This is a genomic window from Pectobacterium polaris (assembly GCF_002307355.1).
In the GTDB taxonomy this organism is placed as follows: Bacteria; Pseudomonadota; Gammaproteobacteria; order Enterobacterales; family Enterobacteriaceae; genus Pectobacterium; species Pectobacterium polare.
The window spans coordinates 3514723-3572018 of the sequence record NZ_CP017481.1 but is presented as its reverse complement, the minus strand read 5'-3'; the positions used below and the strand labels follow the sequence as shown (position 1 = coordinate 3572018).

The following is a 57296-nucleotide window of genomic DNA, read 5'->3' as shown; positions in this document are numbered from 1 at the left end:
CTATCGGAGATATAGGCAAAAGCGCCGCGCGTCTGGTATTGGCTGAGCTGCTGGACCTTTTGTTGATGCTGCTGCCACTCTGGCGAGGTGGGGCTTGTACCCGTTTGGGTCGGTTGATTAATGCTACAGGCGGCAAGCAATACGCTGGCTAAAGGCAGTAAACGCAGGCATCGGACGGTTTTGGTTGGCATGTCGGTCGTATCCTGTAATGAACGAAGTCCGTGAAATACGTCACGCTAACGGGCTTACCGCTCAGCGTCAATGATTGTTATTCGTTAATGGCGTTTATTGTTTTTTGTCAAAAAGTGACTACCTCAGACGAGGTGTATCGCGTGCTGTCGCTTTTATTGCACTCCTGCATCAAGTAGAATGCGGTTCAAACGAAATCCATACTAAGACCGGTATTACTCAGAAACAGCCAATGACCCTGCTTGCGCTTGGTATTAATCACAAAACCGCACCGGTTTCTCTGCGTGAACGTGTTGTGTTCTCACCAGATAAACTCGGCGTGGCCCTCGACAGTCTGCTACAGCAACCGCTGGTGCAGGGCGGCGTTGTGCTGTCTACCTGCAATCGCACGGAACTCTACCTTAGCGTTGACGAACAGGAAAACCAGCGTGAGCAGCTGATTCGCTGGCTGTGTGAATACCATCAATTGCGCCCGGAAGAAGTCAACGGCAGCCTGTACTGGCATCAGGATAACGCCGCCGTTAGCCATTTGATGCGTGTTGCCAGCGGTCTGGATTCTCTGGTGTTAGGCGAACCGCAGATTTTGGGGCAGGTGAAGAAGGCGTTTGCCGAATCACAGCGTGGTCATTCCCTGTCCAGCGAACTGGAGCGGCTGTTTCAGAAATCCTTTACCGTCGCCAAACGTGTTCGTACGGAAACGGATATCGGTGCCAGCGCAGTGTCAGTGGCGTTTGCTGCCTGTACGCTGGCGCGGCAGATCTTTGAATCACTATCGGATGTCACGGTGCTGCTGGTCGGTGCCGGAGAAACCATTGAACTGGTCGCTCGCTATCTTCGCGAGCACAAAGTACAGAAAATGGTGATTGCGAACCGCACCCGTGAACGCGCACAGGCGCTGGCAACGGAAGTGGGCGCAGAAGTCATCACGCTGGCTGAGCTGGACGAACAGCTTGTTCAGGCTGATATCGTGATCAGTTCAACGGCAAGTACGCTGCCGATTATCGGAAAAGGGATGATGGAACGGACGCTGAAGGCGAGACGGAATCAGCCAATGCTGATGGTGGATATTGCGGTGCCGCGTGATATTGAGCCGGAAGTCGGCAAATTGCCGAACGTTTATCTCTACAGCGTGGACGATCTGCACGCGATCATTCAGCATAACCTCGCGCAGCGCAAAGCAGCGGCGGTGCAGGCTGAATCTATCGTGCAGCAGGAAAGCTCCGACTTCATGGCGTGGCTGCGTGCGCAGTCCGCGGTGGAGACCATTCGCGATTATCGCGCTCAGGCCGATGAGCTGCGTGCGGAAATGACGGCCAAGGCGCTGGCTGCCATCCAACAAGGCAATGACGTTGAAGCGGTGATTCAGGAACTGACACACCGTTTAACCAACCGTCTGATTCACGCGCCGACCAAATCCCTTCAGCAAGCCGCTCGTGACGGCGACCAACACCGGTTACAAATTTTACGTGACAGCCTTGGGCTGGACTAGCATTCATCTCTATTACAGGATTTAACCGCCCGCATGAAGCCTTCTATTGTTGCTAAACTGGAAGCGTTACAAGAACGCCATGAAGAAGTCCAGGCGTTACTCGGTGAGCCCAGCGTCATCGCTGATATGGATCGCTTTCGCGCGTTGTCGCGAGAATATGCGCAGCTCACTGATATTACCCGCTGTTTCCAGCAATGGCAGCAGGCGCAAGAGGATCAGCAAACCGCAGAAATGATGCTGGACGATCCTGAAATGCGCGATATGGCTCAGGAAGAGTTGAAAGAAAGCAAAGCAACAATTGAAGCACTGGAGCAGCAGCTTCAGGTGCTATTGTTGCCGAAAGATCCCGACGATGAGCGCGGCTGTTTTCTGGAAGTGCGCGCCGGAACGGGCGGCGACGAAGCAGCGATCTTTGCCGGTGACTTGTTCCGTATGTACAGCCGTTATGCCGAATCACGCCGCTGGCGTGTTGAGGTGGTAAGCGCCAGCGATGGTGAACATGGCGGCTATAAAGAAGTTATCGCTAAAATCTCCGGCGATGGTGTGTACGGCCAGCTCAAGTTTGAATCCGGCGGTCATCGCGTTCAGCGCGTTCCCGCGACGGAATCGCAAGGGCGCATTCATACCTCGGCCTGTACGGTCGCTGTGATGGCGGAAGTGCCAGAAGCGGAGATGCCGGACATCAACCCGGCAGATTTACGCATCGATACCTTCCGCTCTTCTGGCGCGGGCGGTCAGCACGTCAATACCACCGATTCCGCCATCCGTATTACCCACTTGCCAACCGGTATTGTCGTGGAGTGTCAGGACGAACGTTCACAGCACAAAAACAAAGCCAAAGCGTTGTCGGTGTTGGGGGCGCGTATTCGTGCCGCAGAAGTGCAGAAACGTCAGTTGGAAGAAGCGTCAACCCGCCGTAACCTGCTCGGCAGCGGCGATCGTTCTGACCGTATTCGTACTTATAATTTCCCACAGGGAAGGGTGACCGATCACCGTATTAACCTGACGCTTTACCGGCTGGATGAAGTCATGGAAGGGAAACTGGACACGCTGATTCAACCGGTCGTGCAGGAATACCAGGCCGATCAACTTGCTGCATTGTCCGAGCAGGAATAATGACGTATCAGGATTGGTTAATCTCTGCCACTGCGCAGCTCGCGGCAGGAGAAAGCCCGAAGCGAGATGCGGAGATTTTACTGGGCTTTGTGACTGGCAAGTCCCGTACGTTCCTGCTGGCGTTTGGTGAAACTGAGCTGAACGCGGCAGAACAGCAGCAATTAACTGAACTGCTGGCGCGTCGTGAACAGGGAGAGCCCATCGCCTATTTGATCGGCGTGCGCGAGTTCTGGTCACTGCCGCTGGCCGTTTCACCCGCCACGCTGATTCCTCGTCCCGATACCGAATGTCTGGTCGAACAAGCCTTGCTACGCCTGCCTCAAACGCCGTGTGCCGTATTGGATCTGGGTACCGGAACTGGCGCGATCGCGCTGGCGCTAGCGAGCGAACGGCGTGATTGCCGGGTGACTGGCGTTGATGTTCAACCCGATGCCGTTGCGTTAGCGACAAAAAACGCCCAGCAATTGGGGCTCGATAACGCCTGTTTCTTGTCCGGAAGCTGGTATTCACCGCTTGATCACACGCGCTTTGCGCTTATCGCCAGTAACCCACCGTATATTGATGCGGATGATGTGCATCTGTCGCAGGGCGATGTCCGTTTTGAACCTGCCAGCGCGCTGATTGCCGCTGATAACGGACTGGCGGATCTACGTATCATTATTGAATCCGCTCCGCAGTATTTAGATGCCGGTGGCTGGCTGCTGCTAGAACATGGCTGGCAGCAGGCTGACGCGGTGCGTCAGCTCTTGCAGGCCCGAGGATTTACACAAATAGAAACTTGTCAGGATTATGGTGGCAATGACCGCGTGTCGTTAGGACGCTGGTCGGATGCCCCAATTTATTAGGAGCAATGGACGTGATAACTCTTTACCCAGCCACGATATATCTGCATCTGGCAACGGTTGGCATCAGTATTTCCCTGTTTGTGATTCGTTTTTTTTGGCTGTGCCGGCAATCCGCTATGCTGCAACAGCGCTGGGTGAAAATCCTGCCGCATATTAACGACACCTTGTTATTAATCAGCGGTATTGGTTTAATCGTTCTCAGCCATACGTATCCGTTTACTCCCGAGCAAAGCTGGCTGACGGAAAAACTGTTTGGCGTTATCATTTATATCCTTCTTGGCGCTATCGCCTTGGGGAAACGCCCCCGTAGTCAGAACGTTCGCTGGCTGGCGTTTGTATCTGCTTTAATATGCTTTGGTGTGGTCGTGCTGTTGGCACTGACGCAGTCACCGTTGCTGATGGAATAATTATGAGTGCTATTGCTGATTTTGAATTCAACCAGTCACTGCTAAGTGATGGTGTCGTGTTGGTTTCACAGGCGATTCGCCGCGACTTTCCCGCTCAGGATGTGCGGCAAAATCTGCAACAGCTGGTTGAGAGCGCCCGAGCCGCTATTCCTGACGGCCTTGAGCAAGATCTTCAGCTTGAAAAACTGATTGAGCTGTTTTATCACACCTGGGGATTCGGTGGTGCGGGCGGCGTTTATCGCCTGTCTGATGCGCTGTGGCTGGATCAGGTGCTTGAATCTCGTCAGGGCCTGCCTGTGTCGCTGGGTATCATCTTTTTGCATATCGCCAATGAACTCGGTCTGCCGCTGATGCCGGTGATTTTCCCAACACAGTTGATTCTGCGTGCCGACTGGCTTGATGAAGAGATGTGGCTGATCAATCCGCTAAATGGCGATACGCTGAGCGAACATGTGTTGGAAGTGTGGCTGAAAGGTAATATTGGCCCGTCAACTCGTCTGCTGGATGAAGATCTGGATGAAGCCGAGAATGTCCTGATCGTGCGTAAAATGCTCGACACGCTGAAAGTCGCCCTGATGGAAGAAAAACAGATGGAGCTGGCGTTGAGAGCCAGCGAAGCGGTGCTGCAGTTTGACCCGGACGACCCCTATGAAATCCGCGACCGCGGCCTGATTTATGCTCAACTGGATTGCGACCACATTGCGCTGTCCGATCTCAACTATTTTGTTGAACAGTGTCCGGAAGATCCAGTGAGTGAAATGATAAAAGTGCAGATTCACTCGATAGAGCAGAAACAGATTGTCTTGCATTAAAAAAACAGTCTTACATTAAGAAACCGTTTTGCAGTAATGCTACGTTAATTTATTTCCCGACATGAAGGTAAAAGTATGACGAATAAAGTGGTCAAGATAGGGGATATCCCAGTCGCCAATGATCTGCCTTTTGTGCTGTTTGGCGGCATGAATGTTCTTGAATCACGCGATCTGGCGATGCGCATTTGTGAGCATTACGTCACGGTCACGCAGAAGTTGGGCATTCCTTACGTGTTCAAGGCGTCATTCGATAAGGCTAACCGCTCCTCGATTCACTCTTACCGTGGTCCAGGTCTGGAAGAAGGGATGAAAATCTTCCAGGAACTGAAACAGACCTTTGGCGTAAAAATTATCACTGACGTGCATGAATCGCATCAGGCCCAGCCCGTTGCTGATGTCGTTGATGTGATCCAGCTTCCTGCGTTTTTGGCGCGCCAAACCGATCTGGTGGAAGCGATGGCGAAAACCGGTGCGGTAATTAACGTGAAAAAACCGCAGTTCGTCAGCCCGGGGCAAATGGGTAACATCGTCGATAAATTTATCGAAGGTGGCAACGATCAGGTGATTCTGTGCGATCGCGGCAGCAACTTCGGTTACGACAATCTGGTTGTCGATATGCTGGGCTTCAATGTCATGAAGCACGCTTCTAACGGTGCGCCGGTGATTTTTGACGTGACACATGCGTTGCAGTGCCGCGACCCGTTTGGTGCGGCGTCCGGTGGCCGTCGTGGACAGGTCACTGAATTGGCGCGTGCCGGTATGGCCGTCGGTCTGGCGGGGCTATTCATTGAAGCTCACCCAGATCCTGCGAATGCGAAGTGTGATGGTCCATCTGCGCTGCCGCTGGATAAGCTGGAACCGTTCCTGCAACAGATCAAAGCGATTGACGATCTGGTGAAAAACTTCCCAGAGCTGGATACCAGCAAGTAATCTTACTCACAGTAGATTGATTGCTGATGTAAAAAACGTAGGGAACGTTTTTCAACGTCGCTTGCGACGGCCCGCAGGGTGGAGGGCAGGACGCTCGCCATAAAAAAACCCGCGATATCGCGGGTTTTTGTGTTTATAACGTTCGTCGTTTTCTACGACACAGCACGATGGCTGTTATTTATAGAGATCCGCGCTGATGGTCATGTTGTTGCCTTTGCCTTCCCACTGTCTGGTGATGTGGTAGTACTTAGCACCTTTCTCACCTGCACGTTTAGCAACAGCCTCGGATATTTGTGTAATATTGGTGTAGTTACCACGGAACTGAATGGAGTCGAAAGGCACCATCTGTGCCGCTGTGGCCTTGTTCAGTTCCTGGATTTGTGTGCCATCAGATAGCGTTACCGTGTAACGTCCACCTTTCGAGGATTGCGTTTCAAAGAAGTTGCCCACGCTACGGCTGGGGCTATCAGAGTAAGCAACGCCTGGGATTTCTACTTTCGCTGCCTCTGCACCACCGGCAGCCAATGCAGCGCGACCCGCGTCAGAATCAGCAGGGATCGCATCAGGTCTCTGAAGCTGACGTTTTGGCGCATCCGCTTTATAGATAAAGGCGGTAGCCCTTTGATTAGCACTATTCGAGTTCACATCAACCTGGCGAACGATGTAGAACGAATCGGCATTTTTCTCTTTTGCTGCTTTCGCAATGGCGTCGATCAGATCAGGCTGAGTGCTGAATAAACCGCTCACCGTGACGGTGTCATAAGGCTCCAGCAAATAGGCAGCATCTTTCGGTAGCTCTTTAACACCGTAGACGGTGCGATATTGCACGTTCTGTTTCGCTTTAGGGGCATCTTTATGGTACAGGTCGACCGTGACATTCCAGTAGTCGCCTGAATTCGTATCCGTCATAGACTGCACATAAAACGACTCTGCACCCAGCTTGTCGGCGCGTGTTGAGGATGCCGCGACCGCTTCATTGATCGCGTTAAAACGCCCCTTAAATGTAATTCGCTCAAAGGGTTGCAGGGATTTTGCTTGCTCAGGCGTAAGTTCCTGCGCAGCCTGCGCTGAAAATGCCGAGAGTGATAACAACAATGTAGATGCAATAACAGTAGTCTTCAGCTTCATAAAAAATCCTTTCGCCTTCCTGCCACTCGAATTATTTAAGGTATAGCAATCAACCTGTAACGGAATAGGGCTGATTATCGCACGGAATAAATTCTTGTGCTTTAGCATTTTCAGCGGGCTGAAAAGCCATGATGCTTCGGCTCGCAACAAGAAAAGTGCTAATAATAACGGTTAATGATTGTTTTGGCATCATAAGGGATATTTATACAATTTATCACGTTAACAACCTTGTAACACATCATTTTTGTGAAACAGCCCAGAAAAATACTTCTGTAATAATGCTACAAAAGGCAGAGAAGACCATGATTTTCGACCAAGAAAGGCTGGCAGAACCTGTGATAACTCGGCTTTTCTGTGAAATTCATTTTATTTATGGATCATCGATCACATTTTCAGTACGTTATAAATGAGTTCGCCTACAGTGAGACGCCTCAAAAAACGTGTGGTAAGAAGATGATAAGACCCTCTTCCTACCACGTGAATGTGGGGATACAGGGTGCACTAGGTCTCGGCGAATTCGTATAACAGAATAGGGTGAGAATAATAACCTTCGTTAAAAATAAGCGAAAAGGGTATCAGCATGCGTATTGGTGTACCAAGAGAGCGGTTGGCCAATGAAGCCCGTGTAGCAGCGACGCCGAAAACGGTTGAACAGCTGCTGAAACTGGGTTTTACGGTCTCGATAGAACGTGAAGCGGGAAAACTGGCAAGTTTTGACGATGCGGCATACGAAGAAGTCGGTGCGTCGATTGTTGACAGTTCGGAAGTCTGGCAAGCCGATATCGTCCTGAAGGTGAATGCGCCGCAGGATGATGAAATCGAACTGACCCGAGCGGGCAGTACGGTTGTCAGCTTTATCTGGCCAGCGCAGAACCCAGAACTGCTGGCGAAGCTGGCTGCCCGTCAGGTGACGGCGATGGCGATGGATTCCGTGCCGCGTATTTCGCGTGCACAGTCACTGGATGCGCTCAGCTCGATGGCTAACATCGCGGGCTACCGTGCCATCGTTGAGGCCGCCCACGAATTTGGCCGCTTCTTTACCGGACAGATTACCGCTGCAGGTAAGGTTCCGCCCGCTAAGGTCATGATTATCGGTGCTGGCGTGGCTGGTTTGGCTGCGATCGGTGCCGCAGGTAGCTTAGGGGCTATCGTTCGTGCTTTTGATACCCGCCCTGAAGTAAAAGAGCAGGTTAAGAGCATGGGGGCTGAATTCCTCGAACTCGACTTTGAAGAAGAAGCAGGCAGCGGCGACGGCTATGCCAAAGTCATGTCCGAAGCCTTTATCAAAGCGGAAATGGAACTGTTTGCCGCTCAGGCAAAAGACGTCGACATTATCGTCACTACCGCACTGATCCCTGGAAAACCGGCACCGCGCCTGATCACCAAAGAAATGGTGCTGAGCATGAAGCCCGGCAGCGTGATTGTCGATTTAGCGGCGCAAACGGGCGGGAACTGCGAACTGACCGTAGCCGATCGCGTCACGGTGACGGAAAACGGCGTCAAAATTATCGGTTACACCGATTTGCCTAGCCGTCTGCCGACGCAATCTTCACAGCTTTACGGCACGAACCTGGTTAACCTGCTGAAATTACTCTGCAAAGAGAAAAATGGCGAAATCGACGTCGATTTTGACGATACCGTGATTCGTGGCGTGACCGTCATTAAAGACGGTGAAATCACCTGGCCAGCACCGCCGATTCAGGTTTCCGCACAGCCACAGCAGACAAAACCTGCTGCTGCGGTAGTGAAGGAAGCGGCTAAACCGACGTCGCCGTGGAAGAAATATGCCTTCCTCGTGATCGCTATCCTGCTGTTTGGTTGGCTGGCTGATGTTGCGCCTAAAGAGTTCTTGTCTCACTTTACCGTTTTTGCGCTGTCCTGCGTGGTGGGCTATTACGTGGTCTGGAATGTCAGCCACGCATTGCATACGCCATTGATGTCAGTCACTAACGCAATATCAGGCATTATCGTTGTCGGAGCATTGTTGCAAATCGGCCACGGCGGATGGGTGTCGTTCTTCTCATTCATTGCCGTATTGATCGCCAGCATCAATATTTTCGGTGGTTTCACCGTGACTCAGCGCATGCTGAAAATGTTCCGTAAAAACTAAGGGGTAACACATGTCTGGTGGATTAGTAACTGCTGCATACATTGTTGCCGCAATTCTCTTTATTTTCAGTTTGGCTGGGTTGTCCAAGCACGAAACGTCGCAACAAGGGAACATCTTTGGTATCAGCGGTATGGCGCTTGCGCTGATCGCGACGATTCTGGGACCGGATTCTGGCAACGTGGGTTGGATCATTGTCGCGATGGCGATCGGTGGATCAATCGGTATTTATCTGGCGCGTAAGGTTGAAATGACCGAAATGCCAGAGCTGGTCGCGGTTCTTCACAGCTTTGTGGGCTTGGCTGCGGTACTGGTTGGCTTTAACAGCTTCCTCGATCACGGTGAAATCACCGATCCGGTGATGGTCAATATCCATTTGACGGAAGTATTTCTGGGTATCTTCATCGGTGCCGTGACCTTCACTGGCTCGGTGATCGCGTTCGGTAAATTGCGTGGCAATATCTCCTCCAAGCCACTGATGCTGCCTCATCGCCATAAAATGAATCTGGCGGCGCTGGTTGTGTCCTTCCTGCTGCTGCTGGTTTTCGTCAATACAGGCAGCGTGGCGTTGCAGGTACTGGTGCTGATCCTGATGACGGCTATTGCACTGGTATTTGGCTGGCATCTGGTTGCATCGATTGGCGGCGCGGACATGCCGGTCGTCGTTTCTATGCTGAACTCCTACTCCGGTTGGGCAGCAGCAGCAGCGGGCTTCATGCTGAGCAATGACCTGCTGATCGTGACCGGTGCTCTGGTGGGTTCTTCTGGTGCGATTCTGTCTTACATCATGTGTAAAGCGATGAACCGTTCCTTTATCAGCGTGATTGCCGGTGGTTTTGGTACGGATGGCGTTTCCTCTAGCGAAAGCGAAGAGGTGGGTGAATATCGTGAGGCTTCAGCGGAAGATGTGGCTGATTTGCTCAAGAATTCGACCTCAGTCATCATCACGCCAGGATACGGTATGGCCGTCGCACAGGCGCAGTACCCTGTGCATGACATCACCGCCAAACTGCGTGCGCGTGGTATCAAGGTTCGCTTTGGTATTCACCCAGTTGCAGGGCGTTTGCCTGGTCATATGAACGTGCTGTTGGCTGAAGCAAAAGTCCCTTACGACATCGTGTTAGAAATGGATGAAATTAATGACGATTTCACCGATACCGACACCGTACTGGTCATTGGCGCGAATGACACCGTTAACCCGGCAGCACAAGAAGATCCACACAGCCCAATCGCTGGCATGCCAGTGCTGGAAGTGTGGAAAGCGCAGAATGTTATCGTGTTCAAGCGTTCTATGAATACCGGTTACGCTGGCGTACAGAACCCGCTGTTCTTTAAAGAGAACACACAGATGCTGTTTGGCGATGCCAAAGACAGCGTTGAGGCGATTCTGAAAGCGCTGTAAGCGTGATAGGAAGTTGAAAACGAAAGGGGCGAACTCGCCCCTTTTTTACATCTCAACTATAGTGATATGTGGCATCGCCAAAAATAATGCCAGCACTGAGGCTGGCATTACTTGGTGCTTAGCGTGATGACACGAGCAATCAGCTGTTATCACCGTCTTCAAGCGTAATCGGTGACACGAAATCATCGGGTTTGATCGCAAGTAAATCGCACTTCAAGTGGTCGATAACATGCTCGACGGTGTTGCCGATAAAGGCCGCGGAAAGGCCGGTTCTACCCAGCGAGCCTAACACCACGACGCCCGCCTGCAAATGCTCCGCCAGATCGGGAATCACTTCTTCCGGCAACCCTTTTTCTACGTGCGTCACGCGTTCATCCAGGCCGAATTTCTGCCGTAGCGACTTCATGGCGATAAGGTGCTGCCCTCGAATCGCATCGTTGTAGACGCTGGGATCGAAATCAGGCAGTTCAATGGCGATATTGATGGGGGTAACAGGGTAGGCACCGACCAGATGAACCTCGGTCTGGTCAACCTGCTGCGCCAGCTCCAGCGTTTCCGATACCAGTTTGATATTGAGCGGATCGTGATAAGGGTCTTCGCTAGCCAGATTGACGGCAACCAGCGCACGGCCTTCGACTGGCCAGGGCTGATCTTTCACCATCCACACGGGGCAAGGGCATTTGCGCAGTAGCTGCCAGTCGGTTGGCGTGAAGATAACCGCTTCCAGCCGATCGTGCTGATGTGCCATTTTTAACAACAGGTCATGTTGTCCGGCAATGACTTCCCGAATAATGGCTTCAAAGGGTTTATTGTGCCACACCACTTTGATTTCTATCGACACGCCAGCGTCAAGGTAGTATTTGCACTGTTCCGCAATCCACTCGGTTCGCTGTTGAATAACGCCCTGACGCATTTCCACCCGTTCATCGGGAGAAAGCAGCGTTGTCATTTCATAAGAGAAATCATAAATTGGCAGAAATGCCTTGATACGGCCGCCAAGTCGCTGAACCAGGTAAACCGCCCGACGCAGCGCTGGTTGGTCATCCTGATTTGGGTCAATAGCTACCAGTAAGTTCTGATACTTTGCCATAGCTCCTCCAAACAGCTGTTACTCCACAGCCTGTAAATCAAGAGTACCGCAATGGAATCGCTTTGGACAACAGAGATAAGCGGCAGAATAACAAAATAAGAAATATCACGAATGACGTGGAAAACAGAGGGGATAAAATTGACGTTGCCACAGTAAAAAAAGCGGCAACGTCAAATGGTTAGGCTGGAAAGATTATTTGCGTGAGGAACCGGCTAATTCGGAAAGCGCATCAATATTTTCGATCGTGATGTATTTTCCTTTTACCGCCAGCGTACCGCTTTTCTGGAAACGCCCCAGCAGACGGCTGATGGTTTCAACGGTCAGCCCCAGATAGTTACCGATATCACCACGCGTCATGGTCAGACGGAACTCACGCGGCGAGAAACCACGCTGGGCGAAACGGCGGGAGAGGTTGTAGACAAACGCCGCCAGACGCTCTTCAGCATTCTTTTTCGACAGCAGCAGAATCATATCCTGATCGCCACGGATTTCGCCGCTCATCAGGCGCATCATCTGCTGGCGCAGGTTAGGCATTTTCCCGGAGAGATCGTCCAGCGTCTCGAAAGGAATCTCGCAGACCATTGAGGTTTCCAGCGCCTGAGCGAAGCTCGGGTGTTGGGCTGTACCGATAGCATCAAAGCCCACCAAGTCACCTGCCAGATGAAAACCGGTGATCTGCTCGTCGCCTTGCTCCGTGATGGTATAGCTTTTTATCGTACCGGAGCGGATGGCGTAGAGCGATCTCAGTTCATCGCCAGCCTTAAACAGCGCCTGCCCCTTCTGGATAGGCTTCTTCCTTTCAATGATGTTGTCGAGCTGATCGAGCTCGTGTTCATTCAGGGTGAAAGGGATGCATAGCTGACTGATACTGCAATCCTGACAGTGGATTGCACAACCGCCAGACTGGATGCGTCGGATAATTCGCTTTTCCGGGATCATAGGCTTTGCTCAGGCAATAATTGATATTGGTCAATTTTAACAGCTTTTATCGGCTCTGATAAGACCGGTAATCACCGGAATAGACCAATAAATAGTGAACTAACTATAATTTTTCGATTTTGTTGGAAAATATTCCGATATATAAGTCCCGTGTGGCGATAATATTTTCGTCCATTACGTTACCGAATGGTTAACACGTTGATTAATCCGAATCACTTACGATGATAGGCAATTCGGACGGGATTTTCGTGTGTCGCGAAGCGTAAAATTATAACGGTAAACTATTCTGTTGAAGCAAATAGCGGTTTAGGTAAATAGCCTTCGTGAGTGAGCAGCCACTGCTTACGGTGAATGCCACCCGCATAGCCCGTCAGCGCACCACCCGTACCGATAACACGATGGCACGGAACCACGATGCTGACAGGGTTGGAGCCGTTTGCCATGCCGACCGCACGCGCTGCGCCGGTGCGTCCCAGTAGCGTCGCGAGCTCGCCGTACGTGGTAATTTCTCCACAAGGGATTCGACGTAATTCCTGCCAGACCTGCTGCTGAAATTCGGTCCCGACAGAAGCAACGGGAAGCGTATCAATAATCGCTAATTCACCCTCAAAATAGCGTTGCAGGCTCTCCGTCAGTCCACCGGGATTATGACGCGGCTGTAACGAAAAGGGATCATTTCGATAACTGCGATTGAGCATGCGAAATAAATCGTCTTCATACTCGCGCCACTCGACGGCACGCAAATGATTATTTTCATCCGCAATAATCAATAACTCCCCAAGCGGAGTTGCCATCGTGTCCTGAAAAAAAGTCTGCATAGTGATTCCTTACGCGCTTGTCGCTTTCTTGCTTCTCTCGTGAGTTACGTGCCGATTATCCGGCATCCTCAGGCGGATTGAAAATAAAGTTTGAATGTGGCGATCGGCATCCTGTCAGAACGAATCCCGTTGATACGCGAACACTTAAGAGAGGCAATGCACCTCCAACGTGAGGTATGAGATGCCATTCATCTAATATTGCTAATAAAATCAATTGTTAATGTGGAATGTGCTCAATTTGTATTTATGAGAGATGGAACATGCCAATCTTCATCCTACTGCCAGATAACATCATCGCATGGCAATAATATGAAGGTGAACGATGTTGGGATGTTCTATTTTTTTATGGCAAAGGCTGTACGAATAGCTATGTGTCCTACGTTATTTGGAGGAAATGCGCAGAATGAAAAAAAAATATGCCGTAGTGGGAACGGGAGGCCGCGCGGGCCTTTATCTGGAATCGATCGCCAGGGATTATCAGGATCAGGGACAGTTTGTTGCTTTTTGCGATACCAACCAGACGCGAATGAATTACGCCAATCAGATTGTCCATAAATATGGACACGATAATGTGCCGACGTACCTCGCCGAACAGTTTGAGCAGATGATCGCGGAAACCAAGCCAGATGTGGTTATTGTGACGTCTCTGGATCGGACGCATCATCACTATATTATCCGGGCAATGGAATTAGGCTGTGATGTCATCAGTGAAAAACCGATGACGATTGATGAAGAAAAATGTCAGGCAATTATCGATGCGATTGACCGTACTGGCCGTAAATTACGCGTGACCTTTAATTACCGCTATGCCCCGCATCACAGCAAAGTCCGTGAATTAATTGCTGTTGGCGTGATTGGCGAAGTCTATTCCGTTCACTTTGAGTGGCTGCTGAATACCGAACACGGTGCGGATTATTTCCGTCGCTGGCACCGTGACAAACGCAATAGCGGCGGGCTGTTGGTACACAAATCCACGCACCATTTTGATCTGGTGAATTTCTGGCTGAATAGCGAACCGGAAACGGTCTATGCGCAGGGCGATTTACGTTTTTACGGTAAAGCGAATGCTGAAGCGCGCGGTGTCACAGAATTTTATTCCCGGTCACATAATAGCGCGGCGGCAGAAAACGATCCGTTTGCGCTGCATATGAATAAAAGCGAACAGCTGACCGCCTTATATTTGGACGCCGAACATGAAGATGGCTATTACCGCGATAAAAGCGTGTTCGATGACGGTATTAATATTGAAGATGTGTTAGGTGTGATGGTGCGCTATAAGAGCAAAGCCATCATGACGTACTCATTAAACGCCTATTTACCCTGGGAAGGGCTGAACGTGGTGTTTAATGGCAGCAAGGGCCGGTTAGAAATGAAACTGGTAGAAAAATCTTATGTAAACGGAGGCGGACAAAAAGAGGATGAAGGTGCGCTGAATGAATGTGAAATAAAGATCTATCCGATGTTTGACGAGCCTTATGTCGTACCGGTTGAATTTAAAGCGGGCGGACACGGCGGCGGCGATCAGGTCATGTTAAACGATCTGTTTGGTACACCGGAACCTGATCCATTACATCGCGCAGCAGATTATCGTGATGGGGCAATGTCTATTTTAACTGGCATCGCTGCCAATCGATCATTACGCACCGAACTGCCAGTGAAAATAAGCGAACTGGCCGTTAACCTGAAAAGAGGGAATTAATCAGACTACCTGCCATTTCAGGCAGCAAACGCTTCCGCATCCGTAGTACCTGTCTGTCCGCATACCGGCAGGCAGGTGGAAACCTCCGAATACTATTATAAGGGTTTTATTATGGCGAAAACACGGAACAAATTATCTCACCTACTCCTGCTCTGTGCTGCGCTTCCCGTGGGCGCGGCATTTTCTCACTCTGCTGACGCCGCCGAGATCCGTATCTCCTGGTGGGGTGGCAATCAGCGGCATGAGGCGACGCTCGCTGCTATTAATGCGTTCCAAAAAGCCAATCCGACGATTACCGTCAAAGCCGAATATGCTGGCTGGGACGGCTATCTCTCCCGCTTATCAACCCAGATGGCGGGTGGACAAGAACCTGATGTCATGCGTATTGACTGGAACTGGCTGCCGCAATTTTCACGCAATGGCGACGGCTTTTATGATTTGAATAAGCAAAAAGATATTTTGGGGTTGGGAGATTTTTCGCCTAACGCCCTGAAAACGGCGGACGTAAAAGGGAAACTACAAGGTCTCCCGATTTCGATGACATCCCGCAGCATGATTTACAACAAAACCACCTGGGATAAAGCAGGCGTCGCCTATCCGCAAACCTGGGATGAGCTGTTTGCCGCCGGTCCGGTGTTTAAACAAAAACTGGGCGACAATTATTACCCGCTTGGCGTTGCTCAAGGTTCAAGCGATGTGCTGGATATTCTGACGCTCGGCCGTAGTTACATGGCACAGAAATACGGCATTGATATGATCGATGAGAAAAAGCAGAGCATTGCCTATAGCCGCGATCAGGTACGGGAACTCTTCGGCTTTTATAAAAAGCTGGTTGATTCCCATGTGATACCCGATCAGCGCTATTTCTCCTCGTTCGGTCGCACCAACGTCTATGAAATTCGCCCCTGGATTAACGGTGAATTAGCCGGGATGTATTTATGGGATTCAGCCATCTATACCTATTCCAGCAATATGCCGAAGGATGCGGTGCTGGAAACCGGGCCGTTCCTCACCATGCCCAATGCCAAAGATTCGGGGCTGACCACCAAACCGTCTTCGCTGTTCGCCATCAGCAAGAACAGTAAGCATCCTAAAGAGGCAGCAATGCTGATGAGTTTCATGCTGAGTAACCCGGAAGGTGTGAAGGCATTAGGATTGCAAAACGGGATGCCTGCTAACCCGAAAGCGCAAAAACTGCTGGAAGATATCGGCGTGATCAACCCCGGTAATCTGTTAGCGAATGCCTATCGGGCGGCAGCGGAGCAACCTGCGTCTAAGGTGCCCGTTTCACCGTTTATGGAAAATCAGGAGCTGGTTCAACTGTGGACAAGCAGTCTACAAAAACTGGATTACGGTAACGGAGAAGTGAATAAGGTTGCTGATGATTTCCTGAACGGCGCTAACCGTATATTAAAACGTGCTATCCGCTAACTACCGCTGTTAATGTGCGATGCCATGTCAAAAACGATATGGCATCGCATTTCTCGAACGCTACGCTTTACTTGATCACACCACACGCCATTCTGGCGCCGCCACCGCCCAGTTTTGCTGGCATGTCAGCGTAGTTATCTCCGCCGGCGTGAACCATCAACGCATGATTTTTTACTTCAGACAGCGATTTTATCCGAGGAGCCAGAATCGGATAGGTTGATGTGCCATCGGCATTCACGACCAGACCGGGGAGGTCGCCCAAATGCCCCTGATCGTTATAAGGCCCAAGGTGTTTACCGGTTTTTTTCGGATCGAGGTGGCCGCCTGCTGCCAGAGCGGGAACCGACTTACCGTCTTGCTCGGCAGGCTCACAACTGGCATTTTCATGCACATGGAACCCGTGAATCCCCGCTTCCAATCCCTTCAGATTCGGAGTGAAGAGCAGGCCGTACGGCGTTTCCGTAATGGATATCTCCCCGATGCTGTTTCCCGCTCCCGTTGGAAGCGCTTCATTCAGCGTCACCGTGGTATCTGCCGCGAAGGTGGAACAGGAAAAGAACACGCCTGTCAGGATAAGTGCCTTCAGTTTCATTGTCTTTTGCCTCTTAGGGGTTGAGTGTAAAGGATCGAAAGCCATGCTTTTTGCTCATGGCCTTTCTGCGGTGAGCTGTACCGTGCTGATGGTGCGTGCGCGAAAGCCCGCTTCGCAATAGCACAGGTAAAACACCCACAGACGTTGGAACGGTTCATCAAAGCCCTGAGCACTCAACATATGCCACTGCTGATAAAAGCGCTGCCGCCATTCGCTGAGGGTACGGGCATAGTCCTGACCGATATCGAACAGGTCGCGGGTGATAAAATCGGTATGCCGCGTCATGGTGGTGGTCATCGCGGTAATCGAGGGCAGAAAACCGCCGGGGAAAATATAGCGTTGGATAAAATCGACATTGCGGCTGTAGTGGCTGTAGCGCTGGTCAGCAATCGTGATTGCCTGAAGCACCATGCGACCTTGTGGACGCAGCAGTTGCTGGCAGCGCTTGAAGAAGGTGGGCAAATACGCTTTTCCGACCGCTTCGATCATTTCGACCGACACCAACTTGTCATACTGACCGGTCAACGAGCGGTAATCCTGTAACAGCACCGTCACTTTATGGCTCAGACCGGCTTGCTGAATGCGCTCAACCGCGTAGTCATACTGCTGTTGCGACAGTGTAGTCGTGGTGACATGACAGCCATATTCACGTGCGGCCAGCTCGGCTAATCCTCCCCAGCCGGTGCCAATTTCCAGTAAATGATCCGTTTCACAGAGTGCCAACTGTTCGCAGAGGCGACGCAGCTTGGCGCGCTGTGCGTCTTCCAGCGTCATCTCGGGTTGCTGATACCAGGCGCTGGAGTAGAGCATCTCGCTATCGAGAAAGCTGCGGTAAAAATGGTTGCCCAGATCGTAATGGGCGGCAATATTTTTCTGCGCCTGCTGCGGACGATTACGGCGGCACCAGTGGATGAAACGATGAAATGGCCCCGTCAGCCAGCCAAAGCGCGTTTCAAGCGTATCGACTAGCGCCTGATTCTGCGCCAAAAGCTGGAGAACGAGCGTGAGGTTGGTTGAGCTCCAGTCGCCATCGATATAGCTTTCACCCGCAGCGATACTTCCACCTAGCAAGACGCGGCGATAAACACGGGGGTTATGTATCGTGATATCGCCTTGCAGTGCCGCGTGCCGATCGCCGAATAACGTTTCGTTGCCTTCTGGTTCGCGAAGGCGCAACCCTCCGCCTTCTATCCGACTAAGCAGAAGAAAGACCACTTTTTTGGCCCGAGTATAGCGAGCGGTATTGCTCGGGTGACGCACCAACTGTGTTTCCGTTGAACTCATGAGTTGTCCTTCTTTCCAGACTGCGGATGAGGATAAACGGGCGAGCGTTTAATCCACAGTTTCAAAGCCTGCCAATATATGGTGCAGGCGGTTTTCATCGTCATTAACGGCAGAGACCAAAGCTGAGCGCGCAGGGCGGCACGAGTGAGCGGCTGACGATGCAGCACCAGCGTCGCGTCAAACTCGCGTCCTTGCCTGTGGTTCTCGATGTGGATCCGCAGACGCGCGTCGGGTGGCGTGAGCCGCCAGTGATACACCATGTCCATCGGGTTAAAAGGCGACACATGAAACGCTTTGGAAATCGGCGTAGAACCATCGGGGACGACGGCATAAGTATGACGTTCGTTCCAGGGGGTATTACGCACTTCCGCCAATAACCAGCGTAGTTCGTTATGCTCATCGTACAAATAATAGAAATTGACCGGGTTAAAATAGCAGCCCAGATAGCGTAGCTGACACAGCAGTAGCACTTTCCCCGTGAGGCGTTCCCCAGTTAGTTCCTCAATTCGATCCTGTGCTTTGGTTTTGATATCGCCACCGCCGAGATAATCGCCACGACAAAATGACGCAGGGGAAAAGCGCTCCAGCGCAATGCCGACATGCGGCAAGGCGGGAATCTCATCTAAATCGATTAACGCCATGAATAACGCATAGTCGAAACGATGCGTGACGGGCGTGAAACGTCGATGACGAACCTTGCCAACATACAAGGCGCTATTCATCTTGCACACTCTGATGGAGGAGGTTGACGACATCCAGCGCGCTTTTGACGCCATCTTCATGAAAACCGTTGTACCAATAGGCACCACAAAACCAGCTGCGGTTGTGCCCATTAATACGTTCACGCTGCTGCTGGTACTCTGTCGTCTGTTGAGTAAATACCGGGTGATGATAAATCGCGTGGTGCAGTATTGTATTCGGGTCGATATCCTGCTGAGGGTTCAGCGAGACACAAAAGGTGGTGGATGAACGAATACCTTGCAGGATGTTCATGTTATAGGTCACAGAGGCACGCGCGCGGCTAAACGCCTGATCGACCGGCAAACGGTAATTCCAGCTTGCCCACGCTCGCCGACTATGAGGCAGAAGCCGGGTATCGGTATGCAGGATCACGTGGTTCGGCTGATAGTGCATGCCGCCGAGGATTCGCAGCTCATCGGGCGTACTCGTTGCCAGCAGCGCCAACGCCTGATCGGAATGGCAGGCGAAAATCACCTGATCGAACCGATATGTCTGATCGGCGGTACATACCGTAACACCCGCGTCATCGCGTATGACCTGACTGACGGGCGTCTGGAGGTGGATCGTCGCTCGATCGCGGATACGTTCTGCGAGTCGCCGCACATACTCCCGTGAACCACCGGGCACGACCATCCACTGTGGACGATTGACCAAATCCAGTAACCCGTGATGGTTGAAGAAGGTCAGGAAAAGCGACAGAGGAAAATGCCGCATATCCTCAAGCGACGACGACCAGATAGCCGCGCCCATCGGCAAAAGATAGTGCTGGGCAAAGAACGGCGAAAATTTTTCCTGCTGCAACAAATGGCTTAGCGTCAGACCTTGATAATCACCGCTGGCAAGATACCGCTTGCAGACGCGGTTAAAGCGCACAATCTCCGCAACGAAACGATAGAAACTGGGGCGGAGCAGGTTGCCGCGCTGGGCGAACAGCGTGTTTAACGTATGGCCGTTATATTCCAGGCCCGAAACCGGATTACTGACCGAGAAGCTCATTTCAGTGGGCTGTCCGGTTAATCCCAACTCATCCAGTAGCGCAATAAAATGGGGATAGGTCCGCTCGTTGTAGACAATAAATCCCGTATCGATGGGGTAGGTCGTGCCATCCTGAACCACATCGACCGTTGCCGTGTGGCCACCCAGATAATCGTTCGCCTCAAACACCGACACCTGAAAGCGATCGGATAATCTGAGTGCGCAGGTTAAGCCAGAAATACCGCTACCAATAATGGCAATCTTCATACTGTTTACCTTACTAACCGGCTGGCGAGCAGACGTTGCCATGACTGTGGGAGGATAGAAATCGCTTTGAGCAACAGCGCAAAGCGCAGAGGGAAAGCGATCTCACGTTTTTTCTTTGCCAGACCACGGCGAATAGCTTCTGAGGCTTGTGACACGGAAATCAGCATCGGCATCGGGAAGTCATTACGTGCGGTCAATGGAGTATCGACAAAACCGGGCAGGATCAGCGACACGGTGATATTGCGAGCCTGCAAATCCAGTGACAGGCTGCGGGCGAAGTAGGCCAGCGCGGCCTTTGACGCGCCATAGGCTTCCGCTCTCGGCAGCGCAACGAGGCTGGCAGTTGAACCCACCAGCGCCAGATGGCTTCCGTTGGCAAGCTGTGGCAATAACACCGACAGGCAATTCACCGGGCCGATCACGTTGGTTGTCAGCACCCGACTGACTTTTTCCGCTTCAACGACGCCGTTATCCAGATACTCACAGGTTCCCGCACTGAGAATCACCAGATCGACCGTGACGCCGTCCAACGTCTGCTGCGTATCTGCCAGGTTCGTCATATCAAAGGCTATCGTGCGAATGGTTGGGAAGGCGGCAGTTAATGCATTAAGTCGTTGTTCATCGCGCCCGCAGGCGAGGACGTCCCAGCCGTCTCTGGCATAATCCAGCGCTAACTGCTGGCCGATCCCAGAACTCGCCCCGGTAATCAACACGCGGTTCATGTCTGAAGTCTCGACTTCAGGTGGCTGATGAGCGAGCCAAGCAGGGGAACATGCTGATAAAGCATCGCGCCCATGTCGTAATAATCACGGTGATAGATAACTTTGTTGTCGGCGAAGAGCAGGTGGCTACAGCCTGCTAACGTCAGCGGTGCGTTACTCTTTAACGACGGATGCGCATAGTGCATCGTCCAGAACATCGTCGCACCGCCGCGGAAGGTATGGACATCAGCGATCTCGAACTGACAGTAGCTCAGATTGTCGAGTGAATGAGAAAAGTAGCGATGCAAAGCACTCAACCCATGATGGCTGGAAACAGGGTCGATAAAGTGGATATCCTGATGATAGATACCACCCAACTCCGTTAATCTCTCGGCTGTCAGCTCTCGATAAAATGCCCTTATTTTCAGCAGAATAGGTTCATACTCGCCATTTTCTACCGAGATGCCGTCTTCCTCGCGCGCTTTTTCTATCGTCATAACCACTCCTGTTAAGGTCACCCATTCCCACGCGGTGGAAATGGCCAACAGATAGAGGAACATCAACGCTTATTAATTGAAAGATATCAACTTAGGTATAGATTGAATCCACCGTTCGTCAATAAGATTTTTCAGAACGATAAGGAGGTGATAAATACAGATGGAAGGAAAATATGGCAGAAAAAAGGAAACATGGCGCAAAGTGTAGTGACAACGTCACGCCATGTTTCCTAGGTCGACAGCCATAGGCCGGATGTTATTTCTCGGCAGGCTTAATCAACGTCAGAATCGTGCCCAACTGCTCACGCTGTTCATCGCTGACTTCGCGTGCAGCGGAATAGCCCGCATTCTGAATAATCATCTCATTCAGACCCACCAGCCAGTCATAGATATAAAACGCCGTATTGTTGGTAGGCGTCAGCGACAGTTTGGTTAAGCGCTGTGAAGCACCAAAGCTGACCGCCTGTTTTTCGGGTTTAGCGAAAATTTTATGACCACGATTGATACGGCTGGCAGGGCGCAAGGATTCATCAAGCTGCTGGAAGCCGAGCCAGGCAACGAAGTCGCCGAGAATAGTCAGCACGCGTGAAACCTGACGGTCTGCCTTATTCTCGCGGTTGATGCCCAACTGCTCGCCGTCGACCAGCATATCTACCAACGCTTCTTCGATCCGCAAACGGATGCTGCCGGTAATCAATTCTTCAACCAGCATTTCGATCGTCGCTTTCGGCACGTTCAGCAAATCGAGAAGCGGGGCATTTTCCGGCAGGCCACGCAGATAGTTAATCCAGTAACGATAAACGCCGTGCGCGTAGTCCGCCTCATAGCTGTGGTCGATCGTCAAAATAGGCGGTGCAGGCTGATCGATAGCGATCGGTTCATCGGCAAACAGATCGATTTCGATCCCAACACCAAACGGATCGCTATGAGCGGACGGGGCGGAGAGGTCTTCGGCATCCGCGTGGAAACCGCCATAGCTTGCCCCTTTCTGTTGCAGATACAGACGGCGCAGCTCATCACGCGAAGGCAGCAGCCGTTCCAGTAGTTCACCGTGCACGCCGGTGCGAGTCTGGAGCGATTTGAGCAAGGTCTCTGCGATACGCTGTTTTTCCGCCGGATCGTCAACATCAACGGGCAGATACCAGTTGCCCAGCAGGTTATCGCTGAGTTCACGTTGAATCTCGCTAAGCTGTTCGCTGATGCGCCCCAGTTTTACATCCCGGTGGACTTCCGCGCCCAGCCACGTTGCCATCCGCGCTACGCCGCGTTTATCCATCGCCAGCATCGTTCCCCAGGCGTCGCCCGGATTACCCACATAGCGTTGTACCGCGGCATCATAGTTTTGCCCGTGCGTAATACGGCGATCGTGACGGGTGACCGCCCAAATCAGCCCCGGTTTACGATGGCTACGAACCTGTGCGTTTTCGCCTTGAGTCTGTTTAACCCAGTGATCCAGCGCCTTACCGACGACTTTAACGTCGGCGCGGTTGCCTGCGGCGCTGCATACCATCAGTACGTTCATTTCCTGATTGTCGGTATAGCGCTCCAGCAGATAGGCGCGTTTCGCCCGCAATAGCGTGTGCGCCAGTGGATGCTGTGTGCTTTGCTGTTTTGCTGGTGGCTCGTTCCGCGTCTCGCGGATCTCACCAAAGCCGGGGAAGTCCAGCACATCAACCTGCTCGAACAGCGCTTCTTTAGGCGGCAAATGCAGAGGGATAAGCAGCTCCGCCGTCAGCATCGTTAACTCAGCCAGCGAAAGCTCCGTCGTTTTCCCTGCACGGCCATTCTGAACCGGCCGCACCAGCACGCCGGGATCGTCGGCACTGTGCAAGCGTTCCAGCGCCGAACCGTCGATCAGACCGTCTGCCGGATTTAATTCATCATCCACCAGTATCCGCAGCGGTGCTAACAGCTTGCGCGTACCGGACAGGTGTTGCAGCGTGTGGCTGAAATGACGATATGCAGTGGTCAGCGAATTCAGCTCGCCCCACAGTACGGAGAATAGCTGAGCGCGATCGTCAACGGTGAGATAAGGCGCTAATTCAATCGCAACCGGCCAGAAGTGGGCTTCCAGCTGTTTTTGCCGTTTGACATCGTGACGCGCGAGATAGTCCCAGAGTTCGACGACTTCATCGCGGCTCATCCCTTCAACGGGTTCTGGCTGACGGTGCATCAACAGCGTTTTAATGTGTTCGGCAATATGGCGCTCGTCCAGCTCTTCAAACGCGGTCTCTTGATTGAGATCGTTTAAGAACGCGTTGGCCATGATCTTGCCTATATCCAGTTCGCTGAGCAGTTGCAGTTGAACGGGAAACGATTTGTTCTTCACGCCCGACTGTCGGCTAAAGCGCGTAACTAGCGCGGTTGCGCGATCGGACGGATTAATGTGATCGATAAAATCCAGCTGTTGCCCTTCAAAAGCGGTTTCCAGCTTGCCGTTTTCGCCCCCGGCCAGCGACGTGATCAGGTAGGATTTCCCTGCCTGAGACAGGCCAAAAAAGCCGATGGCGATGTCTTTCTGCGCCACATCGGACAGATGCTGTGCTTTATTGTAATTACGACGCAGTTTGACGATCAGACGGTCAGCTTCGATATCCAGACGCGGGGCGTTTTGGCGTGTGCTGTCAACCCAGTCGATGGCCTGTTCAACACCTTGCGCGACGGCCTGTAGCTGGCCGTGAAGTCGGGTAGAGAGCTGTTTGGGCGTTAATCGTTTCATTTTTTAAATACACTCCCACTATCGATCCAATAATGGGTCGCACCTGAGCCGTTAGCGGATAATGTGTTCAATTTGAGTCGTAAATGATGTGGTGGAACGCGAGTGCCGTCTTCCAGTACCGCATCGGCAATCTCAAAGCGCTCAGGGCTGTCTTGATCGTCGCTTTTCGTCACGGCCAGTCGGACACGCAGCTTACTGTCACCGACGACTTTACGCGCTAAATCCTGATCGACAATTGAGAGCATGTAGAGCGAGGATGCAGGCCAGCGTTCGTTGTCCAACTGGCGGAAGCCGAGGCAGAGTGAGCCACGCACCTGGAAGCTGAGTTTCGGGTCAAGCTCGAAATCCGGCGCATCCAGATCGATATCGCTGTAGTAAACGTTATCCAGCGTCAGCGCGTTGCTGCTGTCCATCATGCCGAGGTAGCGCACTGTAGAATAAGGCTGGAAATCACCGACCTTAAAGTAAAAGCCCGGCAGGCGCAGATCGAGCGCCAGCAGGCACAGCATCGCGCCGACAGCGGCAGTAGATTTCGGGTTATCGATGCGCCCACGTTTGTTAAACGGATACCAGTCATTGGTATGATAGCCATCCAGCGACAGCATCCGGTTAATCGGCAGCGGTTGCAGGTGGCGGAATAGCGCCTGAATCCCTGGGAAGCGCGAAGGGCGACCCGTAAGCAGCAGCACATCGCACGAATATAGCGATACTACTTCAGACATCAGGCGCAGATTCTGCGTGATGTTCATTTTGTTAGACAGGAATTCGCCGTGCAGTTTGTTCAGTTTAAGAATCAGCGGCACCTGCAAAATATCGAAGACCTTGTCGCTGACTGGCAGCTCGCGCTGCACTTCCGTATTGATGTATTCCAGCACTTTTTCCGTTGGTGCCTGTTCCAGCAATTCGCCGAAGGTGGATTCGATCTCGGCGCTGGTATCCAGCGGGTCAAAGCGCTCATAGGCTTCTAAAATCGCGCGACCAATCGGAATGAAGACCTGCAACGTTACCTGCTGACGCAGCGTGAGCTGTGCGTCCATACGGCCTTCATTGCCGAACAGCTTCGCCATCAGTGCATCCGGGCTGGCCATTCCGGCGGTTTTCAGCGCAGCCTGTAGCGCAGGGAGAATATAAAGCTGAATTACATCCAGCAGGATATCGTCGCCAGCGACCTTAAAGCCTTCGCGGAACAGCAGGCGGGGAATGATTTTAACGTTGTTGCCGACGCCGTCATCAAGCAGATATTGCGTAATGGCGAGGTCGGTGGTGCCGCCGCCGATGTCGATTGAGGCAATGCGCAGCGTTTTGCCCGCGGGTTCACCTTCATCGAGTTCTTTATCGGGGCGTGCCATGCTGGCGAAGAAATCTTCCGCACGGCCGCCAAAGTTCACCTGTGCTTCGTTATACAGGTAAACCATCTGTCCGCATGTAGCTTCATCCCATTCGATTTGTACGTCAGGCACCGGAACCCGGCTCAACTGCTTATCGGCTGGTGTGGTGAAATCCTCATCCATCGGATGCCAGTCCATCGCTTTCCAGACCAGCGCGATCGCTTCATGCATGCGGCGGCGGAAAATTTCACGCTCGGGTTTCGGCATCGCGGAAGGCAACGTCAGAATGATATTTCGCAACTGACGCGGCGCACTGCTGTGGATCATCTTCAACCGCTGAGCGGCGCTGTTCATCTGCATCAGCGCTTGGGCCAGCAGTTCGGAGAGCATGAATGTCATGATCGAACTGCGGCTGTAGTGCGGTGAAAACACCGGTAAGCGCTCTTCCAGCGGTTGGTTATAGAGCGGCTGGCCTTCATCATTCAGCATGATGGTCAGCGGCATGGCTGTCGCTAACGGTTCGGTCTGCGAATGTGCGTCGGTCTGGCTGAAACGCCAGCCTGGCGCATAGCTTTCTTCGTCCCACAGATAGCGACGTGGGCTGGAAATGCCGCTCGATCCTTCCGTTCCCTGACGCAGCAGCGCCATGTGGCTGGCTTCGCGTCCGACGCGGGTGATTGACGGCCAGATGAACGCGTCATCACGACCGCTTTCCACGGAGAAGTTGTCTTTACCGAATTTCGCCTGCGAGAACTCGACGCGGCTCTCAAACAGTTCGTTGTACAGATAATGTGGCTCACTCAGATCGCGCAATTGCAGTTCATAGGTCTGCTTCAGGCCGTTGCTTTCGTCCGCATGGTCCTCAACCAGAATGCCGCAGGTGTGCGAGTTGCCGACATCCAAAATCAGGTCAACGTTGACTGCGGGTTCCTGCAGCGTGCTGGTATTGATGCGAATTTCTGGTATTTCGAGTTGGTTGCCCAGCATATCCAACACATTCAGGTAATGTGCCTGATACTCAAAGCCCCTGAGCGCCACTTTCACATCATGGCTGTCACGGTTTTCCTGTTTTTTGACCTGTTGGGCAAAAACTTCGCGCAGCCAACCATCAACCCAGGTTTCATCAAGGAATTCACCCAACTCATCGCTGTGGTAAGCCAGTGCGAAATTCCCGCCAGTTTTGATGTCATTGGCATTAGGTGCCAGCGACTCGTATTCGTGGCCTTCTGGGTAGGTTTTGGTATCGAACGCCAGACAAATGCGGTGCGTATTGCCGTCCTGATCGGGTTTATCCAACGCAAGAATCTGCATCCGCGCCCAGTTATCTGGCCCACCCATGAAGGTGCGCGGCGGGTTAAAGCGGAAGAAGGGCAGCGGCAGCCAAATGTTCTCTAGCAGCTTCAGCGATTGCTCAAGCGAAATACTCAACTCAGGCTTCACGACTTCCGGCGGCATCCCAGTGGCAGAAGGCAGCAGAAATTTGTCCGACTGCTCATCGTACAGCAGGTGCAGCAAGGGGCCGTTAGCACTTTTACGCACATAGCGGTTAGGTTGTTCAGCCGAAAATTGCGGCTTTAAAGCAAAATCCAGAAACTGAATTCCGCTGTCCTGAATCAACGTAATGCGTTGTTTATAATCGGTAATCGTCGCCAGCATGATTATTTACTCTCGCGCTTTATCGTCATCGGGAAAACGGTGTCTGCATCATAACGACCAATACACTCCGCCGCGGTGCCGGATGCGCCTTGTTTACAGACCAGTTCTGGCATTTGGAAACGAGAATTATCGGAACAGCGGGCGCCGGAACGACTGTTGATGATCAGATTGCCGGAGCTCATTAATCCTGCCTCAATATTGGCGCGACACGTGACACCGTCACCATGAGTGATGCGTGCGGTACCTTTTCCATTTTGAATCTGGTAACGCAGGCTAGGCGGCCTGCCGGTAATCGGGGCTTTGCTATCAACGATGACGCGCCAGTTACCGTTCAGGAATTTAATCGAGCCAATTTTCACCGCGTCGGCTGGCATGACTAAATCATCCTTGCCTGCAGGAATCGCTGGCACTTGCTCGACAACGGGCTCAACTGGCGGTGCAGCCGGTTCTTTCGGTTCCGTGACCGCAGGCGCTTCCGGTTTGGCCGCATCTGCTACAGGCGCAGCAGCAACCGGTGCCGTAGCAACTGATTGCTCAGCGGCTTTCACGACCTCTTTTTCTGCGACAGGTGGAACAGGTGTGCTTTCTTGCGGTGGCGCAGATTCAGCCGGAGTAGAAGAAGGCAGGGCACGTTTTTCTGACTTGACCGTCGCGGCGACATCGGATGTCGGTTTGTCGTCTTGTCCTGACACGCAGCCACGTATTTGCAGTGACAAAATCGCTAACAGCGCAGCGGCAGGTAACAGCCACCACAGGCGGAAGAACGGTGCACGAGCAGGCACTGCCGCAGCGGCGACAGGCGCAGGCTCGGCGGGTTCCGGTGGGCTGACTGGCTGTGGTTCGGGTTCAGGCTCGGGAACGGGTTCAACCAGCGGTAATGTTGTGGCGCTTGCTGCCGGGGTGGGTGCAACAAAAAGCGGTTCCGCTTCCTTGATGAGCGGTCGCAGGCAGTCCAATGCATCAAGACGGGATTTCTTATCGAGATTGACGAAGCCCCAGAATGTTAAGACCGGTTTACCATCAACCAGATAGACGTGGTTCGCTCCAGGGAACTGTATCGCTTTTGCCAGCAGGACACCGAAAAGTTTCTGCCCGGCTTTTTCTGCATTTTGCGCACGCTGGCTGATATCAGCAACCGCAGCTTGATAGGTTTCCAGTAACGCCAGCGCCTTTTCTCGTTCTTCTTCGCTCGCGGCAATCCAGGAGGTGACTTTACCGTCAACCGGCGAATACCAGTCAATGCGGTCTCCATGCTCGTTGGGTTGGGGAATCGCCAGGCAATCGGCAATCTGCTGCTGTTTTCTGAGACGTAACGTTTCCCGCAATTGAAGTGCTGATGCGTAAACTGGCTGCCCGTTCTCACCCAGCGCCAGAAAATCATCCAAACTTCCACTACGTAAAAATAATTTTGCCACGCAAAAGAGACCTTTTGTAATGATGCCTAAAGCAGAAAATAGAGTGTAATCTGCGACAGGGTATACTGTAGTGCGAATGATGGCGAATCAAACGCTTAAAGAAGTGATAAAACTAACAAATATTTGAGCAATAGAAAAAGTGGGAAACGGGAAGTGTACGCACGTGCAGCCGACGACGTCCAGATAATATGATGAAAACGCTGACAAAAACGATGCATTCTCTTTCAGTAATGATTTGCGGAAACGAGGGACGCTGCGCGACGTCAGCCTCCCTCAAGGCAGTGAGAATTAAAGCTGGACGTTACCCGTGATCAGGTAAGCGGATGAGGTACTTTGTGACATCGGCGGCAGCGTATCGCTGAGGACATTACCTTTTACGTCGGTAAATTCAACGGGAATATCGTTCATTCCAACGTGCTCAACAATAAAGTGGTTATAATCGGTTTTCTGTGCAGCAATCCATTGGTTATTGCGCATATATTTCATCTCAATAACGGGATATTTTACATTCCTGAATTGCACTGCTGCCCAATAAGGATTTGAACCTTCCTTTATACGATAAATAACGTTGCCTTTTACCGGCGCTTCGATCAGCGTCCAGTCGATATTAATTTTCCCATCTCGCAGATCGCCTATTTTCTCAAAGGCGTTAAACGATAAATCCAGTGCGCAATCGCCACCTTCAGGATAGAGGTCGGTGACATAAACCACCGTACTGCCTTTTGGTCCATTCACTTTCAGGTAGGCCCCAGCCAGCGACGCCTTCACGCCGCGATAATCCAGCTGGTTCCGATTTAACGCCGTGATCTCCATGTTCTGCGGGATCGGATCCAGTAAAAGGGCACCGCCCTGATAGCCAGAGCCCGTCGCAGTGGCGTAGCCGTAACAGATGTCGTCCAGTTCCCACTGGGCGTGGGCGGTATTAATCAGGGGAATAACGCATAATGCAGACAAGGCTAATGAGGTTATTTTATTCATGTTTCACATCCAATATGATTCAAGATTAATAACATAGGTGAGTGGTAAAATAAAAAACCAAAACGGAAATCCATTTTTTGGCCTATTGATAATAGGAGTTTTGTATAAATAGGTAAATCGGTTTTATCTTAAAATAGTAAAGCAGTGAATATATCACTGGGTTTATTTCTATCGAGTGAAATAGTTATATGCGTGAATAATCAATTTGGATTTATTCAGAATGTGTTCTACGGTTTAAAGGGTGACAACATTATTTCGCGCCAACGCGGATAACGGCCAATGGCTAATCTGTAACGATGAAGAGGAGACTGCATGACCATTCATAAGAAAGGACAAGCGCATTGGGAAGGGGATATCAAGCAGGGAAAAGGCACTGTCTCAACGGAAAGTGGTGCACTGCAACAGCAGCCTTACGGCTTTAATACCCGTTTCGAGGGTAAACCCGGCACAAACCCGGAAGAACTGATTGGTGCGGCGCATGCGGCCTGTTTCTCTATGGCGCTCTCGCTGATGTTAGGCGAAGAGGGGCATAAACCTGAATCGATCGATACCACGGCGGATGTGTCGCTAGATAAAGTTGATGGCGGGTTCGCCATCACCAAAATCGCGCTGCACAGTACGGTGAAACTGCCGGGTATTGATGAAGCCACGTTCGATAGCATCATCCAAAAAGCGAAAGCAGGCTGCCCAGTGTCCAAAGTGCTCAAGGCCGAAATTACGCTGGCCTATCAGTTGAATTAAGTACGAGCAGATGAACTAGGAGCAAGCCGCAGAACTGAGGCTGTTTCCCCCATTTTACCGATAAAAATTGTGTTGATAAAAAGGCTTACTGGCGTCGTGCGGTAAGCCTTTTTACATTTATACAATTAAAAATAACGAAACGATTAAAAATAATTTAACATCTTTACGATAATAACCATAAAATTAGCATAGTCATTGCTGCATGATGCGGGCTATGGCGTAGGACGCAATATAACAAGAGCAATATTGGGCTGGCCGGTTTGTGGTGGTCAGATTCTCTGAGTATGTCGTGCTGTGGAACACAAGCGAGAGTTCAAGATGAATAAAATGACCAAGATCTGTTTTTCTGTGCTGTTGGCCGGTAGTTTGCTGACTCCTGTTTTGGCAAACGCCACCACGTCGGAAGACATGCGCGGTATGCAGAAAAGTTATACCGCCGCCACTAAAGCGGACGATGCCGCCGCGCTGAAAACCGCGCTGAGCGCATTCCGTGAGCACGTTGAGCACGCGAAAACACAGGTTCCGCCTGATTTCGCCAAACAGCCTGCCGATGGCCCAGACAGAAAAGCCTATGTGGAAGGTCTGGATAAGATTTTGCAAAAAGTGGACAGCGCACAGGCTCTGGCGGATGCCGGTAAACTGAGCGAAGCCAAAGCGGTGTTAGCTGAAATCAATACCTTAAAAGGCGAATATCACAGTAAATTGAGAGGCTAAGCCGCTTTTCGTTTACCATAAGCCGCCAGTGGGATCGCACTCACTGGCGGTTTTTTTTGTTATAAACGTTAGGACAGTCAGGATTGCCAGCTAAGGGGAAACAGGATGATGTCACCATCACACGATGCAACACATGATGGCAAAGATACACAAAGCAGAATTATTGAGGCCGCGCTGGAAGTCATACTGGATCACGGCGTGAGAGGGGCAACCTACCGAAAAATAGCGCAGCAGGCCGGATTGTCGCCGGGGACGCTAACCTATCGCTACAGCAATATTGAATTGCTGTTGAGCAGCGCGTTCATTTATATGGTCGATGGTATTTCAGACGCATTCCGTGTTCGCCTCAAGCAGGCAAAGGATATCGACAGCGCGCGCGAAGCGGTAGTTGATCTGATCTGTGGAGACATCTGGGCAACGCCGCGTCATCTGACGTTAAGTTTTGAACTATACGCGCTGGCATCGCGGAAAGAAGAGTATCGGCTGATATTGCAGGAGTGGATGACGCGCAGCAGAAAATCGCTTCACCTCCATTTCAGTATCGCAACCGCGTGTTCACTGGATGCGATGATTGAAGGATATACGATTCATAACTATCTCAATAATGAAGCCGTCAGCCGTGAAGATATCCTCAATACGGTAATCAAACTGACCTCTTGACTCTGCCCGACGCGATCTTGTCAGGCATCTTCCCATTAAAAAAGAACCTAATGAAACAGGTGCAAAACGGTGTATATTCGTGCGATAGTTATTCGTACATATGTACGAATTGGTTTAAATAAAGACGACGAGAACCATGACCACAAAACCCGCTATCAATAAATTTGCACTGTTCGGGCTGATGTTCATCCCCGGTTTTACGTGGGCAACCTGGGTGACCCGAACGCCCGTTATACGTGATGTTCTGAATGCCTCAACGGAAACAATGGGCATGATTCTGTTTGGTTTTTCATGTGGTTCCATGCTCGGCGTATTGGGGGCAGGTAAAGTCATTAACGTTCTCGGCATCCGTAAAACCATGGCTGGCGGGTTCCTGCTGCTTCTGCTTGGGCTACTCATGCTTGCTGCGTCGCTTTCGATTCAAAGCACGCCCAGCGCCTTTATGGGATTGTTGATTTTCGGCGCGGGCGTCGGCCTGGTTGATATTGCTATCAACATTGAAGGGGCGGCGTTTGAACAGCATCTGAATAAAAGCCTGATGACCACGCTGCACGGTTTTTTTAGCCTGGGAACGCTGGTCGGCGCGCTGACAGGGATGGCGATGACGGCGTTCGACATCAATACTACGCTGCATTTTGTGGTGGCCGTAGCACTGTCGATATTCACCGCGATTGTGCTGATGCGCCAAATGCCGTGGCTGAGCGATTTGGCCCGTTCTGAGCAAGAGGAAAAGGGCGACTACAAGACGCAGGTCTTCAACGAACTTAAAGACAGTCGCTTGCTGATTCTCGGCGTGGTTATTCTTGCGATGGCGCTTGCCGAAGGTTCTGCCAACGACTGGTTGCCACTATTGATGATCGATGGTCACAACTTTGGTCACACGTCAGGGACGCTGGTTTATGTCGGATTCACTGCCGGTATGACGCTGGGGCGTTTTGCCGGAGGGTACTTTGTCGATCGCTTCGGCAAGGTCAATATGCTCCGTTTCAGCGCCGCCTCCGCCGCACTTGGGTTGACGCTGGTCATTTTCTCTAATGCGCCGTTGTTGGCCGCCGCTGCGGTTATCTTCTGGGGTATCGGCGCATCGCTGGGCTTCCCGCTCACGATTTCCGCTGCGGGAAGCGGAGAAAACAGCGCCGTTCGCGTCACGATTGCGGCAACGTTGGGCTACTTTGCTTTTCTCGTCGGTCCGCCTGCACTGGGCTTCCTTGGCGAGGTTGCAGGGTTACGCATCGCCATGCTGCCAGTACTTGTCATGGTGATTCTGGCCTTTGTCTGCTCGTCTGCCGCCCGTGAACGCGCGGCCAAAACGGCATCTGAAACCCCATCCTGACGTTTCTGCGCGGTTCCGTTTTGTGTTACCGGAGCCGCGCAATCTGTGCCACGATATTAATTACGTTGATAATAAATGATGTGATGAATCTCGATTAACAAGGCTGGTCATCACTCCGAACTGGGAAAGTGAACACAATGGTAAATTTAACGGATATGGCCGAAGGGGATTACCCCGAATATCGCCAGTTTTTTATTCTTGAATATGCTCAGGATCTACAAGAATCCCGGGGATATGACGCGGAAAAGGCGAGGGCGATCGCCACGCAATCGATCGATATTGCGCTACCGCAGGGCGTTCACACGAGAGCCAATAAGTTATGGTGCATTCATTCCTCAGATAATGCAGGTGTCATCATTGGTTATTTGTGGGTCGTTCTGAAAGAAAACGCAGCCTGGGTCTCTGATTTTTGCCTTCTGCCCGAGTGGCGGGGACGTGGTTTCGGTAAAGCCTCACTTGCTGCGATGGACATCGCGCTCACGGCATTAGGTATTGGCGAAATCGGGCTGAGAGTGGCTGCACACAATCCGGTTGCCAAGGCGTTATATGAAAAGAATGGCTTCCAAATCACCGGTTTTAACATGCACAAAAACCTGGAGCCGAACCCTCCATCAAACCGCCATTAACCCAGCGAAATAGGGCAAGCACACCTCAGCGACCACCGGCCCCCCAATGCCACTCTTTTGTTCACATCTGTGTAACTAAAGTTCAAAAAAAAGACGCCGATAAACAAATAGTAGGAGCTCATTGCAACGGAATGTTGATTACGATAAGTATCAACTCTAGGGGAGCCATAATGGCCAAACAATTAATACAAAAAAAAACAATGAGTACCCGCGCTCAAGTGCTGCTAACTGGCGCATTAACCATCGCACTCGGTTTCGCTGTCACCATTGGGGTGCTCAGCTGGCAGTCTAGTGAAGAACAAAAATCTCTGGCCGAACGCTACTTACAACAGATAGCCCAAAGTGAAGCATTAAGAATTCAACAGGAACTCAACTACGCCCGGGATGTGGCCCATAACCTCGGACAAGGGCTGGTTGCGTTGCCCGCCGCAGGCATTAAAGACCGCGCGGTGGTCGATAAAATGACGGAATATGCTCTGCGTGATAACCCAGAATACCTCTCGATTTCAGTCATTTTTGAAGAGAATGTGTTTGATGGTCGTGACGCTGAGTTTGCCGATCAGCCAGGTCAGGCGCCTAAAGGCCGCTACGCTTGGTTTGTTGACCGCGATCAGGCCGGCAATTACAAGATGCACCCCCTGCAGTCCTTCCTGACTCCCGGCCAAGGCGATTACTACCTGCTGCCGCAAAAGAGCCAGAAAGATACGCTCATCGAACCCTATTCCTATGCTTACAACGGTGTTCCAACGCTGCTGACGTCAGTCGCCGCACCGATTGTCAGTCAGGGGAAACTGTGGGGCGTCGTGACTTCAGACATCTCCCTTGCGTCATTACAGCAAAAAGTTAACCAGATTAAGCCTTGGGAAGGCAGCGGCTACGCGATGCTGCTGTCCAGTGAGAGTAAAGTCATCTCTTATCCGGATAAATCCCAAACGAGCAAAGCCTGGCAAGGGCCGACGGACAATTTCACGTCCTCAGTGGTACAACACGACGATGCCATTCTTGGCGAAGAAGCGCTGATTACCTGGCAACCCATTACTATCGGCAACAGCACAGATAAATGGCATTTGGCCATTGTTGTCCCGGTGAGTCAGGTGATGGCTGCCTCTGAACGCCAGTTAATGAATGCCGTCATCATGATGGTGATCAGTATCCTGTTGGTGAGCGCGCTGTTGGGCTGGGTGTTCAGCCGTAAAGTGCTTAAACCACTGGGTGGCGAACCACGCGAAGCGGCCACCATTGCGCTAGCTGTTGCGGAAGGTCGACTGAGTAATGTGATTGACGTGCAACCCAACGATCGTAATAGCCTGTTCTTCGCGCTGAATACGATGCAGTCACAACTGCGTCAGGTGGTCGGACAGATCAAAGACGCCAGTGATTCCGTGCGACAAGGCGCTGCGGAAATTGCCAGCGGTAACCTCAATCTTGCATCGCGTACGGAGCAGCAGGCTGCGGCGCTGGAACAAACCGCGGCGAGCATGGAAGAGATCACCGCAACGGTGAAACACAATGCCAACAATGCTCATCAGGCCACGACGCTGACAGAAAATGCCACGAAGATTGCTCAGCGCGGCGAATCGCTGGTCAGTCAGGTGGTTCAGACGATGTCGCAGATTGATGAGAGTGCGAAGAAGATTGGCGATATTACCGCCATGATTAACAGCATCGCTTTCCAGACCAACATTCTGGCGCTGAACGCCGCAGTAGAAGCGGCACGAGCGGGCGAGCAGGGAAGAGGATTCGCCGTTGTGGCATCGGAAGTTCGTAGCCTGGCACAGCGCAGCGCCAGTGCGGTGAAAGAGATTGCCGCACTGATTGAGGAATCCAGCCAGCGCGTTGAAAGCGGCGTTAAACTGGTGAACGATGCCGGTAAAACCATGCAGGACATGACACACGCCGTCAGCTCGGTGCAAAGTATCATCGGTGAGATTGTCACGGCATCGGATGAGCAGGCGAAAGGCATTAGTCAGGTCACGATTGCCGTCAATGAAATGGATGGTGTGACGCAGCAAAACTCCGCGCTGGTACAGCAGATGTCGGCTGCTGCCAGTTCGCTGGAAGATCAGTCTATGTCGTTAGCGCAGGCGATAGAGCATTTTCGTTTGGAACAGCAGCACGTGTCACCTCATGCGCTCTTAAAGTAAAAAAGTGACGCTGTCACCCGGTAACCTAACGGTTGCCGGGTTATATCTTTAATCCTTCCGTGATTTTTGCTCCACATCCCCCTGAATTTTCTTCAATATCGCATATGGCATTCACCACTCCGTAAACGTTGTCTCGAGCCTTTAATTAAGGCAAATTAAATCATCCCGATATTGTTAAGAAAAAATAATCATGCACCTGAATTACCCCTGTCTGAGAGCGTTCATGGAGATTGTCCGTAGCGGCAGCTTCGAAATTGCGGCTCGTAAACTCCACGTCACGCCGTCTGCCATCAGCCAGCGTATCAAGCAGTTAGAAGATCAGCTTGGTCAGGTATTGATCGTAAGGGGCAATCCCTGTCGAGCAACGCTGACGGGACAAGCATTACTTCGACACGCAGAACAGATAGATATGTTGGAGAGTGAACTTTTCAGCACGCTTGAAATGCCGGCCAGACAAAGTCTTTCAGTGGCGGTGAATGCGGATTCAATAGATGGATGGTTTCTGGATGCGATGGACGATGCCTGCCACCAATCCGGTATTTTGCTCGATATCCTCGCCGAGGATCAGGAGCATTCGGCAACTTTGCTGCGTGAAGGTCGCGTCATGGCAGCGGTCAGCGCTAGCCCGGAACCGATTCAAGGCTGTGGCGTGGAATATTTAGGAACGATGCGTTACCGCGCCTATTGCTCACCGATTTTTCACGAGACGTACTTTGTGGATGGCATCAATGTGGACAGTTTGCAAAAAGCGCCGCTCCTGATATTTAACAATAAGGACAGATTACAATCCTTATTTATCGCATCGCTGGTTCCAGAGGCGATTGAACCGCCGCAGCAATTCGTTCCTTCAACGGCGGCTTTTGTCGGTGCCATTCTCAGAGGGCTAGGGTGGGGGATGATCCCGGAACATATGGCATCATCCCATACGGAAAAAGGCGAATTAGTACCGTTTCAAGCCGGAAATCCTATCGATATCCGTCTGTACTGGCACCGTTGGAATATCCGTTCTGCATCGCTGGAAGCGTTAAGCCAGAGCGTGCGAACTGCGGCCGTTCGGCATCTTTTTCGGTAATGGGTGCCAAGTCAAAAAAGGAACACGAGCGACCGTTGACGTAAATACTAGCGGCGGCCCCGTAGATTTGTACTGGCTGACCATTCATATGTCGCTGAGGAATCAGGTTTAAACTTATTTTTCTTCTTCTCGGCCTTCGCCTGTTTTGCTACAGCTTCACGTTCCTTCATCAGTTTATCGATGTAATCATCTTTAATATGATTGCTCTCAGAGTTGGTCAGCGTGCGGTCCTGTTTTTTTCGTGCCTGATCGAGTAACGTCTTAAGCTGACGTTGTTCACTTTCAGTCATGTCTTTCTGAGTCAGTCGTTGCATGGGAATGAACCTGATAAGCGGGCTAGGAAATACATTGTAGAGGAAAACGCTCTGAGGCCCAGAGAAATCGTACCTCAAGCCTTCCTGATTTCTTGATAATTGGCACACAACTTATTTATTCAGGCACAGTAGAAAACACATAGTGGGGAAAAATGATGTCACCAGAATCGGCCGTAGCGGCACAATTTAAGGCCTATAACGAACATGACATCGATGCCTTCGTGTCATGTTTTGCACCTGATTTCAAAGCGTACCGCATGCCGGCAGAAGCGCCATCGATTTAACCTTTATATCTATTGAGAAACAGCGGTTTACTTCGCTAAAATCTCTGGAACAGAAGCGCAAAAACGTTTTTTGACGGCCTGCCAATGGGATTTGCCACTGCACAGTGTCGTGGAGTTCTCGATTAGTACAGCTGAAACGAAAAACACCAGTAGGTTGGCACGGCGTGGAAAATTGTTGCCTGACTGGAGCCGCGCTCAGGATTGGTACGGGGGAGAATTTTTGCTGCCTTTTGCGGATGTAGGGATTTGCTCAGTGGAACGGCCAGTTTATACGAATGCCTCTTTGGGTTCGCATAATGTATATTATGTTAAATAAGATAAATGCACGATAACCAAACCTGACCTATCATCCACTATATGGATGGGTCGTATCAATCTGGTGCGTGTTCTCAAAAAATCTTGGAGGAATAACATGAGGTTTTTCGTAAGGAGTCCATCATGTTTACTGCAAGAAAATCTACGGCATCAATGCTTCTAGCTAGTTCGTTACTGTTCTACCCTGCTCTTCAGTCTCTGGCCAACGTGCCTCAACATACCGTTCAACAGCAAGCCGGCGGCTATCGTGTTCAGGTCGGCAAAATTCTTGTCACATCATTCACCGACGGCAGCGTCGCGCAAGATCTTCATAACCTGCTGCGGCGTACGACAACACAGAACACCGATGCATTACTGGCTAAAAATTTTCAGGCCAATCCGGTTGAAGCCTCTATTAATGTATTTCTGATTACCTTACCCGGCCGAAAAATACTGGTTGATACAGGATCCGGGCAATTATTTGGCCCTGGTAATGGTGGTCAGTTGATTGACAGTCTGGCGGCGCAAGGGATTCATCCGCAAGATATTACTGATATTTTACTAACGCATGCGCATTCCGATCATTCAGGCGGAATGGTCAAGGATGGTCAACGTGTATTTGCTAATGCGCGCGTGTTCGTGGGAAAACCTGACATTGATTTTTTCTTTAATAATGCCAATCAGCAAAAAACGGGCTACGACCAGAGTTATTTCGATATCGCTCAAAAAACCTTGCAGCCCTATCTGGATGCCGGAAAAATCGTGCCATTTTCAGGTTCTACCGAATTGATACCCGGTATTACCGGTACGGTACATCCCGGCCATACACCAGGATCGGCGTTCTATACGTTGGTAAGCGAAGGTGAAAAAATGACCTTTGTCGGCGATATCATCCACGTTGCTGCGGTGCAGTTCCCACAGCCCAATGTTACTATCGCGTACGATGAGGATCAGGATGGCGCTGCGCGTGTACGCAACCATGCGTTTGAAAATTTTGCGAAAAACAAAGACCTTATCGCGGCACCACATCTGCCGTTCCCCGGCATCGGCTATGTCGCCCGACACGAACAGGGCGGCTATGCATGGGTGCCTATCACCTATACCAATCGAGCTGCCTCTGGCACAAAGTAAACGGATAACAAAATGACGCCATTTTCAGACATCGATATCGACCTGATGCTGACGTTAGATGCATTGCTAAAAGATCAGAACATCACGCACGCTGCCGCACGGCTGGGGATTAGCCAACCGGCGATGTCGGCACGACTGGCGCGTCTGCGGACGATCTTTGGCGAGCAACTGTTTATTCCTTCCCCACACGGACGTGGGGTTTTACCCACGCCAAGAGCCGAGTCGCTACGGCCACAGGTCGCGAACGTTCTGCGAGGCATATCGGCAATGTTAGAGCCAATGAATTTCGATGTGGCAAACAGCAACCGGACGTTTGTGGTTGCCCTGCATGAAAATCCCGCCCTAATGCTGGGTGCAGACTTGTTTAACCAGCTTAATGCTGCTGCTCCGGGTATTCGATTACGTTTCGCCCTGCCGGAAATCGCTCATTTGCCTGAGCAGTTGGAAAATGGGGAGATTGATATCTACATTGGTATAAATGCCGGAGCACACGATGGTTGGATCAGACGCAAGCTTTTCGACGATGAATTTGCGACAGCTCAGCGTAAAGGTCACCCGAGAGGAACAGATCACCTTGATCTGAAAAGCTATTGTGCCCTTCCCCATTTGGTTGTTTCCTCGGAAGGGGATCCGTTTACCGGCTTTGTCGATCAAACGCTGGCTGGTCTGGGATATCAGCGCAGCGTGATGATGTCCACACAAAGCTACGCGATGGCGCCACCAATTGTAGCGGGTACGGATCTGCTTTGTACGCTGCCCAAACGAATGCTGCAACGTTTTACCCAGACGCTCGACATTTTCCCCCCACCGGTGTCGCTACAGCCGATTACCATTAGCATGTACTGGCATCCGAAAAATAGCCACGATGCGGCTAATATCTGGCTTCGTTCACAACTGCTTAATGCCGCAGGCCTCCAGCCGTAGTAATAACGTTTCGGTGGTCTGCATCAGGCAATAGCATTGCTGGCCGCCCCGCTTTCTTGTAACCTTCCTTTGCTACAAGCCGAATCCTGAACACAAAAACCTGAAACTACTGGACGTTACATGACAACTCATACTTCTAAAGATCCTTTGCATGGCGTCACGCTTGAAATGCAAGTCAATGCGCTGGTTGCCCGTTTTGGCTGGGTTGAGTTGGGTAAACGGATCAACATCAATTGCTTTAAAAGCGATCCAAGCGTTAAATCCAGTTTAAAGTTTCTGCGTCGGACACCTTGGGCTCGTGCCGAAGTTGAAGCACTGTACCTTGATTCTCTGGACGGTTCCGCTCCCGTAAAACCAGATGATAGCGCTGTTGATCCCTGGGCTAATAGTCGCAGAAATAAGAGCTAACCAACGTGAAAAAGCCAGTCGTACTGATTGCCGCTGCGCTTCTACTTGTCAGTTGCGCGTCTAAACCTCCGAGTTCGCTTGTCACTCCACTTCCTCCTGTTAAACAGCCGCTTCCAGGGAAATATCAGCAGAATAAGGAACCCATGCGCGGTGTTTGGCTGGCGACCGTTTCCCGCTTGGATTGGCCGCCGGTGGCATCCGTTAATGCCAGCAGTCCTGCTATACGTATCACTCAGCAGCAGGAAGCGCTGACAGGCAAGCTGGATAAATTGAAAAGCCTCGGTATCAATACCGTATTTTTTCAGGTTAAGCCTGATGGTACCGCGCTCTGGCCTTCTAAAATATTGCCCTGGTCAGATATGCTAACGGGCAAGATTGGTGAGGATCCGGGCTACGATCCGCTACAGTTCATGCTGGATGAAGCGCACAAGCGCGGTATGAAAGTCCATGCCTGGTTTAATCCCTATCGCGTCTCCGTTAACACTAAATCGTCAACCGTGACAGAGCTAAATCGCACCTTGTCGCAAAATCCGGCCAGCGTATTTGTGTTGCATCGTGACTGGATCCGCACCGCCGGCGATCGCTTTGTACTCGACCCGGGCATTCCGGAAGCGCGAAACTGGATCACCAGTATCGTGGCCGAAGTCGTTGCGCGTTACCCTATTGACGGCGTGCAGTTCGATGATTACTTCTATGCCGAATCATCCGGCTCGATGCTTAACGATAGTGAAACCTTTAAAAAACAGGGTCAGGGATTTGGCTCAAAGGCAGACTGGCGGCGGCACAATACACAGCTGTTGATTGAGCAGGTGTCGCGCACTATCAAGCAGTTGAAACCCGAGGTTGAATTTGGCGTCAGCCCAGCAGGCGTATGGCGCAACAGATCACACGATGCAGCAGGTTCCGACACGCGAGGTGCGGCCGCCTACGATGAAGCGTATGCCGATACCCGCCTGTGGGTGCAACAAGGGCTGTTGGATTACATTGCCCCGCAGATCTACTGGCCCTTCGCGCGCGATGCGGCTCGCTATGATGTCTTGGCAAAATGGTGGGCGGATGTGGTGAAGCCCACAAATACGCGCCTCTATATTGGCGTTGCGCTGTATAAAGTGGGTGAGCCTTCAAAGAATGAGCCTGACTGGACGATAAATGGCGGCGTGCCGGAGCTGAAAAAGCAGCTCGATTTGAATGAGTCTGTGCCACAAATCAACGGGACGATTCTGTTCAGAGAGAACTATCTCAATCAACCACAGACCCAGGAAGCGGTTAATTATCTCAGAAACCGCTGGAATCCAATTTAACGAACGGCAGAGGCTTCAAAACCTCTGCCCCTTCCTCTGGTACTGATTCATGCCTGAATCAAGCGCTTAAATAATAATTGCTGAATATCTTGTCGGTGAGCAAGAAGAGCGTGGACGGTAACCAGATTATTTTCGATTGAATAGAGGACTCGATATCCTCCCGAAGTATTATATTCCCTGTATTTTCCGCACCCGATTTTCAACAGTTCTGGGCTGATCTGACAGCTCAAAGGAAACTGCCGGATTTTACTCTCAAATTGGTCCAGAATTTCATTGATCACCGGGCCGGGTTCTACATTAACACGGCGGAGATGGCTGACAATATCGCTGATACAGACTCTGACCGTCGAGGTGTATTCTATCGCTACTCTCGGTTCTTCCATTTAGCGTCCCTTCCTGATGACATTGTCAGTTCAGAATTCCAGCCCATCCAGCAATTGCCCCCTGCTGAACACTTTTCCTTCAGCTTTGTCTTTCTCAGACAGCGTTAGAAGCTTCAGCAGTGCAATGGCATTTTCCCGTTCCTGCTGCTGATCGTAGGATTCAATAACGTAGGCAGGAACGCCATTCTGGGTCACCAGAATAGGTTCAGCGAGGTCAAGCGTGGCTGCGTTTTTCTTTATATAGCTAATCGTCTCGATCTTCATGATGCTTTCCTCCTGATATCGATTCCAGTCTTAATTTAGTCTTTATATAGACTGAAAACAATGTGTAAAGCATGATCATGCCTCTCTCTTACTTGTCGTTTTCTCCCTGATCGCTATAGCTAAACGTGCTGTTTATCCCTCTTATTGCCGCTTTTTCGGTTCAAGAATTCTGCGGTAGGCGGATTTTTTTTGCTTATTTAATAAGCATGTAAAGTAGCCATGACATCATGATTCGTAAAAAACCAATCAACCAGTTGATTTTTATGTGAAAAAATAAAAGTTTCGAAACGAAATAAATCATTGAGTCGGTGACTGAAAAAACCTATATTGGCCGCGTTTTTCTTATAGTGGTTACGTGTTTAATTCATTTATTCAACTGTGGTTGCCTGCGAGCTCACGGTTGTAGGAGAGATATGATGACGGATAAAGTCCGTATTGACAGTTTAGGTGCGAATTCATTAAACGGAAACAATGAAACCTATTTGGCAAGACAAGCTGAATTTGAATCGAACGTGAGGAGTTATCCACGCAAATTGCCTCTGGCAATTGCGAAAGCCGAAGGCGTGTGGATCACCGATGTTGAGAATAATCAATATCTTGATTGTCTGGCCGGGGCGGGAACGCTGGCGCTTGGACATAACCATCCTGACGTGCTGCAAAGCATCCAACGTGTCATTACTAGCGGCTTGCCGTTACATACACTTGATCTGACAACACCGTTGAAAGATCAGTTCTCCGAGTATCTGCTTTCCTTACTGCCTGGTCAGGGCAAAGAGTACTGCCTCCAGTTTACGGGCCCTTCTGGTGCCGATGCTGTTGAAGCTGCGCTGAAACTGGCAAAAAAATACACCGGTCGTGCTGGTGTGATCAGCTTCTCCGGCGGCTACCACGGCATGACGCATGGCGCGCTGTCGGTAACGGGTAACCTGTCACCGAAAGAAGCGGTCGACGGCATGATGCCTGAAGTCCAGTTTATGCCTTATCCGCATCAGTACCGCTGCCCGCTGGGCATTGGCGGTGACGCTGGCGTGAAAGCATTGACCTACTACTTTGAAAACCTGATCAACGACGTTGAGAGTGGCGTACGCAAACCGGCGGCGGTCATTCTGGAAGCCGTTCAGGGCGAAGGCGGCGTTAACCCGGCACCTGTCGAGTGGTTGCAACGCATCCGTAAAGTCACGCAGGAACACGGTATTCTGCTGATTATCGACGAAGTGCAGGCGGGCTTTGCACGTACCGGTAAATTCTTTGCCTTTGAACATGCTGGTATTGAGCCAGATATCATCGTGATGTCTAAAGCAGTGGGTGGCGGCTTGCCATTAGCCGTACTGGGTATCAAGAAGCAGTTCGATGCCTGGGCTCCGGGTCACCATACCGGTACTTTCCGTGGTAACCAACTGGCGATGGCAACCGGCCTGACGACGCTGAAGCACCTCAAAGACAACCAAGTAGCAAACAAAGTCGCTGAGCAAGGCGAATGGCTGAAAGCCAAGCTGGCTGAGCTACAAAAACGTTATCCGGTGATCGGCCACATTCGCGGTCTGGGATTAATGATCGGGATTGAGATTGTTAAGCCTAATGAAGCGCAGGATCACATGGGTTGTTACCCGGCTGACGGCGAACTGTCTGCCCTGTTGCAAAAAAAATGCTTTGAATCTGGCCTGATTCTGGAGCGCGGTGGCCGTAATGGTTGCGTTCTGCGTCTGCTGCCTTCCCTGCTGATCAGCAATGCTGAATTGGAAATCTTCCTGGATAAATTTGAAAACGCCCTGCTGTCTGCTGGCGTGAAGCCAGTCTGAGTGGAGCGAATGACCACGATGTCCCAATTAGTGGAAACAGAAGCAGTGGAAACAAAAATCAACCCGATTCTGGCCTCTTCTGCACAGAGTATCGAAGCCTATCAGGAAGCGATTACGCAGAGTAGCCAAGCCGTCATGCAGTGGCTGCAACAGCCTGAGATGTATCAGGGGAAAACCGTTGCTGAACTGCGTGAGCGCATCACGCTGGATTTTAATCCTCAGGGCCTGGGTAACCAGGCCGCTATCGAGCGTGCAATTGAGTACTTTTTGAAAGACAGCCTGTCGGTGCATCACCCACAGTGCGTCGCTCACCTGCACTGCCCGAGTCTGGTGGTTAGTCAGGCGGCGGAAGTCTTGATTAACGCCACGAACCAGAGCATGGACTCCTGGGATCAAAGCCCGTCAGCGACCATCATCGAAATGAAGCTGATTGAATGGCTGCGTACTCAAGTTGGCTATCAGTCTGGCGATGCTGGCGTGTTCACCAGCGGTGGCACCCAGAGTAACCTGATGGGGCTGATGCTGGCGCGTGATGCCTTCTTTGCCCGTCAGGGACATTCGATCCAGCAAGATGGATTGGTTGGTAACCTGAAGAAAATTAAAGTGTTCTGTTCTGAAAATGCCCATTTCTCGGTGCAAAAGAACATGGCTTTACTGGGTCTGGGTTATCAATGCGTTACGCTGGTGAAAACCGATCGCTTCGCGCGGATGGATCTGAACGATTTAGCAGAGAAAGTGGCGCAGGCCAAGGCTAACGGTGAGCAGATTCTGGCGATTGTGGCGACGGCCGGTACCACTGACGCGGGTGCGATCGATCCTTTACGGGCGATTGCCACACTGGCGGCAGAACATCAGATTTGGGTACACGTTGATGCAGCCTGGGGCGGCGCACTGCTGCTGTCCGAGAAGTATCGCGATTATCTGGACGGCATTGAATTGGTGGATTCCATTACGTTGGATTTCCACAAACAATTCTTCCAGACCATCAGCTGCGGCGCTTTCTTGTTGAAAGAAGCGCGTCACTATGAGCTGATGCGCTATCAGGCGGCTTACCTGAACTCTGAGTTCGATGAAGCACAGGGCGTCCCTAATCTGGTGTCGAAATCATTGCAGACGACGCGCCGTTTTGATGCGCTGAAACTGTGGATGGGTCTGGAAGCATTAGGCCAACAGCAGTACGCGGCGATCATCGATCACGGCGTTACGCTGGCACAGCAGGTTGCACAGTATGTGGATGAACATGCCTCGCTGGAATTGGTGATGCAGCCACAGTTGGCAAGCGTTCTGTTCCGTTTCCGCCCGCAACAGCTGGCGACCGCGGATGACGCGACTATCGCATTGCTTAACCAACGCATTGGCGATGCATTGTTGGAATCAGGTCGTGCCAACGTAGGCGTCACCGAATTTAACGGTGTTACCTGCCTGAAACTGACGTTGCTGAACCCAACGGTCAGCCTGGACGATGTCAAAGTCCTGCTGGATCTGGTTGAAAGCACGGCACAGCCGTTGCTGACAGCCTAATCCCTGCTCTACCGCATCATGAAAAGCCGATAACAATAATAGGTTATCGGCTTTTTCCGTTCTACACCGTCCCCTTGGAAAGTCTCGGAGCAGGCCAATTAATGCGCCAGGATGCGGGGCAAATTAATACGAATATCCCGGCTTTTTCGGCAACGTATCCAACTGCGGTTTGATGAACGGATCGTAAACGTCATCTTTCCAGCGTTCCGGCTGGATTTCGTTTAACGCGACAGAAAGCGATTCGTCGGAAGAACCGAAATGCTTCTTCAGGACCGCAGCAAGATCTTCCGCGACGGCTTTCTTCTCTTCTTCAGACAGATTCCTTGGGAAGTGTTTGACATCGATATGGGGCATGGAATGGTCCTTTTCATTGATGAAACCGCACGTTGGTTAAGCTAGCCAGTGAGTTAAGATAGCTAGTGTGCATGAAGACGGCAATAGGATAGTTAGCCCGATGATAAACAATCCGCTCGAGACAAATTGGCCTAAACTCATCGAAGTGTGTCATTCAGGCCACTGTTAGCGATCTGTCAGATTCTTATACTGCTCCTGTTTGGCGCGTAACAGCGCTGCCAGTTAACCGGATATGGGAGCAATAAGATGAAAATAACGCAGATTCGCAATGCGACATTACGACTGGAATTTGGTGGGAAAACGTTTCTGATTGACCCGATGCTGGCACCAAAGGCGACCTATCCCGGCTTCCCGGGAACAGCAAATGCACATCTGCGTAATCCACTGGTCGATCTTCCCCTGCCTATGGCGACAATTCTGGATGTTGATGCCGTGATTGTGACGCATACGCACCTCGACCATTGGGATGATGCAGCCATCGACGCTATCCCGAAAACGATGCCGATCTTCAGCCAAAATGCGCAGGATGCTGGCCTCATTCGGCAAGCGGGATTTACCTCGGTGCGTGTACTGGATGAGCAGACGGAATATGACGGCATAACGCTGATCAAAACGTCCGGCCAACACGGTTCTGATGAAACCTATGCTAATCCACAGATGGCGGAACGACTAGGTGACGTTTGCGGGATTATCTTCCAGCATGCGCATGAGAAATCGTTTTATCTGGCTGGCGATACCGTCTGGAATCAGCATGTTATTGCTGCATTGACGCATCACACGCCCGATGTGGTGGCGCTGAATATCGGCAATGCGGTCATTCCCGGCTTCGGTTCCATTATCATGGGAAAAGAGGATGTACGGCGTGTGCATCAGCTCGTACCCAATGCGGCGATAGTCGCGACACATATGGAAGCGGTGAACCATTGCCTTCTGAGCCGTGCTGAGCTGCGTGACTATTTGCATGAAGAAAGGCTTCAGTCCGTCGCGCACGTACCGAACGATGGCGAAAGCGTGCAATTCTGAGCCGGACAGTAACCGGAACCTATTGATGATTTGATGAGGGCTATTATGGCTGTGCTGACCGTCGCGGTGGTTGTCTCCGAGAATTTTAGCCCGTTTCATTTATCTATACCGGGTATGGTTTTCAGCGACATGCTCTATGAAGAAAAACAATTTGAGCTTTTTTTCTGTGCGGAAAAACCGGGCATGGTGGCATCAGAGCACGGGTTTTCTATCAACGTTGATCACGGATTTTCCGCGTTACAAAACGCCGATTTGATCGTGGTTCCCTACTGGAGCCATCCAGAGACGCGCCCTTCTGCACCGCTTCTGGATGCGTTACGCGCTGCCGCAACCCGCAAAGCACAGATCGCCGGATTATGTCTGGGAACTTATGTGCTGGCTTATGCCGGATTGCTAGATGGACGCCGTGCCTCGACACACTGGGCATTTGAGCAGGATTTTATCGCCCGCTTTCTTCATGTGCAGTTGGATACCAACGCGCTCTATGTCCAAGATGAACACCTGATTACGTCTGCGGGCACGGTGGCGGCAATAGACTGCTGCCTTTATCTGGTTCGTCAACATTGCGGCAGCGCTATTGCTAACCGTGCCGCCCGCCGTCTGGTGATCCCACCTTACCGTGAAGGTGGGCAGGCTCAGTTTATTGAACATCCGGTGCCGGAAAATACGCGAGATAGTAAAATCAATCAGCTGCTGGACTATCTGCGCAGCCATCTCCGTTCGCCCCACTCTTTGGATGCGCTGGCAAGCCGCGTGCAGATGAGCCGCAGGACATTTACCCGACATTTCTTCCGAGCCACAGGCATGACGGTTAGCGACTGGCTAACGGCGGAACGGCTCCATCATAGCCAGACATTACTGGAATCGACATCTCACTCCATCGAAGCGATTGCGGATAGCGTGGGTTTTCAGTCAGCGGTAACCTTTCGCCAGCAGTTCAAACAGCGTTTTAGCGTGAGCCCGACCGACTGGCGTAAAACGTTTCAGGATAAAAGAAGCACCCGCTGATGTGTATCGTCTTCCGAAAAATAGCCAGATCATTATATTATTGGTGAAGATACGGATTGCCACCTATCCTTAAAGTGTGATGATGCTCACAGTCATCAATACCACAAACACAACACTTCACTGACAAACACACGCCCTTTCTGACTAACGTTAATCGTCCATCGTTACTCTCTGTTTATCCACGATAAAACATGGAGAACCCATGCAAACGCGTAATACGACGCTGATTATCTTCAGCGATCTCGATGGATCGTTGCTAGATCATGAAACTTATCGGTGGGATGCCGCGCAACAGTGGCTTACACGGCTGGCGAATGAGGGAATTCCACTGATTATCACCACCAGTAAAACGGCGGCCGAAGTTGAGCCCTTACGGCGGGCGCTCGGGTTGGAACCGTATCCCTATATTGCGGAAAACGGCGCTATTGCCGTGCTGCCGCCAACATGGCAATCACATCCTGATTATCCAAGGAAGAGGATGGGTGCAGAGTATTCCGTTATCCGCGCTCAGTTGGAATCGCTACGCGCATCCGGTTTCCGTTTCAAAGGCTTTGGCGATATGAGCAGTACGGAAATAGCAGAAATGACGGGATTAACCGCGCAAGACGCCAAACGCGCGCAACAGCGAGAAGCCACTGAACCGCTGCTGTGGCTGGACGAGCAAAATGCCCTACCGCGTTTTTGCCAGTTATTGGCAGAAGCGGGGCTGACTCTGACCCAAGGTGGTCGTTTCTATCACGCCATGAGTGCCCAAACGAGTAAGGGATTTATGGTTAACTGGATAAAAACACAGTATATCGAGAAATACGGTACTGACGTCAAAACGCTTGGTCTGGGAGACGGTCCGAACGATATATCCCTGTTATGCACGGTGGACTACGCCGTATTAATTAAAGGCAAAGGAAATCAAATTGTTAACCTGCCTGAATCGTACAGCGGCAAGCAATATTGCACACAGAATTCAGGGCCTCAAGGCTGGAGTGAAGGACTGGCGCATTTTATTGGCAACGATCATTTCTCGGCATGACATAGCCGCAAGAAGGCATGGGAGCATAGGATGAGCGAATTTTATCAAGATGGCATCATTACCAATTTTCACAATCTCACTCAGAGAAGCATGGAAGAGCTGGAGTATGAACTTCAGGTATTTTCCGGGCAAAACAGTATGGGGCTGATTCTGCCCTCGCTGTATTCTGAGCTGGAAGGCCCCGCGCTGAGCCACATTGTCGATCAGCTGTCTCAGGTTTCTTACCTTGACGAAATTGTGATCGGTCTCGATCGCGCCGATCGGGAACAGTTTCTTTACGCCCGAAAATTCTTCTCTCGCCTGCCGCACCGACATCGCATTCTATGGAACGATGGCCCGCGCCTGAAAGCGCTCAGCGACGAACTGGCAGAAAAGTCACTGGCACCGGAGGAGCCCGGCAAAGGCCGGAATGTCTGGTTTTGTGTCGGCTACACGCTGGCATCGCGTCGTTCTGCCTGTGTTGCCTTACACGATTGTGACATTGTCACCTATGATCGTGCGATGCTGGCTCGCCTGCTCTATCCCGTGGCGAATCCGCACTTTAATTACGACTTCTGCAAAGGCTATTACGCCCGTGTTGCAGAGGGAAAACTGAATGGCCGTGTGGGGCGTCTGCTGGTCTATCCGTTACTGAAATCGCTGCAAAAGGTCTACGGCAATTCCGACTATCTGGATTACATGCGCAGTTACCGCTATCCGCTTTCCGGCGAGTTCGCGATGCGCACCACCATTCTGAACAACCTGCGCATTCCTGGCGATTGGGGACTGGAAATTGGCGTGTTGTCAGAAATTTATCGCGGCACCGCAACCCGCCGTATTTGTCAGGTGGATATCGCCGATCGCTACGACCATAAACATCAGCCGATGTCTGAAGACGATCCTAACGCGGGATTGCAGCGCATGGCGGCGGACATCACAAAAGCGCTGTATCGCAAGCTGGCGATTCTCGGCGTGAATATCACCACGGACTCTTTCCGCGTCCTGCGGGCGACCTACTATCGCACCGCGCTTGATATGATCGATGCTTTCGAGCATGACGCACGTATGAACGGCCTGAGTTTCGACCGTCATAAAGAGGAGTCGGCGGTGGAGTTATTTTCTGATGTCATCACCTTTGCAGGTCATGCCTATAGCGATGTCCTGGGGGATAAACCGTTTGTGCCGAGCTGGAACCGCGTGCAGTCTGCGTTTCCCGATATCCTTGAGCGGTTGTATGCGGCGGTAGAAGCCGACAATCAGGAAACGTGATGCCCTCCGCTATGCACTCGCTATCTCATAGGGCAAACGCATCATGATGCATCATTGAATGCGTCATGATGGATCCCTTGCATAAGTAATTCATATCATTAGATTTAATCACTCGATGAATCAACCAATTTTTCTTACCTTTAATCGACGCATTAGAAAACGCGGCATTTCCCGCCAGACGGGCATACTTGTCGTAAGAAAATAATATTTCACCTATTTGACAAGGTATTAGCGTTCAATCGATTAAGGAAGTTGGCGCGCTTTATGCTTTAGCTCTCCTGTCATTATTTAACTAAGGAGAGTGTTTTGATGAATTTTTTAATCAATGAAAGCGACGTGTTAAACCCAAAACGCAGAGCATTATTAAAACTTTCGGGCGCCCTGCTGGGAACGGCGGCGGTAACCACAGGGTTAAGTTCGCGGGCTTTTGCCGAGACTCAACCTGAGAATGCCGCATTTACCGCGCCGTCGGCCACTAACCCAATCCGTATTAACTTCAATGAGAACCCACTGGGTATGTCGCCCAAGGCGCAAGCCGCTGCGCGTGAGGCTGTCGTGAAAGCCAATCGTTATGCAAAGAGTGAAATTTTACTGCTTGGCAATAAGCTGGCGGCGCATCATCAGGTTGAAGCCCCTTCCATCTTGCTGACAGCCGGATCGTCCGAAGGTATCCGAGCGGCCATTGAAGCCTACGCCTCGCTGGATGCACAGTTGGTGATTCCTGAATTAACCTACGGAGACGGCGAACACTTTGCGAAAATTGCCGGAATTCATGTCACGAAAGTCAAAATGCTCGACAACTGGGCATTCGATATTGAAGGGCTGAAAGCCGCCGTAGCTAGTTACAGCGGCCCTTCCATCGTTTATCTGGTTAATCCTAACAATCCAACGGGTACGATTACGCCAGCGGATTTAATCGAACCGTGGATTGCCAGCAAGCCAGCCAATACGATGTTTATCGTCGATGAGGCTTATGCCGAGTTCGTCAATGACCCGCGTTTTCGCTCTATTTCACCGATGATCACGCAGGGTGCAGAGAACATTATTCTGCTCAAAACGTTCTCCAAAATACATGCCATGGCCGGTATGCGCGTTGGGTATGCCGTCGCCCATCCCAACGTTATTGCGTTGATGGGACGGTATGTCGCGGGCGAAAAAATCAATTTTAGCGGTGTGGATGCCGCATTGGCATCTATGGACGACTCGGCATTCATTACCTACAGCAAAAAGAGTAATGATGTGTCGCGCCAAATCCTGCTGAAAGCGCTGGATGACCTGAAATTGCCTTACTTACCGTCAGAAGGAAATTTTGTGTTCCACCAGTTGGTCGTGCCGCTTAAGGGTTACCAAAAGCATATGGCAGACGCGGGCGTGCTGATTGGCCGCGCGTTTCCTCCAGCAGATAACTGGTGTCGTATCTCGTTAGGGACGCCGCAGGAAATGCAGTGGGTCGCGGATACTATGCGCGAATTCCGCAACAAGAACTGGATTTAATCTTCCGTCATACCAACCTTGCCGCACCGCCGTGGCCGACATTCGCCTCTCGTTCTGAGGGGCGATTATTCCTGAACCGCATCGTTGAAACCGGAGTAACGCTTGACCCACGGGGAATTGCGCGGCTAAATGATCGCATGCCTTTCATTATTTATATTGATATCAGGCACAAGCAAAATATGAAAACGGTCAGGGAGAAATAAGAGCATGATTATTTTTGTTACCGGTGCAACAGCTGGGTTTGGTGAGTCAATTACGCGTAAATTCATTAGTGCGGGCCATAAAGTGATCGCGACCGGCCGCCGTCAGGAACGTCTGGATGCGCTGAAGGCGGAACTGGGCGATGCGCTGTATCCGCTAAAACTGGATGTGCGTGACCGTCAGGCGATTGAACAAGCAGTTGCCTCCCTGCCAGCCGAATGGCAGGCCATTGATGTGCTGGTGAACAACGCTGGACTGGCGCTGGGTCTGGAACCTGCGCATAAAGCATCGGTCGACGATTGGGAAAATATGATCGACACCAACAACAAAGGGCTGGTGTTCATGACCCGCGCGCTGCTGCCCGCTATGGTGGAGCGTAATATCGGCCACGTCATCAACATCGGTTCTACCGCAGGAAACTGGCCTTATGCGGGCGGTAACGTGTACGGGGCCAGCAAAGCGTTCGTGCAGCAGTTTAGCCTGGGATTGCGTGCCGACCTGTCCGGCACCCGAATCCGCGTAACAAATATCGAACCGGGCTTGGTCGGTGGAACGGAGTTCTCAGCCGTGCGCTTCAAAGGTAACGACGACAAAGTCAGTAAAACCTATGACAACACGACGCCGCTGACTGCCGAAGATGTGTCTGAAGCCGTTTTCTGGGTGTCCACCCTGCCAGCACACGTCAACATCAACACGCTGGAAATGATGCCGGTCAGCCAGTCTTTTGCTGGGCTAAGCGTACACCGCGAAGGCTGATAACCATCAAGTACTCGCATTAAGGGCATGAATGCGGTTTCATGCCCTTTTCTTTTGGTTCACAAATCGCTTTTACCCGATGCTGCACGGTTATAGTGCCGTTGAAGCGAAGGATGTATACTTCTTGTTATAGGTAACTTTCCTTTTGCACAAAGCGTGGAGGTTACAGGGAACGGCGGTCGCCTTTTGTTGTCTATCGCTTGCCGTGCGCTTTATCGTTCTGCGGCACCGGCGTTTGTTTTTATCATTCGTTCTGTCAAGGTGAAACATGAACCACTACTCTTTTTCTTCTTTGATTCGGGCCTTCATCCCGCTTTCTCTGGTTATCGTTTCCGCTGCCTGGCAGCCTGCCGCACTGGCAGAGACACGTCATATCATTGTTGATTCCGGCGACAGCGCGTTGTCAAAAGAAGCGGCGCGTCAAAGCAAAGAGCAATGGGATTCAACCCGCTCGCTGCGTAATAAAGTCAATAACCGCGTTGAGAAAGAATTCGATAAAACGGAAAAAGCGATTGATGGGCGTGAAAAATGCAACGCCAGCTACAACGTTAATGCTTACTGGGAAAACACCACCGATCGCTGCCTCGATCGTCGTACTGGCCGCCCCGTTACTCCCTGATTTTTACCCACGCCTGCTGGCGTGGGTTTCCCCTTTTCTCTTCGTAGTGCAGCAAACAAAATAGTGCAGCAAATTAGCCTGCATCCGAAGGTGACATCACCGTTAAACTCAACGATTATCGCATATCGTAGAACCCGCATTGTTATCCAAAATGGAGCGCATCAGGATGAATATGGATCTCATGCAGTTACTTTCACGCCCTTTTCACATCAAACTGTGGGGCGTGTTTGTTATGTGTCTATTGGTCAGTTCGTGTGCAAGCACCTATCCGAAGACGGATAACATCACGAATATCACCAATGACAATGGGACGCTTATCGCGGAGTCTGCTAATTACGTTTATAAGTTCTCCGACGCACGCACTCAAAAAGAGTATCAGGACTATTACGCGTTTTATCGTGATTACAAAGACATCATCCTTGGCGTGAGGGTCGATTTTTCTCTCCGTAATAGCCAGGTCTACGCGAGATATAAAAACGTGATTGATACTCGCCGATTGACCCAAAAGCAGGAAGTCGATTTACGCGAACTCTACGCGGCGAGAATTCCTTCAGCAATGGGAAAAGGTGAAGTCACCTTTAGTGCGAACGGCACATTCAGTGAGAAAGAAGGCTCATTGGTCAGCCCGACAACAAACGGTCGCCTGCCGCAACCCATTCCGGTGGTGATCAACAGCAGCGATAACTCCGGCAAAGAGGTGTTGCTTGCTCCCCTCATGATTCCAGCCGTTGTCCTTTTCCCGCTATTTATGATGTATGGCTGCGCGACCGGGCCCTGCGTTTAACCTTCTCCGGGCCATCGTTGATGGCCTGATTTCGTGGCTTTTTCGCGTTATCGTCATCGTTTGATATACTCAAAGAGACTTTTTTCAGAGAAAAGGATCAAAAGATGAAAAAAACCGTCATTTTTGGTGCCGCGTTATTCCTGGTTACTCCGTTGGCTGCACTGGCATCTTGCGAGAGCGTGAAAGCGGATATTGCCCAGAAAATCATCGCCAATGGTGTACCAGAATCCGGTTTTACGCTGGATATCGTCCCGAACGATCAGGTGAATCAGGCCAGTGGTCAGGTGGTTGGTCACTGCGAGAGTGATTCATACAAAATTGTTTACACCCGCCATGCTGAGGGTGACGCCAATACGGAAAGTGCGCCGGCGCCAGCAGAAGGTCAGCCGACGACCACACCGTAACCCTTCCTCTGGATGTTCAAAGTAAATGTTCAAAAGGCGCTTTCGCGCCTTTTCTTTTGCCTTATTTTTGTCTGGTTTCAGCCTGCCCCGGTCGCTGTCTTGCCGGGATCATTCTGGCGGAAAGCAGCGTGATAGCCGCGATGAGTGCAGAAACGATAAATACGCCGTGGATAGACGAGGCGACTTGCGATGCCAGCGTATCGAGCTGGTTGACGCTCAGCAGAATACGCTTGGCCGGATCCATAAGCGTCTGGAGCGGATCGCTCACGTCCGGCAATCGCCAGTGCAGACTGATGTTCAGCGTCGCACCAAGGATTGCCGTTCCCAGCGCGGAACCTAGCATGCGGGTAAACATGGCGGAAGCCGTCGCAATGCCGCGGATGGAGTAGTCCACCGAGTTTTGTATCGATACCAGAAACGTTGTGCTACTTAGCCCCATTCCCGAACCGATCAGAAATGCCGCGAGCCGCGCCCACATAAGGTTGCTGTCCGGTTGAACGGTTAGCAGCGTCAGACTGCCGATAATCAGCACAATACCGCCGAGCATTGCCGTAAAGCGATAAGACGTCCACAGCATTAAGCGTCCGCTCAGCGTGCTGGCCAACGGCCAACCAATCGACATCATCGCCAATATACTGCCGGCTTCCAGCGGCGTTTTACCCATTACACCCTGAATAAACGTTGGCAAAAAGGCGCTCACGCCCATCATGGCGGCACCGACGACCAATCCGCCGAGGTTACCGGCGATAATGACCCGATTGCGCCACAGCGCCAGCGGAAACAGCGGCTCCGGCGTGCGCTTTTCCTGTCGAACCAGCAAAATGCTGCCCACGGCGGAGATCGCAAGCAGTGGGATCACCCAGTAGCCAAACACTTCAGCCTGTAGCAGCGCCATTAGCAAACTGGCGACGGAGACAATCAGATAGAACGCCCCCATCCAGTCCAGCTGATGCTGGCGCACGGCATTCATCGTTGGCAGATAGCGAGCCAGCAGGAAGATGGAGAACAGCCCAATCGGCACGTTGACCCAGAAGACCAGCGCCCAGTTGAAGTGTTGCACGATAAACGCCCCCAGCAGCGGGCCGATAATCGCGGAAAAGCCCCACACGCTGGACAAATAGCCCTGTATTTTCGGGCGCTCGGTCGAGCTGTACACATCAGCAACAATGGTGAAGGCAATCGGAGTAATCGCGCCCGCGCCCAGCCCTTGCAAGGTGCGGAAGACGATCAGCCAGCCCATCTGCGTCGAAAATCCGCACAGAATAGACCCCAGCAGGAACACGATCATGCCGAAGAAGAATATCTTTTTGCGGCCATACAGATCGGCCAATCGGCCATAAATTGGAATACTGATCGACTGCGTCAGCAAATAACCCGCAAAGACCCAGCCTAATAGGGAAAACCCGCCTAAATCCGCGATGATGGTGGGCAGCGCGGTGGCGACAATCGTCACTTCAATCGCGGCCGTGAACATAGCCAACATACAGGCAATTAAAATCCAATGGCGATGTGGGACAGGTGTTTGCTGCGGGTTATTCTCTGTTTTCATTATATTTTCAGGATAAGAAGAAAAACTGCCTGTGAGTATAACAGGTGGCGTGACGGAGAAAATTTATTCCCGCAGAGAAGCGGGAATAGAAGACAAAAGAAATTAATAGCTGACGGCAGAAAGATCGATATAAGACGAGAGATCCCGCTGTTCGGCGCGTGGCAAGTAAGGTAATTCACCCAACTGCGGTGCCGGAATTTTTTTCCGCAGAACGTGAATGATTTCTGCGTAATTCGCCAGTCCGGGGTTAATACGGTTAGCGACCCAGCCGACCAGCGGCAAACCATCGTTGATGATCGCCTGCGCGGTCAGCAGCGCATGGCTGATACAGCCCAGTTTGATGCCAACAACCAGCACAACAGGCAGCTGTTCCTGCACCACCCATTCGGAATATGGACGCAGATCGTTCATGACGGTTCGCCATCCGCCGGTGCCTTCAACCACCACGATATCCGCCGTCTCGCCCATGTGGCGCAGGCCTTGCGTCATCGTGCAGTAATCAATGGTTCCTTCGCTGGCGCTGATTTCATCTTCCCGCAGTGCGATGGGGTTAACCATGTTATAGGGCAATTCCAGCGTGGAGGCCGCCTGTAGCAACAGCGCGTCTTTATTACGCAGGCCCGCTTCCGTCTCTTCGCACCCTTTTGCTATCGGTTTGTAGCCCGCAACCGATTTGCCTGCCAGCGCCAGTTTTTGCAGTAGCGCCTTGGATACCACTGTTTTGCCAACGGCGGTATCAGTACCAGTGACAAAAATACGTTTCAACATGGGATAACTCCAGACCACCTGAATACCAAAAAACAAGCACAGCTAAAATGCTTTCCAAGCGTGAAAGTCTAGGCTATGCCTCATTCGGGCAGTTTGCGTTAGCGCAATGTTTTGTTGCTCTACGCCTTTATGGTTATCCCTGTAGCAGTTTAACCAGTAGCGATCCGTTATAGAGCGCATCCTTGACCAGTGCGGCACCGGGCATCGTGCCCTGATTGTAGAATTGGGTCGCTTCCACCTGGAGGTTGTGGCTATAGGGCGGGAATGATTGCTGTTGAATACAGCCTAAAATAGCGGGATGTAAAATGCTGGCCGCTTTATTCAGGGGAGATCCCACCAGAATTTTATCGGGATTGAAGAGATTCACCATGATGGCGACAATGCGGCCGACGTTATGACCGACATCGTTAATGATATCTTTGGCTAACTGATCGCCCTTGAGCGCGGCGTCACACAGGTTCTCAACGCTAAGCGGTGAACCATGCAGAAGCGAGCTCATGGACGTATTCATGCGCTGTTGCGCCAGTTCCAGCATATTTTCCGTGCTGGCGACCGTTTCGAGACAGCCGTGATTGCCGCAATAGCAACGCTTG

General features: G+C 51.4%; 54 protein-coding genes (2 of these 54 only partly in view). 32 read left to right on the top strand and 22 right to left on the bottom strand.

What is annotated here, in order from left to right; translation table 11 throughout:
• Positions 1-191 carry the beginning of a lipoprotein insertase outer membrane protein LolB gene (gene lolB, locus BJJ97_RS16130; protein WP_095994587.1) on the bottom strand. The gene continues 433 nt to the left of window position 1, outside the view, so 191 of the gene's 624 nt are visible here — the first part of the coding sequence; it begins with the start codon at positions 189-191; its stop codon lies beyond the left edge, outside the window.
• A gap of 230 nt (positions 192-421) precedes the next feature.
• On the opposite strand from lolB, the gene hemA reads away from it, so the two are divergent.
• The 6 genes from hemA (at position 422) to kdsA (ending at position 5788) form a co-directional block, all read left to right on the top strand.
• Positions 422-1678 (top strand): glutamyl-tRNA reductase, encoded by a 1257-nt coding sequence (gene hemA / locus BJJ97_RS16125; RefSeq protein WP_039496291.1) that lies wholly within the window; start codon positions 422-424, stop codon positions 1676-1678.
• Positions 1679-1711: 33 nt separating this feature from the next.
• A complete protein-coding gene (gene prfA / locus BJJ97_RS16120) occupies positions 1712-2794 on the top strand; it encodes a peptide chain release factor 1 (protein WP_095699512.1) in 1083 nt (360 codons plus the stop codon).
• Positions 2794-3639: a peptide chain release factor N(5)-glutamine methyltransferase gene (gene prmC, locus BJJ97_RS16115; RefSeq protein ID WP_095994586.1), complete on the top strand. Its 846-nt coding sequence runs from the start codon at positions 2794-2796 to the stop codon at positions 3637-3639. Before prfA ends, prmC begins: the two co-directional genes overlap by 1 nt.
• Positions 3640-3644: 5 nt before the next feature.
• Complete coding sequence (locus BJJ97_RS16110) at positions 3645-4046, top strand: SirB2 family protein (RefSeq protein ID WP_010304660.1); 402 nt, start codon at positions 3645-3647, stop codon at positions 4044-4046.
• A gap of 2 nt (positions 4047-4048) precedes the next feature.
• A complete protein-coding gene (gene sirB1 / locus BJJ97_RS16105; protein WP_010304662.1) occupies positions 4049-4858 on the top strand; it encodes an invasion regulator SirB1 in 810 nt (269 codons plus the stop codon).
• 75 nt (positions 4859-4933) lie between these two features.
• Positions 4934-5788, top strand: coding sequence for a 3-deoxy-8-phosphooctulonate synthase (gene kdsA / locus BJJ97_RS16100; RefSeq protein ID WP_039480687.1), 855 nt, complete (start codon positions 4934-4936; stop codon positions 5786-5788).
• 174 nt (positions 5789-5962) lie between these two features.
• On the opposite strand, the gene ydgH is transcribed toward kdsA, so the two are convergent.
• On the bottom strand, positions 5963-6916 hold the full coding sequence (gene ydgH / locus BJJ97_RS16095) for a DUF1471 family protein YdgH (RefSeq protein ID WP_095994585.1): 954 nt from the start codon (positions 6914-6916) through the stop codon (positions 5963-5965).
• 580 nt (positions 6917-7496) lie between these two features.
• Between ydgH and pntA the strand changes: the two genes are divergently transcribed.
• Together pntA and pntB are read left to right on the top strand one after the other, a co-directional pair.
• Positions 7497-9026, top strand: coding sequence for a Re/Si-specific NAD(P)(+) transhydrogenase subunit alpha (pntA, locus tag BJJ97_RS16090; protein WP_095994584.1), 1530 nt, complete (start codon positions 7497-7499; stop codon positions 9024-9026).
• A gap of 10 nt (positions 9027-9036) precedes the next feature.
• Positions 9037-10425: a Re/Si-specific NAD(P)(+) transhydrogenase subunit beta gene (gene pntB, locus BJJ97_RS16085; protein ID WP_095994583.1), complete on the top strand. Its 1389-nt coding sequence runs from the start codon at positions 9037-9039 to the stop codon at positions 10423-10425.
• A gap of 139 nt (positions 10426-10564) precedes the next feature.
• On the opposite strand, the gene uspE is transcribed toward pntB, so the two are convergent.
• The 3 genes from uspE to ogt form a co-directional block, all read right to left on the bottom strand.
• The gene (gene uspE, locus BJJ97_RS16080) at positions 10565-11515 is read right to left on the bottom strand and encodes a universal stress protein UspE (protein WP_095994582.1); all 951 of its coding nucleotides are present in this window, start codon (positions 11513-11515) and stop codon (positions 10565-10567) included.
• A gap of 192 nt (positions 11516-11707) precedes the next feature.
• Positions 11708-12454, bottom strand: a complete 747-nt coding sequence (gene fnr / locus BJJ97_RS16075; protein ID WP_005968491.1) for a fumarate/nitrate reduction transcriptional regulator Fnr — start codon at positions 12452-12454, stop codon at positions 11708-11710.
• 281 nt (positions 12455-12735) lie between these two features.
• Positions 12736-13272: a methylated-DNA--[protein]-cysteine S-methyltransferase gene (gene ogt, locus BJJ97_RS16070; protein ID WP_095994581.1), complete on the bottom strand. Its 537-nt coding sequence runs from the start codon at positions 13270-13272 to the stop codon at positions 12736-12738.
• 403 nt (positions 13273-13675) lie between these two features.
• Here ogt and BJJ97_RS16065 point away from each other — a divergent pair, with 403 nt between their 5' ends.
• Positions 13676-14971 carry a Gfo/Idh/MocA family oxidoreductase gene (locus BJJ97_RS16065; RefSeq protein WP_095994580.1) on the top strand — a complete coding sequence of 432 codons (1296 nt, stop codon included), beginning with the start codon at positions 13676-13678 and terminating at the stop codon, positions 14969-14971.
• 111 nt (positions 14972-15082) lie between these two features.
• Positions 15083-16402 carry an ABC transporter substrate-binding protein gene (locus BJJ97_RS16060; protein WP_095994579.1) on the top strand — a complete coding sequence of 440 codons (1320 nt, stop codon included), beginning with the start codon at positions 15083-15085 and terminating at the stop codon, positions 16400-16402.
• 67 nt (positions 16403-16469) lie between these two features.
• Here BJJ97_RS16060 and sodC read toward each other — a convergent pair whose 3' ends face one another.
• The 10 genes from sodC to BJJ97_RS16010 all read right to left on the bottom strand — a co-directional run bounded on the left by sodC (position 16470) and on the right by BJJ97_RS16010 (position 29555).
• A complete protein-coding gene (sodC, locus tag BJJ97_RS16055; protein ID WP_095699502.1) occupies positions 16470-16994 on the bottom strand; it encodes a superoxide dismutase family protein in 525 nt (174 codons plus the stop codon).
• A 54-nt stretch (positions 16995-17048) separates the two neighbouring features.
• Complete coding sequence (locus tag BJJ97_RS16050; protein ID WP_095994578.1) at positions 17049-18278, bottom strand: SAM-dependent methyltransferase; 1230 nt, start codon at positions 18276-18278, stop codon at positions 17049-17051.
• Positions 18275-19000, bottom strand: coding sequence for a DUF1365 domain-containing protein (locus BJJ97_RS16045; RefSeq protein WP_095994577.1), 726 nt, complete (start codon positions 18998-19000; stop codon positions 18275-18277). Before BJJ97_RS16045 ends, BJJ97_RS16050 begins: the two co-directional genes overlap by 4 nt.
• Positions 18993-20261 (bottom strand): NAD(P)/FAD-dependent oxidoreductase, encoded by a 1269-nt coding sequence (locus BJJ97_RS16040; RefSeq protein WP_095994576.1) that lies wholly within the window; start codon positions 20259-20261, stop codon positions 18993-18995. Before BJJ97_RS16040 ends, BJJ97_RS16045 begins: the two co-directional genes overlap by 8 nt.
• Positions 20262-20266: 5 nt before the next feature.
• Positions 20267-20983: an SDR family NAD(P)-dependent oxidoreductase gene (locus BJJ97_RS16035; protein ID WP_095994575.1), complete on the bottom strand. Its 717-nt coding sequence runs from the start codon at positions 20981-20983 to the stop codon at positions 20267-20269.
• Positions 20980-21459, bottom strand: coding sequence for a nuclear transport factor 2 family protein (locus tag BJJ97_RS16030; protein ID WP_095994574.1), 480 nt, complete (start codon positions 21457-21459; stop codon positions 20980-20982). Before BJJ97_RS16030 ends, BJJ97_RS16035 begins: the two co-directional genes overlap by 4 nt.
• Before the next feature lie 256 nt (positions 21460-21715).
• A complete protein-coding gene (locus tag BJJ97_RS16025) occupies positions 21716-24178 on the bottom strand; it encodes a putative virulence factor (protein WP_095994573.1) in 2463 nt (820 codons plus the stop codon).
• Entirely contained in the window at positions 24175-27162 is a 2988-nt protein-coding gene (locus BJJ97_RS16020; protein ID WP_095994572.1) for a virulence factor SrfB, read from the bottom strand. The genes BJJ97_RS16025 and BJJ97_RS16020 overlap by 4 nt, the downstream gene beginning before the upstream one ends.
• A 2-nt stretch (positions 27163-27164) precedes the next feature.
• A complete protein-coding gene (locus BJJ97_RS16015) occupies positions 27165-28577 on the bottom strand; it encodes an SrfA family protein (protein ID WP_095994571.1) in 1413 nt (470 codons plus the stop codon).
• Positions 28578-28865: 288 nt separating this feature from the next.
• On the bottom strand, positions 28866-29555 hold the full coding sequence (locus BJJ97_RS16010) for an expansin EXLX1 family cellulose-binding protein (RefSeq protein WP_095699491.1): 690 nt from the start codon (positions 29553-29555) through the stop codon (positions 28866-28868).
• Positions 29556-29867: 312 nt separating this feature from the next.
• On the opposite strand from BJJ97_RS16010, the gene BJJ97_RS16005 reads away from it, so the two are divergent.
• From BJJ97_RS16005 to BJJ97_RS15975, 7 genes are all read left to right on the top strand, one after another.
• The gene (locus BJJ97_RS16005) at positions 29868-30296 is read left to right on the top strand and encodes an OsmC family protein (protein WP_010275011.1); all 429 of its coding nucleotides are present in this window, start codon (positions 29868-29870) and stop codon (positions 30294-30296) included.
• 318 nt (positions 30297-30614) lie between these two features.
• Positions 30615-31010, top strand: coding sequence for a cytochrome b562 (locus tag BJJ97_RS16000; RefSeq protein ID WP_095699489.1), 396 nt, complete (start codon positions 30615-30617; stop codon positions 31008-31010).
• A gap of 105 nt (positions 31011-31115) precedes the next feature.
• Positions 31116-31670, top strand: a complete 555-nt coding sequence (locus BJJ97_RS15995) for a TetR/AcrR family transcriptional regulator (RefSeq protein WP_095994570.1) — start codon at positions 31116-31118, stop codon at positions 31668-31670.
• Positions 31671-31806: 136 nt separating this feature from the next.
• Positions 31807-33003 carry an MFS transporter gene (locus BJJ97_RS15990; protein WP_095994569.1) on the top strand — a complete coding sequence of 399 codons (1197 nt, stop codon included), beginning with the start codon at positions 31807-31809 and terminating at the stop codon, positions 33001-33003.
• Positions 33004-33140: 137 nt separating this feature from the next.
• Positions 33141-33629, top strand: coding sequence for a GNAT family N-acetyltransferase (locus BJJ97_RS15985; RefSeq protein WP_095994568.1), 489 nt, complete (start codon positions 33141-33143; stop codon positions 33627-33629).
• Positions 33630-33799: 170 nt separating this feature from the next.
• Positions 33800-35773 (top strand): methyl-accepting chemotaxis protein, encoded by a 1974-nt coding sequence (locus BJJ97_RS15980; protein WP_095994567.1) that lies wholly within the window; start codon positions 33800-33802, stop codon positions 35771-35773.
• Positions 35774-35963: 190 nt separating this feature from the next.
• Complete coding sequence (locus BJJ97_RS15975; protein WP_095994566.1) at positions 35964-36845, top strand: HTH-type transcriptional regulator ArgP; 882 nt, start codon at positions 35964-35966, stop codon at positions 36843-36845.
• A gap of 47 nt (positions 36846-36892) precedes the next feature.
• On the opposite strand, the gene BJJ97_RS15970 is transcribed toward BJJ97_RS15975, so the two are convergent.
• On the bottom strand, positions 36893-37159 hold the full coding sequence (locus BJJ97_RS15970) for a DUF3811 domain-containing protein (RefSeq protein ID WP_095994565.1): 267 nt from the start codon (positions 37157-37159) through the stop codon (positions 36893-36895).
• Positions 37160-37881: 722 nt separating this feature from the next.
• On the opposite strand from BJJ97_RS15970, the gene BJJ97_RS15960 reads away from it, so the two are divergent.
• The 4 genes from BJJ97_RS15960 to BJJ97_RS15945 all read left to right on the top strand — a co-directional run bounded on the left by BJJ97_RS15960 (position 37882) and on the right by BJJ97_RS15945 (position 41501).
• Positions 37882-38868 (top strand): MBL fold metallo-hydrolase, encoded by a 987-nt coding sequence (locus tag BJJ97_RS15960; RefSeq protein WP_095994564.1) that lies wholly within the window; start codon positions 37882-37884, stop codon positions 38866-38868.
• A gap of 12 nt (positions 38869-38880) precedes the next feature.
• Positions 38881-39792, top strand: coding sequence for a LysR family transcriptional regulator (locus BJJ97_RS15955; RefSeq protein ID WP_039555026.1), 912 nt, complete (start codon positions 38881-38883; stop codon positions 39790-39792).
• 120 nt (positions 39793-39912) lie between these two features.
• On the top strand, positions 39913-40200 hold the full coding sequence (locus tag BJJ97_RS15950) for a VF530 family protein (RefSeq protein ID WP_039555024.1): 288 nt from the start codon (positions 39913-39915) through the stop codon (positions 40198-40200).
• A gap of 5 nt (positions 40201-40205) precedes the next feature.
• On the top strand, positions 40206-41501 hold the full coding sequence (locus BJJ97_RS15945) for a glycoside hydrolase family 10 protein (protein WP_095994563.1): 1296 nt from the start codon (positions 40206-40208) through the stop codon (positions 41499-41501).
• Between the two features lie 47 nt (positions 41502-41548).
• Here BJJ97_RS15945 and BJJ97_RS15940 read toward each other — a convergent pair whose 3' ends face one another.
• Positions 41549-41884: a type II toxin-antitoxin system RelE/ParE family toxin gene (locus BJJ97_RS15940; RefSeq protein WP_095994562.1), complete on the bottom strand. Its 336-nt coding sequence runs from the start codon at positions 41882-41884 to the stop codon at positions 41549-41551.
• A gap of 30 nt (positions 41885-41914) precedes the next feature.
• Entirely contained in the window at positions 41915-42148 is a 234-nt protein-coding gene (locus tag BJJ97_RS15935; RefSeq protein WP_095994561.1) for a type II toxin-antitoxin system Phd/YefM family antitoxin, read from the bottom strand.
• 413 nt (positions 42149-42561) lie between these two features.
• Between BJJ97_RS15935 and BJJ97_RS15930 the strand changes: the two genes are divergently transcribed.
• A complete protein-coding gene (locus BJJ97_RS15930) occupies positions 42562-43947 on the top strand; it encodes a diaminobutyrate--2-oxoglutarate transaminase (RefSeq protein ID WP_193438340.1) in 1386 nt (461 codons plus the stop codon).
• 18 nt (positions 43948-43965) lie between these two features.
• Complete coding sequence (locus BJJ97_RS15925; protein WP_039513650.1) at positions 43966-45468, top strand: pyridoxal phosphate-dependent decarboxylase family protein; 1503 nt, start codon at positions 43966-43968, stop codon at positions 45466-45468.
• A gap of 123 nt (positions 45469-45591) precedes the next feature.
• Here BJJ97_RS15925 and pptA read toward each other — a convergent pair whose 3' ends face one another.
• Positions 45592-45822, bottom strand: coding sequence for a tautomerase PptA (pptA, locus tag BJJ97_RS15920; RefSeq protein WP_014915392.1), 231 nt, complete (start codon positions 45820-45822; stop codon positions 45592-45594).
• Positions 45823-46068: 246 nt separating this feature from the next.
• Here pptA and BJJ97_RS15915 point away from each other — a divergent pair, with 246 nt between their 5' ends.
• The 9 genes from BJJ97_RS15915 to BJJ97_RS15875 all read left to right on the top strand — a co-directional run bounded on the left by BJJ97_RS15915 (position 46069) and on the right by BJJ97_RS15875 (position 54386).
• Positions 46069-46845, top strand: a complete 777-nt coding sequence (locus tag BJJ97_RS15915) for an MBL fold metallo-hydrolase (RefSeq protein ID WP_095994559.1) — start codon at positions 46069-46071, stop codon at positions 46843-46845.
• A gap of 45 nt (positions 46846-46890) precedes the next feature.
• Positions 46891-47853, top strand: a complete 963-nt coding sequence (locus tag BJJ97_RS15910) for a GlxA family transcriptional regulator (protein ID WP_095994558.1) — start codon at positions 46891-46893, stop codon at positions 47851-47853.
• 202 nt (positions 47854-48055) lie between these two features.
• Positions 48056-48880: a mannosyl-3-phosphoglycerate phosphatase-related protein gene (locus tag BJJ97_RS15905; protein ID WP_095994557.1), complete on the top strand. Its 825-nt coding sequence runs from the start codon at positions 48056-48058 to the stop codon at positions 48878-48880.
• A 30-nt stretch (positions 48881-48910) separates the two neighbouring features.
• Positions 48911-50128 (top strand): glycosyltransferase family protein, encoded by a 1218-nt coding sequence (locus BJJ97_RS15900; protein WP_095994556.1) that lies wholly within the window; start codon positions 48911-48913, stop codon positions 50126-50128.
• A gap of 309 nt (positions 50129-50437) precedes the next feature.
• A complete protein-coding gene (locus BJJ97_RS15895) occupies positions 50438-51622 on the top strand; it encodes a pyridoxal phosphate-dependent aminotransferase (protein WP_095994555.1) in 1185 nt (394 codons plus the stop codon).
• A 207-nt stretch (positions 51623-51829) separates the two neighbouring features.
• Positions 51830-52579 carry a bifunctional NADP-dependent 3-hydroxy acid dehydrogenase/3-hydroxypropionate dehydrogenase YdfG gene (gene ydfG, locus BJJ97_RS15890; protein WP_095699466.1) on the top strand — a complete coding sequence of 250 codons (750 nt, stop codon included), beginning with the start codon at positions 51830-51832 and terminating at the stop codon, positions 52577-52579.
• A gap of 268 nt (positions 52580-52847) precedes the next feature.
• Positions 52848-53198, top strand: coding sequence for a DUF1283 family protein (locus BJJ97_RS15885; protein WP_039473112.1), 351 nt, complete (start codon positions 52848-52850; stop codon positions 53196-53198).
• A 166-nt stretch (positions 53199-53364) separates the two neighbouring features.
• Entirely contained in the window at positions 53365-53982 is a 618-nt protein-coding gene (locus BJJ97_RS15880; RefSeq protein WP_095994554.1) for a hypothetical protein, read from the top strand.
• A 104-nt stretch (positions 53983-54086) separates the two neighbouring features.
• A complete protein-coding gene (locus BJJ97_RS15875; protein ID WP_095994553.1) occupies positions 54087-54386 on the top strand; it encodes a DUF1161 domain-containing protein in 300 nt (99 codons plus the stop codon).
• Between the two features lie 61 nt (positions 54387-54447).
• Here the strand turns inward: BJJ97_RS15875 and BJJ97_RS15870 are convergent, their stop codons facing one another.
• The 3 genes from BJJ97_RS15870 to mlc form a co-directional block, all read right to left on the bottom strand.
• Positions 54448-55935, bottom strand: a complete 1488-nt coding sequence (locus BJJ97_RS15870; protein ID WP_095994552.1) for an MDR family MFS transporter — start codon at positions 55933-55935, stop codon at positions 54448-54450.
• Between the two features lie 102 nt (positions 55936-56037).
• The gene (bioD, locus tag BJJ97_RS15865) at positions 56038-56703 is read right to left on the bottom strand and encodes a dethiobiotin synthase (RefSeq protein ID WP_010296067.1); all 666 of its coding nucleotides are present in this window, start codon (positions 56701-56703) and stop codon (positions 56038-56040) included.
• Positions 56704-56836: 133 nt separating this feature from the next.
• Positions 56837-57296, bottom strand: partial view of a sugar metabolism global transcriptional regulator Mlc gene (gene mlc, locus BJJ97_RS15860; protein ID WP_095994551.1) — the 3' portion only. Its footprint extends 758 nt past the window's final position; the window shows 460 of its 1218 coding nt (coding positions 759-1218); its start codon lies beyond the right edge, outside the window; it ends in the stop codon at positions 56837-56839.

Excerpts from the sequence above, each read along its gene's own strand:
- hemA (WP_039496291.1), top strand. The coding sequence starts at position 422 with ATGACCCTGCTTGCGCTTGGTATTAATCACAAAACCGCACCGGTTTCT.
- prfA (WP_095699512.1), top strand. The coding sequence starts at position 1,712 with ATGAAGCCTTCTATTGTTGCTAAACTGGAAGCGTTACAAGAACGCCAT.
- prmC (WP_095994586.1), top strand. The coding sequence starts at position 2,794 with ATGACGTATCAGGATTGGTTAATCTCTGCCACTGCGCAGCTCGCGGCA.
- BJJ97_RS16110 (WP_010304660.1), top strand. The coding sequence starts at position 3,645 with ATGGACGTGATAACTCTTTACCCAGCCACGATATATCTGCATCTGGCA.
- sirB1 (WP_010304662.1), top strand. The coding sequence starts at position 4,049 with ATGAGTGCTATTGCTGATTTTGAATTCAACCAGTCACTGCTAAGTGAT.
- kdsA (WP_039480687.1), top strand. The coding sequence starts at position 4,934 with ATGACGAATAAAGTGGTCAAGATAGGGGATATCCCAGTCGCCAATGAT.
- ydgH (WP_095994585.1), bottom strand. The coding sequence starts at position 6,916 with ATGAAGCTGAAGACTACTGTTATTGCATCTACATTGTTGTTATCACTC.
- pntA (WP_095994584.1), top strand. The coding sequence starts at position 7,497 with ATGCGTATTGGTGTACCAAGAGAGCGGTTGGCCAATGAAGCCCGTGTA.
- pntB (WP_095994583.1), top strand. The coding sequence starts at position 9,037 with ATGTCTGGTGGATTAGTAACTGCTGCATACATTGTTGCCGCAATTCTC.
- uspE (WP_095994582.1), bottom strand. The coding sequence starts at position 11,515 with ATGGCAAAGTATCAGAACTTACTGGTAGCTATTGACCCAAATCAGGAT.
- fnr (WP_005968491.1), bottom strand. The coding sequence starts at position 12,454 with ATGATCCCGGAAAAGCGAATTATCCGACGCATCCAGTCTGGCGGTTGT.
- ogt (WP_095994581.1), bottom strand. The coding sequence starts at position 13,272 with ATGCAGACTTTTTTTCAGGACACGATGGCAACTCCGCTTGGGGAGTTA.
- BJJ97_RS16065 (WP_095994580.1), top strand. The coding sequence starts at position 13,676 with ATGAAAAAAAAATATGCCGTAGTGGGAACGGGAGGCCGCGCGGGCCTT.
- BJJ97_RS16060 (WP_095994579.1), top strand. The coding sequence starts at position 15,083 with ATGGCGAAAACACGGAACAAATTATCTCACCTACTCCTGCTCTGTGCT.
- sodC (WP_095699502.1), bottom strand. The coding sequence starts at position 16,994 with ATGAAACTGAAGGCACTTATCCTGACAGGCGTGTTCTTTTCCTGTTCC.
- BJJ97_RS16050 (WP_095994578.1), bottom strand. The coding sequence starts at position 18,278 with ATGAGTTCAACGGAAACACAGTTGGTGCGTCACCCGAGCAATACCGCT.
- BJJ97_RS16045 (WP_095994577.1), bottom strand. The coding sequence starts at position 19,000 with ATGAATAGCGCCTTGTATGTTGGCAAGGTTCGTCATCGACGTTTCACG.
- BJJ97_RS16040 (WP_095994576.1), bottom strand. The coding sequence starts at position 20,261 with ATGAAGATTGCCATTATTGGTAGCGGTATTTCTGGCTTAACCTGCGCA.
- BJJ97_RS16035 (WP_095994575.1), bottom strand. The coding sequence starts at position 20,983 with ATGAACCGCGTGTTGATTACCGGGGCGAGTTCTGGGATCGGCCAGCAG.
- BJJ97_RS16030 (WP_095994574.1), bottom strand. The coding sequence starts at position 21,459 with ATGACGATAGAAAAAGCGCGCGAGGAAGACGGCATCTCGGTAGAAAAT.
- BJJ97_RS16025 (WP_095994573.1), bottom strand. The coding sequence starts at position 24,178 with ATGAAACGATTAACGCCCAAACAGCTCTCTACCCGACTTCACGGCCAG.
- BJJ97_RS16020 (WP_095994572.1), bottom strand. The coding sequence starts at position 27,162 with ATGCTGGCGACGATTACCGATTATAAACAACGCATTACGTTGATTCAG.
- BJJ97_RS16010 (WP_095699491.1), bottom strand. The coding sequence starts at position 29,555 with ATGAATAAAATAACCTCATTAGCCTTGTCTGCATTATGCGTTATTCCC.
- BJJ97_RS16005 (WP_010275011.1), top strand. The coding sequence starts at position 29,868 with ATGACCATTCATAAGAAAGGACAAGCGCATTGGGAAGGGGATATCAAG.
- BJJ97_RS16000 (WP_095699489.1), top strand. The coding sequence starts at position 30,615 with ATGAATAAAATGACCAAGATCTGTTTTTCTGTGCTGTTGGCCGGTAGT.
- BJJ97_RS15995 (WP_095994570.1), top strand. The coding sequence starts at position 31,116 with ATGATGTCACCATCACACGATGCAACACATGATGGCAAAGATACACAA.
- BJJ97_RS15990 (WP_095994569.1), top strand. The coding sequence starts at position 31,807 with ATGACCACAAAACCCGCTATCAATAAATTTGCACTGTTCGGGCTGATG.
- BJJ97_RS15985 (WP_095994568.1), top strand. The coding sequence starts at position 33,141 with ATGGTAAATTTAACGGATATGGCCGAAGGGGATTACCCCGAATATCGC.
- BJJ97_RS15980 (WP_095994567.1), top strand. The coding sequence starts at position 33,800 with ATGGCCAAACAATTAATACAAAAAAAAACAATGAGTACCCGCGCTCAA.
- BJJ97_RS15975 (WP_095994566.1), top strand. The coding sequence starts at position 35,964 with ATGCACCTGAATTACCCCTGTCTGAGAGCGTTCATGGAGATTGTCCGT.
- BJJ97_RS15970 (WP_095994565.1), bottom strand. The coding sequence starts at position 37,159 with ATGCAACGACTGACTCAGAAAGACATGACTGAAAGTGAACAACGTCAG.
- BJJ97_RS15960 (WP_095994564.1), top strand. The coding sequence starts at position 37,882 with ATGTTTACTGCAAGAAAATCTACGGCATCAATGCTTCTAGCTAGTTCG.
- BJJ97_RS15955 (WP_039555026.1), top strand. The coding sequence starts at position 38,881 with ATGACGCCATTTTCAGACATCGATATCGACCTGATGCTGACGTTAGAT.
- BJJ97_RS15950 (WP_039555024.1), top strand. The coding sequence starts at position 39,913 with ATGACAACTCATACTTCTAAAGATCCTTTGCATGGCGTCACGCTTGAA.
- BJJ97_RS15940 (WP_095994562.1), bottom strand. The coding sequence starts at position 41,884 with ATGGAAGAACCGAGAGTAGCGATAGAATACACCTCGACGGTCAGAGTC.
- BJJ97_RS15935 (WP_095994561.1), bottom strand. The coding sequence starts at position 42,148 with ATGAAGATCGAGACGATTAGCTATATAAAGAAAAACGCAGCCACGCTT.
- BJJ97_RS15930 (WP_193438340.1), top strand. The coding sequence starts at position 42,562 with ATGATGACGGATAAAGTCCGTATTGACAGTTTAGGTGCGAATTCATTA.
- BJJ97_RS15925 (WP_039513650.1), top strand. The coding sequence starts at position 43,966 with ATGTCCCAATTAGTGGAAACAGAAGCAGTGGAAACAAAAATCAACCCG.
- pptA (WP_014915392.1), bottom strand. The coding sequence starts at position 45,822 with ATGCCCCATATCGATGTCAAACACTTCCCAAGGAATCTGTCTGAAGAA.
- BJJ97_RS15915 (WP_095994559.1), top strand. The coding sequence starts at position 46,069 with ATGAAAATAACGCAGATTCGCAATGCGACATTACGACTGGAATTTGGT.
- BJJ97_RS15910 (WP_095994558.1), top strand. The coding sequence starts at position 46,891 with ATGGCTGTGCTGACCGTCGCGGTGGTTGTCTCCGAGAATTTTAGCCCG.
- BJJ97_RS15905 (WP_095994557.1), top strand. The coding sequence starts at position 48,056 with ATGCAAACGCGTAATACGACGCTGATTATCTTCAGCGATCTCGATGGA.
- BJJ97_RS15900 (WP_095994556.1), top strand. The coding sequence starts at position 48,911 with ATGAGCGAATTTTATCAAGATGGCATCATTACCAATTTTCACAATCTC.
- BJJ97_RS15895 (WP_095994555.1), top strand. The coding sequence starts at position 50,438 with ATGAATTTTTTAATCAATGAAAGCGACGTGTTAAACCCAAAACGCAGA.
- ydfG (WP_095699466.1), top strand. The coding sequence starts at position 51,830 with ATGATTATTTTTGTTACCGGTGCAACAGCTGGGTTTGGTGAGTCAATT.
- BJJ97_RS15885 (WP_039473112.1), top strand. The coding sequence starts at position 52,848 with ATGAACCACTACTCTTTTTCTTCTTTGATTCGGGCCTTCATCCCGCTT.
- BJJ97_RS15880 (WP_095994554.1), top strand. The coding sequence starts at position 53,365 with ATGAATATGGATCTCATGCAGTTACTTTCACGCCCTTTTCACATCAAA.
- BJJ97_RS15875 (WP_095994553.1), top strand. The coding sequence starts at position 54,087 with ATGAAAAAAACCGTCATTTTTGGTGCCGCGTTATTCCTGGTTACTCCG.
- BJJ97_RS15870 (WP_095994552.1), bottom strand. The coding sequence starts at position 55,935 with ATGAAAACAGAGAATAACCCGCAGCAAACACCTGTCCCACATCGCCAT.
- bioD (WP_010296067.1), bottom strand. The coding sequence starts at position 56,703 with ATGTTGAAACGTATTTTTGTCACTGGTACTGATACCGCCGTTGGCAAA.